Annotated in this window: 66 protein-coding genes and 1 tRNA gene (1 of these 67 cut by a window edge); 18 read left to right on the top strand and 49 right to left on the bottom strand. The window is 30.9% G+C overall.

What is annotated here, in order from left to right:
• On the top strand, positions 1-85 hold the 3' end of the coding sequence (locus BLQ93_RS04895; RefSeq protein WP_159427496.1) for a PD-(D/E)XK nuclease family protein. The gene continues 2,681 nt to the left of window position 1, outside the view; 85 of the gene's 2,766 nt are visible here — the last part of the coding sequence; its start codon lies off the left edge, out of view; the stop codon is at positions 83-85.
• 145 nt (positions 86-230) lie between these two features.
• Here BLQ93_RS04895 and BLQ93_RS04890 read toward each other — a convergent pair whose 3' ends face one another.
• The 3 genes from BLQ93_RS04890 to BLQ93_RS04880 are packed head-to-tail and all read right to left on the bottom strand — an operon-like array spanning position 231 to position 2,666.
• The gene (locus BLQ93_RS04890; protein WP_092128597.1) at positions 231-965 is read right to left on the bottom strand and encodes a methyltransferase domain-containing protein; all 735 of its coding nucleotides are present in this window, start codon (positions 963-965) and stop codon (positions 231-233) included.
• The gene (locus BLQ93_RS04885) at positions 937-1,515 is read right to left on the bottom strand and encodes a hypothetical protein (RefSeq protein ID WP_092128595.1); all 579 of its coding nucleotides are present in this window, start codon (positions 1,513-1,515) and stop codon (positions 937-939) included. Before BLQ93_RS04885 ends, BLQ93_RS04890 begins: the two co-directional genes overlap by 29 nt.
• Positions 1,512-2,666, bottom strand: coding sequence for an aminotransferase class I/II-fold pyridoxal phosphate-dependent enzyme (locus BLQ93_RS04880; protein WP_092128593.1), 1,155 nt, complete (start codon positions 2,664-2,666; stop codon positions 1,512-1,514). The genes BLQ93_RS04885 and BLQ93_RS04880 overlap by 4 nt, the downstream gene beginning before the upstream one ends.
• Before the next feature lie 96 nt (positions 2,667-2,762).
• Here BLQ93_RS04880 and bioA point away from each other — a divergent pair, with 96 nt between their 5' ends.
• The 5 genes from bioA to BLQ93_RS04855 are packed head-to-tail and all read left to right on the top strand — an operon-like array spanning position 2,763 to position 7,555.
• The gene (gene bioA / locus BLQ93_RS04875) at positions 2,763-4,097 is read left to right on the top strand and encodes an adenosylmethionine--8-amino-7-oxononanoate transaminase (RefSeq protein ID WP_092128591.1); all 1,335 of its coding nucleotides are present in this window, start codon (positions 2,763-2,765) and stop codon (positions 4,095-4,097) included.
• A complete protein-coding gene (gene bioD, locus BLQ93_RS04870) occupies positions 4,081-4,653 on the top strand; it encodes a dethiobiotin synthase (protein ID WP_025391771.1) in 573 nt (190 codons plus the stop codon). The genes bioA and bioD overlap by 17 nt, the downstream gene beginning before the upstream one ends.
• Complete coding sequence (gene hemB / locus BLQ93_RS04865) at positions 4,650-5,636, top strand: porphobilinogen synthase (protein WP_092128589.1); 987 nt, start codon at positions 4,650-4,652, stop codon at positions 5,634-5,636. Before bioD ends, hemB begins: the two co-directional genes overlap by 4 nt.
• Before the next feature lie 22 nt (positions 5,637-5,658).
• Entirely contained in the window at positions 5,659-7,056 is a 1,398-nt protein-coding gene (locus BLQ93_RS04860; protein ID WP_092128587.1) for a DegQ family serine endoprotease, read from the top strand.
• A 46-nt stretch (positions 7,057-7,102) separates the two neighbouring features.
• Entirely contained in the window at positions 7,103-7,555 is a 453-nt protein-coding gene (locus tag BLQ93_RS04855; protein ID WP_092128585.1) for a peroxiredoxin, read from the top strand.
• On the opposite strand, the gene BLQ93_RS04850 is transcribed toward BLQ93_RS04855, so the two are convergent.
• From BLQ93_RS04850 to BLQ93_RS04800, 11 genes are all read right to left on the bottom strand, one after another.
• Entirely contained in the window at positions 7,550-8,008 is a 459-nt protein-coding gene (locus BLQ93_RS04850; protein ID WP_092128584.1) for an N-acetyltransferase, read from the bottom strand. The two genes, BLQ93_RS04855 and BLQ93_RS04850, sit on opposite strands and share 6 nt — an antisense overlap.
• Entirely contained in the window at positions 8,005-9,270 is a 1,266-nt protein-coding gene (gene hisD, locus BLQ93_RS04845) for a histidinol dehydrogenase (RefSeq protein ID WP_092128582.1), read from the bottom strand. The genes BLQ93_RS04850 and hisD overlap by 4 nt, the downstream gene beginning before the upstream one ends.
• 9 nt (positions 9,271-9,279) lie before the next feature.
• Complete coding sequence (coaBC, locus tag BLQ93_RS04840) at positions 9,280-10,467, bottom strand: bifunctional phosphopantothenoylcysteine decarboxylase/phosphopantothenate--cysteine ligase CoaBC (protein ID WP_092128581.1); 1,188 nt, start codon at positions 10,465-10,467, stop codon at positions 9,280-9,282.
• Entirely contained in the window at positions 10,460-12,103 is a 1,644-nt protein-coding gene (locus BLQ93_RS04835) for a putative manganese-dependent inorganic diphosphatase (protein WP_025391778.1), read from the bottom strand. Before BLQ93_RS04835 ends, coaBC begins: the two co-directional genes overlap by 8 nt.
• A complete protein-coding gene (locus tag BLQ93_RS04830; RefSeq protein WP_092128579.1) occupies positions 12,100-12,657 on the bottom strand; it encodes an NUDIX hydrolase in 558 nt (185 codons plus the stop codon). Before BLQ93_RS04830 ends, BLQ93_RS04835 begins: the two co-directional genes overlap by 4 nt.
• Positions 12,650-13,555: a TIGR01777 family oxidoreductase gene (locus tag BLQ93_RS04825; RefSeq protein ID WP_025391780.1), complete on the bottom strand. Its 906-nt coding sequence runs from the start codon at positions 13,553-13,555 to the stop codon at positions 12,650-12,652. Before BLQ93_RS04825 ends, BLQ93_RS04830 begins: the two co-directional genes overlap by 8 nt.
• A 9-nt stretch (positions 13,556-13,564) precedes the next feature.
• Positions 13,565-13,933 carry a pyridoxamine 5'-phosphate oxidase family protein gene (locus BLQ93_RS04820; protein WP_025391781.1) on the bottom strand — a complete coding sequence of 123 codons (369 nt, stop codon included), beginning with the start codon at positions 13,931-13,933 and terminating at the stop codon, positions 13,565-13,567.
• Between the two features lie 57 nt (positions 13,934-13,990).
• Positions 13,991-17,239, bottom strand: coding sequence for an efflux RND transporter permease subunit (locus BLQ93_RS04815; RefSeq protein ID WP_216818741.1), 3,249 nt, complete (start codon positions 17,237-17,239; stop codon positions 13,991-13,993).
• Positions 17,229-18,296 carry an efflux RND transporter periplasmic adaptor subunit gene (locus BLQ93_RS04810; RefSeq protein ID WP_159427495.1) on the bottom strand — a complete coding sequence of 356 codons (1,068 nt, stop codon included), beginning with the start codon at positions 18,294-18,296 and terminating at the stop codon, positions 17,229-17,231. The genes BLQ93_RS04815 and BLQ93_RS04810 overlap by 11 nt, the downstream gene beginning before the upstream one ends.
• A gap of 73 nt (positions 18,297-18,369) precedes the next feature.
• Positions 18,370-19,149, bottom strand: a complete 780-nt coding sequence (locus BLQ93_RS04805; RefSeq protein ID WP_092128577.1) for an SDR family NAD(P)-dependent oxidoreductase — start codon at positions 19,147-19,149, stop codon at positions 18,370-18,372.
• Entirely contained in the window at positions 19,146-19,451 is a 306-nt protein-coding gene (locus BLQ93_RS04800) for a carboxymuconolactone decarboxylase family protein (RefSeq protein ID WP_025391785.1), read from the bottom strand. Before BLQ93_RS04800 ends, BLQ93_RS04805 begins: the two co-directional genes overlap by 4 nt.
• A gap of 93 nt (positions 19,452-19,544) precedes the next feature.
• On the opposite strand from BLQ93_RS04800, the gene BLQ93_RS04795 reads away from it, so the two are divergent.
• Both BLQ93_RS04795 and BLQ93_RS04790 read left to right on the top strand, forming a co-directional pair.
• The gene (locus BLQ93_RS04795; protein WP_025391786.1) at positions 19,545-19,796 is read left to right on the top strand and encodes a MoaD family protein; all 252 of its coding nucleotides are present in this window, start codon (positions 19,545-19,547) and stop codon (positions 19,794-19,796) included.
• Positions 19,793-20,440: a HesA/MoeB/ThiF family protein gene (locus BLQ93_RS04790; RefSeq protein WP_092128576.1), complete on the top strand. Its 648-nt coding sequence runs from the start codon at positions 19,793-19,795 to the stop codon at positions 20,438-20,440. The genes BLQ93_RS04795 and BLQ93_RS04790 overlap by 4 nt, the downstream gene beginning before the upstream one ends.
• On the opposite strand, the gene BLQ93_RS04785 is transcribed toward BLQ93_RS04790, so the two are convergent.
• The 12 genes from BLQ93_RS04785 to BLQ93_RS04730 form a co-directional block, all read right to left on the bottom strand.
• On the bottom strand, positions 20,437-20,916 hold the full coding sequence (locus BLQ93_RS04785; RefSeq protein WP_143338693.1) for a hypothetical protein: 480 nt from the start codon (positions 20,914-20,916) through the stop codon (positions 20,437-20,439). The two genes, BLQ93_RS04790 and BLQ93_RS04785, sit on opposite strands and share 4 nt — an antisense overlap.
• 22 nt (positions 20,917-20,938) lie before the next feature.
• Entirely contained in the window at positions 20,939-21,562 is a 624-nt protein-coding gene (locus BLQ93_RS04780) for a S41 family peptidase (protein ID WP_245670445.1), read from the bottom strand.
• Positions 21,562-22,257 carry a S41 family peptidase gene (locus tag BLQ93_RS04775; protein ID WP_092128570.1) on the bottom strand — a complete coding sequence of 232 codons (696 nt, stop codon included), beginning with the start codon at positions 22,255-22,257 and terminating at the stop codon, positions 21,562-21,564. Before BLQ93_RS04775 ends, BLQ93_RS04780 begins: the two co-directional genes overlap by 1 nt.
• A complete protein-coding gene (locus BLQ93_RS09755) occupies positions 22,258-22,626 on the bottom strand; it encodes a penicillin-binding transpeptidase domain-containing protein (protein ID WP_092128568.1) in 369 nt (122 codons plus the stop codon). It lies immediately after the preceding gene.
• Between the two features lie 2 nt (positions 22,627-22,628).
• Positions 22,629-22,991, bottom strand: coding sequence for a penicillin-binding transpeptidase domain-containing protein (locus BLQ93_RS09750; protein ID WP_092128566.1), 363 nt, complete (start codon positions 22,989-22,991; stop codon positions 22,629-22,631).
• Positions 22,939-23,676, bottom strand: coding sequence for a penicillin-binding transpeptidase domain-containing protein (locus BLQ93_RS09745; protein ID WP_092128564.1), 738 nt, complete (start codon positions 23,674-23,676; stop codon positions 22,939-22,941). The genes BLQ93_RS09750 and BLQ93_RS09745 overlap by 53 nt, the downstream gene beginning before the upstream one ends.
• 13 nt (positions 23,677-23,689) lie before the next feature.
• A complete protein-coding gene (locus BLQ93_RS04755) occupies positions 23,690-23,953 on the bottom strand; it encodes a hypothetical protein (protein ID WP_092128562.1) in 264 nt (87 codons plus the stop codon).
• Between the two features lie 93 nt (positions 23,954-24,046).
• Positions 24,047-25,048, bottom strand: a complete 1,002-nt coding sequence (locus BLQ93_RS04750) for an N-acetylmuramoyl-L-alanine amidase (RefSeq protein WP_092128560.1) — start codon at positions 25,046-25,048, stop codon at positions 24,047-24,049.
• Between the two features lie 187 nt (positions 25,049-25,235).
• Positions 25,236-25,631, bottom strand: a complete 396-nt coding sequence (locus BLQ93_RS04745) for a CZB domain-containing protein (protein WP_092128558.1) — start codon at positions 25,629-25,631, stop codon at positions 25,236-25,238.
• Positions 25,585-26,601, bottom strand: coding sequence for a GGDEF domain-containing phosphodiesterase (locus BLQ93_RS04740; RefSeq protein ID WP_092128556.1), 1,017 nt, complete (start codon positions 26,599-26,601; stop codon positions 25,585-25,587). Before BLQ93_RS04740 ends, BLQ93_RS04745 begins: the two co-directional genes overlap by 47 nt.
• 32 nt (positions 26,602-26,633) lie before the next feature.
• Positions 26,634-27,116, bottom strand: a complete 483-nt coding sequence (locus BLQ93_RS04735) for a sensor domain-containing diguanylate cyclase (RefSeq protein ID WP_272979386.1) — start codon at positions 27,114-27,116, stop codon at positions 26,634-26,636.
• Between the two features lie 263 nt (positions 27,117-27,379).
• Positions 27,380-27,631 (bottom strand): hypothetical protein, encoded by a 252-nt coding sequence (locus BLQ93_RS04730; protein ID WP_092128552.1) that lies wholly within the window; start codon positions 27,629-27,631, stop codon positions 27,380-27,382.
• A gap of 104 nt (positions 27,632-27,735) precedes the next feature.
• On the opposite strand from BLQ93_RS04730, the gene BLQ93_RS04725 reads away from it, so the two are divergent.
• Positions 27,736-28,131 carry an SCP2 sterol-binding domain-containing protein gene (locus BLQ93_RS04725; RefSeq protein WP_092128550.1) on the top strand — a complete coding sequence of 132 codons (396 nt, stop codon included), beginning with the start codon at positions 27,736-27,738 and terminating at the stop codon, positions 28,129-28,131.
• A 9-nt stretch (positions 28,132-28,140) separates the two neighbouring features.
• Positions 28,141-28,884, top strand: a complete 744-nt coding sequence (locus BLQ93_RS04720) for a phosphate/phosphite/phosphonate ABC transporter substrate-binding protein (RefSeq protein ID WP_092128548.1) — start codon at positions 28,141-28,143, stop codon at positions 28,882-28,884.
• On the opposite strand, the gene sucD is transcribed toward BLQ93_RS04720, so the two are convergent.
• The 8 genes from sucD to BLQ93_RS04680 are packed head-to-tail and all read right to left on the bottom strand — an operon-like array spanning position 28,864 to position 38,004.
• On the bottom strand, positions 28,864-29,724 hold the full coding sequence (gene sucD, locus BLQ93_RS04715) for a succinate--CoA ligase subunit alpha (RefSeq protein WP_092128546.1): 861 nt from the start codon (positions 29,722-29,724) through the stop codon (positions 28,864-28,866). The genes BLQ93_RS04720 and sucD overlap by 21 nt on opposite strands.
• Positions 29,721-30,881, bottom strand: a complete 1,161-nt coding sequence (gene sucC, locus BLQ93_RS04710) for an ADP-forming succinate--CoA ligase subunit beta (protein WP_092128544.1) — start codon at positions 30,879-30,881, stop codon at positions 29,721-29,723. The genes sucD and sucC overlap by 4 nt, the downstream gene beginning before the upstream one ends.
• Positions 30,882-30,927: 46 nt before the next feature.
• On the bottom strand, positions 30,928-32,160 hold the full coding sequence (gene rimO, locus BLQ93_RS04705; RefSeq protein ID WP_092128542.1) for a 30S ribosomal protein S12 methylthiotransferase RimO: 1,233 nt from the start codon (positions 32,158-32,160) through the stop codon (positions 30,928-30,930).
• Positions 32,157-34,313: a phosphoribosylformylglycinamidine synthase subunit PurL gene (purL, locus tag BLQ93_RS04700; RefSeq protein WP_092128540.1), complete on the bottom strand. Its 2,157-nt coding sequence runs from the start codon at positions 34,311-34,313 to the stop codon at positions 32,157-32,159. Before purL ends, rimO begins: the two co-directional genes overlap by 4 nt.
• Positions 34,310-34,963 (bottom strand): ribulose-phosphate 3-epimerase, encoded by a 654-nt coding sequence (gene rpe, locus BLQ93_RS04695; protein WP_092128703.1) that lies wholly within the window; start codon positions 34,961-34,963, stop codon positions 34,310-34,312. Before rpe ends, purL begins: the two co-directional genes overlap by 4 nt.
• A complete protein-coding gene (locus tag BLQ93_RS04690; RefSeq protein WP_025391799.1) occupies positions 34,959-35,966 on the bottom strand; it encodes a CNNM domain-containing protein in 1,008 nt (335 codons plus the stop codon). The genes rpe and BLQ93_RS04690 overlap by 5 nt, the downstream gene beginning before the upstream one ends.
• On the bottom strand, positions 35,947-36,867 hold the full coding sequence (gene thiL, locus BLQ93_RS04685; RefSeq protein WP_092128538.1) for a thiamine-phosphate kinase: 921 nt from the start codon (positions 36,865-36,867) through the stop codon (positions 35,947-35,949). Before thiL ends, BLQ93_RS04690 begins: the two co-directional genes overlap by 20 nt.
• Positions 36,868-38,004, bottom strand: a complete 1,137-nt coding sequence (locus BLQ93_RS04680; RefSeq protein WP_092128536.1) for a replication-associated recombination protein A — start codon at positions 38,002-38,004, stop codon at positions 36,868-36,870. It abuts the gene before it with no gap.
• Between the two features lie 76 nt (positions 38,005-38,080).
• On the opposite strand from BLQ93_RS04680, the gene BLQ93_RS04675 reads away from it, so the two are divergent.
• Positions 38,081-38,461 carry an RrF2 family transcriptional regulator gene (locus BLQ93_RS04675; RefSeq protein ID WP_092128534.1) on the top strand — a complete coding sequence of 127 codons (381 nt, stop codon included), beginning with the start codon at positions 38,081-38,083 and terminating at the stop codon, positions 38,459-38,461.
• Here the strand turns inward: BLQ93_RS04675 and BLQ93_RS04670 are convergent.
• From BLQ93_RS04670 to thiM, 5 genes are read right to left on the bottom strand one after another with little or no spacing between them, the layout of a single operon-like run.
• Positions 38,458-39,315 (bottom strand): NAD(P)-dependent oxidoreductase, encoded by an 858-nt coding sequence (locus tag BLQ93_RS04670; protein ID WP_092128532.1) that lies wholly within the window; start codon positions 39,313-39,315, stop codon positions 38,458-38,460. The genes BLQ93_RS04675 and BLQ93_RS04670 overlap by 4 nt on opposite strands.
• A gap of 1 nt (position 39,316) precedes the next feature.
• Complete coding sequence (locus BLQ93_RS04665) at positions 39,317-39,499, bottom strand: Trm112 family protein (protein WP_025391802.1); 183 nt, start codon at positions 39,497-39,499, stop codon at positions 39,317-39,319.
• Positions 39,492-39,983, bottom strand: coding sequence for a DUF2726 domain-containing protein (locus BLQ93_RS04660; protein ID WP_092128530.1), 492 nt, complete (start codon positions 39,981-39,983; stop codon positions 39,492-39,494). Before BLQ93_RS04660 ends, BLQ93_RS04665 begins: the two co-directional genes overlap by 8 nt.
• Positions 39,980-40,753 (bottom strand): deoxyribonuclease IV, encoded by a 774-nt coding sequence (locus BLQ93_RS04655; protein ID WP_159427493.1) that lies wholly within the window; start codon positions 40,751-40,753, stop codon positions 39,980-39,982. Before BLQ93_RS04655 ends, BLQ93_RS04660 begins: the two co-directional genes overlap by 4 nt.
• On the bottom strand, positions 40,750-41,541 hold the full coding sequence (gene thiM / locus BLQ93_RS04650) for a hydroxyethylthiazole kinase (protein ID WP_025391805.1): 792 nt from the start codon (positions 41,539-41,541) through the stop codon (positions 40,750-40,752). The genes BLQ93_RS04655 and thiM overlap by 4 nt, the downstream gene beginning before the upstream one ends.
• Positions 41,542-41,647: 106 nt before the next feature.
• Here thiM and BLQ93_RS04645 point away from each other — a divergent pair, with 106 nt between their 5' ends.
• Positions 41,648-42,391, top strand: a complete 744-nt coding sequence (locus BLQ93_RS04645) for a sulfite exporter TauE/SafE family protein (RefSeq protein ID WP_143338691.1) — start codon at positions 41,648-41,650, stop codon at positions 42,389-42,391.
• On the opposite strand, the gene BLQ93_RS04640 is transcribed toward BLQ93_RS04645, so the two are convergent.
• Complete coding sequence (locus tag BLQ93_RS04640) at positions 42,388-42,762, bottom strand: MerR family transcriptional regulator (protein ID WP_025391807.1); 375 nt, start codon at positions 42,760-42,762, stop codon at positions 42,388-42,390. The two genes, BLQ93_RS04645 and BLQ93_RS04640, sit on opposite strands and share 4 nt — an antisense overlap.
• Before the next feature lie 13 nt (positions 42,763-42,775).
• On the bottom strand, positions 42,776-43,633 hold the full coding sequence (locus BLQ93_RS04635) for a DnaJ C-terminal domain-containing protein (RefSeq protein WP_038572268.1): 858 nt from the start codon (positions 43,631-43,633) through the stop codon (positions 42,776-42,778).
• A 131-nt stretch (positions 43,634-43,764) separates the two neighbouring features.
• Here BLQ93_RS04635 and BLQ93_RS04630 point away from each other — a divergent pair, with 131 nt between their 5' ends.
• The 3 genes from BLQ93_RS04630 to BLQ93_RS04620 all read left to right on the top strand — a co-directional run bounded on the left by BLQ93_RS04630 (position 43,765) and on the right by BLQ93_RS04620 (position 47,499).
• Positions 43,765-44,199, top strand: a complete 435-nt coding sequence (locus BLQ93_RS04630; RefSeq protein WP_025391809.1) for an Hsp20/alpha crystallin family protein — start codon at positions 43,765-43,767, stop codon at positions 44,197-44,199.
• Positions 44,200-44,251: 52 nt separating this feature from the next.
• Positions 44,252-46,852, top strand: a complete 2,601-nt coding sequence (gene clpB, locus BLQ93_RS04625) for an ATP-dependent chaperone ClpB (protein ID WP_092128524.1) — start codon at positions 44,252-44,254, stop codon at positions 46,850-46,852.
• Positions 46,853-46,926: 74 nt separating this feature from the next.
• On the top strand, positions 46,927-47,499 hold the full coding sequence (locus BLQ93_RS04620; RefSeq protein ID WP_092128522.1) for a hypothetical protein: 573 nt from the start codon (positions 46,927-46,929) through the stop codon (positions 47,497-47,499).
• Here BLQ93_RS04620 and proC read toward each other — a convergent pair.
• On the bottom strand, positions 47,483-48,301 hold the full coding sequence (proC, locus tag BLQ93_RS04615) for a pyrroline-5-carboxylate reductase (RefSeq protein WP_025391812.1): 819 nt from the start codon (positions 48,299-48,301) through the stop codon (positions 47,483-47,485). The two genes, BLQ93_RS04620 and proC, sit on opposite strands and share 17 nt — an antisense overlap.
• A 60-nt stretch (positions 48,302-48,361) precedes the next feature.
• Here proC and tilS point away from each other — a divergent pair, with 60 nt between their 5' ends.
• Both tilS and BLQ93_RS04605 read left to right on the top strand, forming a co-directional pair.
• Positions 48,362-49,330, top strand: coding sequence for a tRNA lysidine(34) synthetase TilS (gene tilS, locus BLQ93_RS04610; RefSeq protein ID WP_159427492.1), 969 nt, complete (start codon positions 48,362-48,364; stop codon positions 49,328-49,330).
• A complete protein-coding gene (locus BLQ93_RS04605; protein ID WP_092128520.1) occupies positions 49,327-50,127 on the top strand; it encodes a N5-glutamine methyltransferase family protein in 801 nt (266 codons plus the stop codon). The genes tilS and BLQ93_RS04605 overlap by 4 nt, the downstream gene beginning before the upstream one ends.
• Here the strand turns inward: BLQ93_RS04605 and BLQ93_RS04600 are convergent.
• From BLQ93_RS04600 to BLQ93_RS04575, 6 genes are read right to left on the bottom strand one after another with little or no spacing between them, the layout of a single operon-like run.
• Positions 50,117-50,926 carry a ParB/RepB/Spo0J family partition protein gene (locus BLQ93_RS04600; protein WP_092128518.1) on the bottom strand — a complete coding sequence of 270 codons (810 nt, stop codon included), beginning with the start codon at positions 50,924-50,926 and terminating at the stop codon, positions 50,117-50,119. The genes BLQ93_RS04605 and BLQ93_RS04600 overlap by 11 nt on opposite strands.
• Positions 50,919-51,671 carry a ParA family protein gene (locus BLQ93_RS04595; RefSeq protein WP_092128516.1) on the bottom strand — a complete coding sequence of 251 codons (753 nt, stop codon included), beginning with the start codon at positions 51,669-51,671 and terminating at the stop codon, positions 50,919-50,921. The genes BLQ93_RS04600 and BLQ93_RS04595 overlap by 8 nt, the downstream gene beginning before the upstream one ends.
• The gene (gene murG, locus BLQ93_RS04590) at positions 51,655-52,740 is read right to left on the bottom strand and encodes an undecaprenyldiphospho-muramoylpentapeptide beta-N-acetylglucosaminyltransferase (RefSeq protein ID WP_092128514.1); all 1,086 of its coding nucleotides are present in this window, start codon (positions 52,738-52,740) and stop codon (positions 51,655-51,657) included. The genes BLQ93_RS04595 and murG overlap by 17 nt, the downstream gene beginning before the upstream one ends.
• On the bottom strand, positions 52,728-54,224 hold the full coding sequence (locus tag BLQ93_RS04585; RefSeq protein WP_092128512.1) for an AAA family ATPase: 1,497 nt from the start codon (positions 54,222-54,224) through the stop codon (positions 52,728-52,730). Before BLQ93_RS04585 ends, murG begins: the two co-directional genes overlap by 13 nt.
• Positions 54,202-55,104 carry an NAD(+)/NADH kinase gene (locus BLQ93_RS04580; protein WP_092128510.1) on the bottom strand — a complete coding sequence of 301 codons (903 nt, stop codon included), beginning with the start codon at positions 55,102-55,104 and terminating at the stop codon, positions 54,202-54,204. The genes BLQ93_RS04585 and BLQ93_RS04580 overlap by 23 nt, the downstream gene beginning before the upstream one ends.
• Entirely contained in the window at positions 55,094-55,639 is a 546-nt protein-coding gene (locus BLQ93_RS04575) for a macro domain-containing protein (protein WP_092128508.1), read from the bottom strand. The genes BLQ93_RS04580 and BLQ93_RS04575 overlap by 11 nt, the downstream gene beginning before the upstream one ends.
• 93 nt (positions 55,640-55,732) lie before the next feature.
• Between BLQ93_RS04575 and BLQ93_RS04570 the strand changes: the two genes are divergently transcribed.
• Positions 55,733-55,809: transfer RNA gene (locus tag BLQ93_RS04570), tRNA-Arg, on the top strand.
• Between the two features lie 89 nt (positions 55,810-55,898).
• Here BLQ93_RS04570 and BLQ93_RS04565 read toward each other — a convergent pair.
• Complete coding sequence (locus tag BLQ93_RS04565) at positions 55,899-56,591, bottom strand: SIMPL domain-containing protein (RefSeq protein WP_092128506.1); 693 nt, start codon at positions 56,589-56,591, stop codon at positions 55,899-55,901.
• Between the last annotated feature and the right edge of the window lie 306 nt (positions 56,592-56,897).

Genomic DNA, 56,897 nt, shown 5'->3' with positions numbered 1-56,897 from the left:
TACAGATGAAAATATTGAAAGCAAATGCAGTAATTGTCCATACAAAGTAATCTGTTCACGTCAATTTGTTACAAGAAGCTGGTAATATTTTTTTGCTATTAACAAAAAAATGCGTTAGTATGATGAAAGATGATTTCAGTATAACTAAAAAAAGCCAGTTGCAAAATTACCAAATGAAAGCTACTTAACATTATGCTAAATATGCTAAAAAGTCAGCAAAGATAGCAAATTTAAGCTTTTTTGCAAAAATTTACCACATATGTTACTTCTATGCCCTTTTGTGTACCAAATAGTTTTTCATACATAGAACAAAACTCAAAAAATTTAGATTTTGCACAAAAAGTAGTCTGGTTGGTATATCTAGCTCCACTTTTTTTGTGCGAGTGCAAGAAATCTTTGACGCTTTTGTAGTAAACTGTGTATTGCACCATTTTGCAATCAAAACCTAAGTTTTCGTAAAAAAGCTTATCTTTTAAATCAAGGACGCTGCCAAATCCTGTAATTTTTGAAATTTCGTGCATTTGCCAAAATGTGCCTTTTGAAAAAACGCTAAAGAACATATTTTTTTTATCTTTCAGTAAATCTAGAAGTTTTGGTATCGAATTTTCTGGATTTGAAAACCACTGAAAAACAGAAGAGCTTATGATTAAATCAAATGTATTTGAAGCAAATGGCAGATTTTCACCATCAGCTACAATGCTGTATTTTTTTGGATGATTTTTTTTAAATAGATGAGCCATATTTAAAGATAAATCTATACCGATATAGTTATTATAAGAAAATTTTATTAAATTTGCAAGTTTCCCATCGCCTACGCCAATTTCAAGTATATTACCAAAAAAATCACTTTCTATCATAAAAGTGAGACTTTTTGCTATCTCATTTTGAAGCTCACTAAAGCCTGAGTATGATTTTGAAGCCTTATCAAATGATCGCTTAATATAGTTTTTTGATAATATGCTCAATTAAAACCTCACTAAAAAAATGGTTTGAATCTATAATTATTGGGTTTTTGCAAATATCAAAACAAGCACCAGAAAGCTTCAAAAAATCATGCTTTGCGCATACGCAAAAGTAATTTTCTTTTTTCTCAAACTTTTCTACTCTTGATGTTTTTAAGAATTCCAGGCCTTCTTTTAAACTATCTGGTATGAAACTATCTGGTATGACTTTAGTATAATTAACAGCACCGATATTTTTTAAAAACTCGCTTACAACTTTTGATTTATCCCTTTCAAAAGCCAAAATCATTCTATCCAATATTCTTTTGTTAACAAAATCACAAAAATACAAAAAAGGTGCAAGAAGCAAAACTTTTTTTGCCTTTACATAAAATGAATATTTAAGTATCAGATGGGCACCAAGTGACCAGCCGATTAGCAAATTATCTTCTAAACTTAAAATATCAGATATTTGATCAGGTCTAAAATCAACAAATGGAATAAAAAACTGTGATTTTTGAGGTATTTTATCAAAAATTTCCCTAAATCCTGCCCATCCAGAAATAAATGTCATAAAGTATTTCCAAGATAAAAAAATGCATCTTTTATTAGTTCTAAGTCATTATCATCCAAATCTGCTCTTAGTGATATTCTGAGTCTTGAGGTATTTTTAGGTACGGTTGGCGGTCTTATTGCACCTACAAATACGCCTTTTTCTAAAAGAATTTTTTGAGCAACCAAAACAGCTTTATTTGTTTTTAAAATTACTGGTATTATTTGAGATATTGAATTTCCTACATCAAATCCGAGATTTTTCAAAAAATGTCTTACATTATCAGACATCAAAATTAATTTTTCACCAAGATGAGGGTTTTTTAAAATGTAATTTATACTTGCGAGATTTGCTCCAATAACAGCTGGTGGCAGTGAAGTTGAAAATATAAAACCTCTTGCAGTGTTTATTAAGTAATCTATTATATCTTCGCTTGATGCTACATATGCACCAAAACTACCCAGTGCTTTGGAAAATGTACCCATATGGATGTCAATTTCGCCTGACAGGCCTTCTTTGTAGGCATATCCCCTACCCTCTCCGAAAATGCCCGTTGCATGCGCTTCATCTACAATTGTGAGTGCTTCGTACTGCTTTGAGAGTCTTACTATTTCTTTTAAGGGAGCAGCATCGCCATCCATGCTAAAAATAGTATCAGTTATTATTATTTTATTTGATGTATCTTTTTTTAGGAGGTTTTCTAACATTTGCATATCAAGGTGAGCGTATCTGTAAAATTTTGCACCAGACAGCAACATTCCATCTATAATGCTTGCATGATTAAGTTTGTCACAAAAAATAGTTGCATTTTTTGCCAATGCTTGAAGAAGTGAAATATTTGCTACATATCCACTGTTTAAAACTAAAGCTTTTTGTGTATGTTTAAAATTGGCAACTGCTTCTTCCAGTTTTGCATATATTTCATAGTTTCCGCTTACAATTCTTGATGCACCAGATGAACACCCATAATTTTTTATAGCTTCAATTGAGTATTGTTTTAAAAAATCATTTTCTGCAAGACCTAAATAGTTGTTTGATGAGAGATTTAAAACTTTTAGACCATTTAATTCAATGTATTTATTTGCATGATTGCTTATTTTAGGTATTGTGCGATATTGGTCGTTGAATTTTATGTGGTTTAAGTTTTGCTTGACTAAATCCAAAACACTCATTTTTTAAATTGTTAAGTTTAATAAATTAACATATTGACAATTAATTCTTTTACACTAATATATTAGCAATGTCAAGTTTTTAAGGAGGATTAATTCATGGATTATCCTATATGGCATCCATGCTCGCAGATGAAAGATCATGAAGTATACCCAATTATTCATATCAAAAAAGCTAAAGGCGTTTATCTATACGATGAGAAAGGTAATTCTTATATTGATGGGATATCTTCTTGGTGGGTAAATTTATTTGGACACTCAAATAAGCGTCTAAATAATGCTATAAAAAAACAGCTTGAAGTTTTAGAACAGGTAATATTCGCAGGATTTACGCATGATAGGGCACTTGAGCTTAGCCAAAGATTATTAAAAATTGTCCCTAAAAACCTTAAAAAGATTTTTTTTGCAGAAATTGGTTCATCAGCTGTAGAAATTAGTTTAAAATTAAGCCATCATTATTTTAAAAATATTGGAATTAAAGGCAAAAATAAGTTTGTTTATTTGGAAAATGGCTATCATGGTGAAACACTTGGTGCGCTTTCTGTAATGGGTGAGCCTCTATACAAGAATGCCTACGAAGATATTTTGATAAAAAATATAATGGTTGAGTTTCCAAACTGTTACAGATGCCCATTTGGCAAGACAAGAAACAATTGCGATGTAGAGTGCTTTAGTTTTATGGAAAAAACACTTTCAAGCAAAGCAGATTGTGTAGCTGGAGTTATTGTTGAACCACTTGTTCAATTTGCAGGCGGTTTTAAGATGTATCCTTCAAAATACTTATCAAAGTTAAGAGAGTTAACAAAAAAACTCAATATACATTTGATACTTGATGAGATTGCAACAGGTTTTGGAAGGACTGGTACCATGTTTGCACTTGAGCAAGCGCAAATTGAACCTGATTTTTTATGTTTATCAAAAGGCATTACTAGCGGTTATTTGCCATTATCTGTTGTACTTACTACAGATGAAATATATAATGCTTTTTATGATGATTATAGTAAAGGAAAGAATTTTTTACACTCACACAGTTATGATGGCAATGCACTTGCATGTGCTTGCGCCTGCGAAACGCTAAATATATTTGAAGATGAAAATGTCCTTGAAAATAATAAAAAGAAATACACCCTAATGAGACAATTAATCGAAAATTACTTTAAAGATTTTGATTTTGTCGGTGAAATCAGGCATACTGGATTTATTAGCGCTATTGAGTTTGTAAAAGATAAGTACACAAAAATGCCAATTGATTCATCAATTAGATTTGGTTTTAAGATTTATAGAAAAGCACTTGAAAAAGGTGTATTGCTTAGAAATTTAGGTGATTTAATTTACTTTTTGCCCCCTTATGTTATAGACAATTCTCAAATAGAGCAATTAGTTGAAAGTGCCTATTTTGCAACAAAAGAGGTTATAGATGAAAATTTTTGTTAGCGGTACAAATACAAATGTAGGAAAGACGCATTTTTGCGCTTTGCTTTCTAAATATTACAAAAACATGAAAAAAAGTGTAATTTATATAAAAATTATTCAAACAGGCTACCCGGATGATGACGATGCAAAATCCGTATATGAAGCCAGTAAAGTTAAAACACAGACCTTGCTATTTGGTAAAGAGCCTGTGGCACCGTATTTTTTGTATGAAAATTTTCCTATGGATTTTGTAATAGATAAGATAAACAAAAGTAAGGCAGATGTGGTTATAATTGAAGGATCTGGAGGGTTGCTTGTGCCACTTGATAAATCTCATACATTTGCAGATCTGGTTAGCTTGCTTAACTTAGAAACAATTATAGTTGTACCAAATAAATTGGGGTGTATTAATGATACACTGCTGAATTTGTACTATTGCAAAACAAAAGGTATAAATTTAAAAGGTTTTGCTTTAAATGATTACTTCTTTGATGGCAATGATAATTTTGTTGCGCTTCAAGATTTGACAAATTATGCTTTTAGATATAAATTTAAAACTGAACTGGAGGTTTTATGAATTTCCCAAAAATGCGACCCAGAAGACTAAGAAAAAATCAATATATAAGGGATTTGGTCAGACAAACAAGCTTAAGCGCAGATGATTTTATGTATCCAATTTTCGTTACATACGAAGATCATAAAAGACCCATACAATCTATGCCTGGTATTTTTCAGTTACCTTTAGAAGAAGCTAAAAAAGAAGCTAAAGAGGCATTTGATATTGGTATAAAATCGGTTATTTTGTTTGGCATACCACAAAAAAAAGATGAGTTTGGAAGCTGTGCATACGATGAAAATGGCATTATTGTAAAGGCAATTAAAGAAATAAAAGATTTTGTACCAGACCTTATAGTTGCTGCTGATGCGTGTTTTTGCGAATACACAAGCCATGGTCATTGCGGTGTGATTGATAAAAATGGTTATTTGCTAAACGATGAAACGCTTGAGCTTTTAAAAAAAGAAGCCTATGTATATGCTAAGGCAGGCGCAGATATAATAGCGCCATCTGGTATGATAGATGGAATGGTAGGAGCAATTAGAGAAGCTCTTGATGAAAACAACTTTAAAGATACAATTATTATGGCATATTCTGCAAAGTACGCTTCAAGCTTTTATGGTCCATTTAGAGAAGCAGCTCAATCAGCTCCTGCTTTTGGAGATAGAAAGTCTTATCAGATGGATTATGCAAATGCTTATGAAGCCATTAAAGAAATTGAACTTGATATAGAAGAAGGTGCAGATATTATAATGGTTAAGCCTGCTTTGAGTTATCTGGATATTATAAGAATGGTTAAAGATCGTTTTTTTTATATGCCTCTTGCTGGATACAGTGTAAGCGGTGAATATTCTTTAATAAAAGCAGCTGCCCAGATGGGCTGGGTTGATGAGCAAAAAATTGTTGATGAAGTATTAACATCCATTAAAAGAGCTGGTTGCGACATTATAATCACATATTTTGCTAAAGAGTGGATAAAAAATAATAGTTTGCTTAAGATATAATTTATAAAGGGAGGTTTTAGAAATGAGATTTTTTAAAAAACTGTCATTGTTAATTGTGTTAGCCGTTTTTTTAAGCGTTAATGCGTATGCTCAAACAATTAGCCTGCCAAATTTTACACCTATTGCTGAAAAAGTTCTACCTGCTGTTGTAAACATCAGCACAACGCAGGTGGTTAAAGGGAGCGTAAATCCTTTTGGAGAAATGTTTTCTAATAGCCCATTTAATGACTTTTTTAAACATTTTTTTCAAGGATTTCAGCGAAATTACAAAGCTCACTTTTTAGGTTCTGGTTTTATCATTTCAAGTAATGGGTATATTTTAACAAACTATCATGTAGTAAAAAATGCTACTGATATCAATGTAACATTAAACACCAATGAGATATATAAGGCTAAAATTGTAGGTTATGATCCTGAAGTTGATATAGCCCTTTTAAAGATTAACCCAAGAAGGCCATTACCAACGCTTGAACTTGGAAATTCAAATAAAATGGAAATCGGTCAATGGGTTTTGGCTGTTGGAAACCCATTCGGTTTAAGTGGTACTGTGACATCAGGTATAATTAGTGCAAAAGGCAGGGTCATCGGTGAAGGCCCCTTCGATCATTTTATACAGACAGATGCTGCAATAAACCCTGGTAACTCTGGTGGTCCACTTGTAAATATGGATGGTAAAGTAATAGGTATGAATACAGCTATTATTGCTTCGGGTCAGGGTATTGGTTTTGCTATACCATCCGATACAATAAAGTATGAACTGCCATATTTAATGAAAGGTGAAGTACCAAAAAGAGGCTGGCTTGGTGTTGGTATACAACTATTAACTCCAGAAGTAGCAGATTTACTGAAACTTAAAAGCTTAAATGGAGCTATAGTAAATGAAGTATTTAAGAATTCACCTGCTGCAAAAGCTGGAATTGAGCCAGGTGATGTTATAGTTTCAATGAATGGTAAAAGCATTTATGCGCCAGACTTACCATATGATATAGCTTTTACAAAACCTGGGACCAAGGTAGAGCTAGGTATCATTAGAAACGGAAAGGAAATAACTAAAACAGTTATTCTGGGTCAGCGTCCACAAAAAGAAAATCAAGAACAATTAGAAACCCAGCCTAGCGTACAAAGCAGCGCATATAATACACCATATGGTTTTAGCATTGCAGCCATTAACCCCAATTTAGAAAAAATGTATAACTTAAAACAACAAAAAGGTGTTGTAATAACATCTGTTGATCCAAATTCATTTGCTGCACTTGCTGGAATCAAACCTGGTGATGTGGTAATTAAACTTGATAATGAAAATGTGTATTCAGTTGAGCAGTTTAAAAACATACTAAAACAAAAACCTAACGAAAATGTTATAAGTATGCTGTTAAAACGTGGTGAATCTACACTATTTGTAACTATTCAGAAAAGTTAATTTTAAAAGGAGAGTTTTTTAAAGCTCTCCTTTTTTTGAGGTATTTATGGATATAAATAATAAAATAGAAAATATAAGTGCTTTGAGTACGGCTGGTGTTATTAATTTAGATGACTATAAAGGTAAAAAAAATATTGTTTTGTATTTTTATCCAAAAGACAACACAACAGGTTGCACAAAAGAAGCTATGGATTTTAATGCTCACTTAAGTGAGTTTGAGGCTTTAGATACAGTTGTTATTGGGGTCAGTATAGATACTATTGATTCTCATAAAAAATTTGCATCTAAGTACGATTTAAAATTTCCACTCATTACTGATTCTGATAAAATATTAGTTGAACTATTTAATGTAATAAAACCAGAAAGCAAAAGAGGCTCTGCGAGACGAACTACTTTTTTGATTGACAAAAATCTTAATATAGTTTACGTATGGCGTAATGTAAAAGTTTCAAATCATGCTCAAGCGGTTATAGACAAAATTAAAGAGCTAAAATTATAACTTAATGATTAAAGCCTCTTCATTGCAATCTGGAAATAAAGGGCACTTTATACAGTCTTCCCATATTTTCTTTAAAGGGAGGTCTTTTTTGTTAATAAGCGCAAAACCCATTTTTTTAAAAAATTCAATTTGAGTTGTAAGTGCAAATACTTTTTCTATACCTAATGCTTTAGCTTCTTCTAGTTCTTTTTCTACTAATTTTCTACCAAGCCCTTGTTTTTGATAATTTTCATCTATTGTAATAGTGCGAATTTCTGCTAAATTAGGATAAAAAATACGCAGACTGCTTGTTGCTATTACTTTTGAACCATCTTTTGCAATAAAAAATTCCCTTATGCGTTCAGCTATATCTTCAATGGGTCTTGGCAAGACTACATGAGTTTTAACAAATTTATCAATTAGATTTTTCATTTGAGCGCAATCAGATATTGTTGGTTTTACTATTTCAATCATAGCCTTACCTTAAGTGCCTGAGCATGCGCAAATAAACCTTCGTATTCAGCAAATTCTATGGCAAATGGTGCGTCTTTTTTCATTGACTCATAGCTGTAATGTACTATGCTGCTTTTTTTCAAAAAGGTTTCAGCAGATAAAACGCTTGAGAACTTTGCTGTTTGAGATGTAGGCAATGTATGGTTTGGACCTGCAACATAATCTCCTAGCGTTTCACATGAGTAATCTCCAATAAATATTGCACCAGCATTTTTAAATGAATTCATAAAAATATATGGATCTTTTACTTGAAGTTCTAAGTGCTCTGGTGCAATTTCATCAATTATGCAACCTGCAAGATCCCTGGTAGATTTAATAAATAGGGCATTTAAAGCAGATTTTGAAGTTATATTGCTTCTATTTGTTAATTTTGAAAGCTCAAAAAATTTTTCACTAATTTTTTTTATACATTCATCATTAAAACTTAAATAATACACTTTTGCGTTTATATCGTGTTCTGCTTGAGATAATAAATCATATGCAGCGTATAATTTTTCGCAATTATCTGCTACAATCATTACCTCAGATGGTCCCGCAATCGAGTCTATGCCTACTTCTCCATAAACCAATTTTTTTGCAAGAGCAACATAAATATTTCCAGGACCAGCTATAACATCCACTTTTGGTATACTTTGCGTACCATATGCTAATGCAGCTATAGCCTGAGCACCACCAACTTTAAAGACATTTTTAATATCATATAATTTTGCAATATAAAGCAATAACTCATTTATATAACCATCTTGAGCAGGAGTGCAAATATTTATTTCTTCTACGCCAGCCACATATGCAGGTATTATTGTCATAAGCGCAGTTGAGGGATAAAAAGCTTTTCCACCTGGTATATATAGTCCCGCTTTTTTTACGCTTGTTATTCTTGTACCCAAAATTATACCGTTTTGCTCTATAATACAGGTTTTTGGTAAAAAAGCTCTATGAAAGTTTTCTATTTTTTCTTTTGCATATAAAATTATATCTTTTTGTTTTTGTGTTATATTATTAATAGCTTGTTCAAATTCATAATCACTGACCTTTATATTATTATGATTTGCATTGAAATTATCGAATTTCTGGCAATATTCAAATAAAGCTTCATCTTTTTTTTCTTTAATATCTTTTATAATTTGTCTAACTGTGTTTTCTTGTTCTTCATAATTATTTTGTTTTAAGTATGATTTAAGTTTTTCAATATCGTCTTTTGTGTTAATTTCAAGATAGTTCATAATTTGCTCCTACAATAGTTTTAAAATATTATATGCAATTTCTTTTTTAGTCATAAAAGGTAAATGTTCTATTTTGCCATCCTTAAATATTATTGTTACTTCGTTATTTAAACTCCCAAAACCTATATCTTTTCTGGAAACATCATTTAAAACAATAAATTCTAACCCTTTTTTGTCTATTTTTGCTTTTGCATTTTCTATTAAATCATTTGTTTCTGCTGCAAAACCAATTAACTTGATATGAGGATACTTTTCTTTTAGGGTTTTTGATATATCAGGATTTTGGACAAGTTCTAATATAAACGTGTCCTTATTTTGTCTTTTAATTTTGTAATTGCTTGTCTGCTTTGGTTTAAAATCGGAAACAGCGGCAGCCATAATTACATATGTGTCTTGTTTGCTTTTTTGTATTTGAGTATCAAGTGCATTTAGCATTTCTAAGGCAGTTTTTACATTTATGCGGTTAACACCGAAAGGTGTTTCTAAATTAGAAGGGCCGCTTATTAATATGGATTCTGCACCCATATTAAAAGCCATTTGAGCCAATGCAAAACCCATTTTACCACTTGAATAATTACTAATAAAGCGAACAGGATCAATTTCTTCTCTTGTAGCTGAAGCAGTTGTAATAATTGTTTTTCCCTTAAGCGATTTTTCAAAAAATACTGATTCAATACAATCTTTTATTTCTTCTACTGATGCTATATGACCTCTACCAACACTATTGCAAGCAAGCTCTCCTACCGTAGGTTCAACAAAAATAAAGCCACGTTTTTTTAGCAAAGCAATATTTTCTTGCGTTGCGGTATTTTCATACATTTTTGTGTTCATAGCTGGTGCAATAATTTTTGGTTTATCGCTTGCAAGTGTAGCCAGACTTACCGGGCAATCTGCAATTCCGTAGGCAATTTTTGCTATAATATTTGCTGTTGCTGGTACAATGGCGATTGCATCTGCCCAATTTGCAAGTTCTATATGAGAAATGCCAAGAAAGCTGTTTTCTTGCATAACATCAGTGTAAACTTTATTTGAGCTTAAAGACTCAAAGAGGATGCTTGATATAAATCCTTGAGCTTCTTTTGTCATGGCGACCTTTACTTCAAAGTTTTCTTTTCTTAAAGACCTAATAAGTTCGCAAGCTTTGTAAATAGCAACTGACGCACTAACGCCAATTAGTATTTTTTTGCCTTCAAACATTTTTAACCTCGGATTCAAGCAAATTGAGAATTTCTGGGAGTAATTGCTTTTTTCTGGATAAAACACCTGGCAGGTAATAAACGCCTTCTTCTATTTTTTTGAAAGGCAGTTTTTTTTCTATCGGGTGATTCGAAGTAATAAGTATGCTATTTGCAGATATTATATCGCTAACAAGCAGCATTGTCCAATCAAGATTTTTTTCTTGTTTTTGCAATTGTATCTGACTAATCAATTTTTCTTTAATTTGATCCAATGCATTTAAATTTGTTGTTTCAACTTGAGATATGCCAAATTTCAAACCAAACTCTTCATATGGTTTAAAATCACTATCTAAAATATCTTTTGGGTTTCTTGTAGTTATATCGTCTGATTGGGCAAATAGTGCTTTTGTATAATCTATTGTGTCAACTTGAGCAATCACTGAAAGCTCGTCAATAACTCTTAAATCAATATCAGTGGTTGTTGGTGATTTTCCCCCAACCGTATCTGATAAAATACCAGAAAGCAGCACAATTGCTATTTGTCTTGGTATATCAATATTGTAAAACTTATAAAGCTCGCTTACAAGTGTGCAGGTTGAGCCAACAGGTTTTGCATAGAAAAATATTGGATAGGTGGTTTTTATGGGGGATAATCTGTGGTGATCAATAATTTCTAATATCGTTGCAGTCTCAATTCCGTCTACTGCCTGATTTTGTTCGTTGTGATCAACTAAAATGACTTTGTTTGAGAATTTTTTTATCACATCAGACCTTGTAATTATGCCAGTCAATTTATTATTATCTACTACGCTTAATGCACGGTTTGTGTCTTCAAGTAATAATTCTTTTGCTTTTTCAATATACTCAGTAGAGTTTACATATTGGGCATTTTTGCTTGCAAAACTGTTTACCGGAACAGACAGTATAATTTTATGTAGTGTTTGAGAAGTGTCTAGAGAACTTACATATACATTACCTTTAAAATTAGAAAAATCAATTGCTTCTAACTCACTTTTTGTTTTAATACCAGTTATTACGATTGTATGAGCTTTGTTTTCTATAGCGTATTTTAGTATTTTTAGTCTTTTGCCAACAATAAGTACCACTTTGGAAATATCTAATTTATCAACAAATTCTTTAAAATTTTCAAAAGGCATTGCACCAACAACAATTTGAGCTTCAACCGGACCTTTTTTCCCTGTTTTATACAAATAGCCAGGCAAAACTTTTTCAAAATTTTCAATGTTTAGTGTGTATGTGAGCCTTTGGTTTATTGTGTTCATAAAGAAATTTGAAATTTCAAAAACACTAACTATACCTTTAAAATTGTTTTGTTCATCCACAACAGGCAACACACGTATATTTTTATTTTTTATATTATCCATTACTTCAAAAAGCGGTGCATTTTCGTTTACGCTAAAAACATTTTTTGTCATTACATCTTTTACTTTAGGGTATATATCTTTTATTAAAACGGGGGGATTTAAATTAAGGTTTTTAAACACAAACGATGTTTGTTTATTTAAGTTACCGCACCTTGCACTTATATAGTTATTTTGATTGTCTATTTGATTTTTTAAATAGGCATAAGCAAAAGCTGCGCAAACACTATCTGTATCTGGATTTTTATGACCTATTACGAAAATATCGCTCAATTTAACCCCCCCCTTAGGATATGCTTTAATAAATTGTTCAATATTCTAGCTGTAGCCCCCCAAATAATTTCGGATTTATATTCTATCAAATATGTAGTAAAAATTCTACCTTTATATTCGAATTGTTGAAGCTTTAATGGGTATTTATTTATCAAAAAATCTAAAGGTACGCTAAAGACATAATCCACTTCGCTTTTATTTATGCAAAAATTATTATTTTTTAAAATACCTACAAATGGATAGACAATAAAATTTGAACTAAATGTAACTGTTGGTTCAATCTGACTCACAATTTCAATATTTTTATGGTCTATACCTATTTCTTCGCAAGTTTCTCTTATTGCTGTAAATTTGACATTTTTGTCTTGAGGTTCTTTTTTACCTCCAGGGAATGCAACTTGAGCAGAGTGAATCGACCCATCATCAATGCGTTTTATAAAATATATTTCCCAATTATCTTTTTTGTAAAAAGGTATCAAAACACCTGCTATGATACCGTCAGATTTTATTTTTTTTACAATTTTTATATTTTTTAGTATATTTATATCAAACATTTACATAAAGATCTTTTATAGCCTCTTCTAAATAGTTATATTTGAATTTGAAACCTGTTGATAAAATTTTACTTATATCAACTCTGCTACCTTCCAAAAGTATGTTGGCCATTTCTCCGTATAAGCTTTTTAATACAAAAGATGGGACATTAAATGGCCAAAATGGTTTATGAAGCACTTTTGCAATTGTTTGCATGAATTCTTTGTTTGTTTTTTGATCCATACTTGAACAATTGTATGCACCACTTAAATTTTCATCTTCAATAGCTTTTAGATAAATGTTTACCAAATCATCAATATGAATCCATGTTACGTATTGTTTGCCACTGCCAAGTGCACTTGCAACACCCATTTTTATGGGCTTTATTATTTTACTTAGCGCTCCGCCGTCTTTGTCTAAAACCATAGAGGTTCTTAGTTTAACTACCCTTGTGTTTAATAGTTGAAATTGATCGATTGACGATTCCCAGTTTTTACAAACATTTCCTAAAAAATCATCTCCAAAAGGGTCAGTTTCTTTAAATATATGGTTGGATGTCACAGCACCATAACAGCCTACAGCAGACGCACTTACTATACATTTAAAACTTTTGTTTATTTTTTTTGCTGTATTAAATAAAAGATTAGCAGAATTTACTCTACTATCTAAAATAAGTTGTTTTTGATTTTTGCTCCATGGTTTTTCACCAATATTGGCGCCAGCTAGATGCACAATGCAATCAGATTCTTCTATAGCTTTGATATCAATCTGATTTTGCTCTATATTCCATGTATAAACTTTGTAATTTGAATTTTCCTGTTTTCTACTAAGTATAGCAACACTGTGACCTTTTTGATCTAAAATTTTAGATAATTTTCTCCCTACAAGACCAGTGCCACCTGTAATTAATATATTCATAAATATCCCCTATTTTACTAAAATGGGAAGCTCTTTTTCAACTTCAAAATATACAAGCGCTTTTTCTTGTGCTAAAACCTCTGGATCATCGTATTTATGACGCAACATTTCGTTAATTTTATTTTGATCTTTTTCTTCTTTTATTTTTTTTAGGTAAAATCTTTTTCCCTGGTAGTTTTCCTGTAAAAACATATACGCTGCTTTTGGGTTTGATTGAATATTTGCGTAACTGAGTTTATTTAACATAATAAAAGCAATCGTTTTTTCATCAATTACAAATGGTTTTGCATAAAGTGCTATATCAACATTTCCAGAAGAATCAGCAGTTGCAAGTATACCAGTACCTTTAGCATTTTCAAAAAACTCTTTTAAATTCATAAATACCTCCATCATTTTAATTATAATTTACAGTCTTAATTTTATAAGTCAAGCTATTCAAGCTTTATTAAATTTTTTAACAAATCTTATTTGCCAGATGTAATAAATTAGCGGTATAACAATAAGTGTTAATGCAGTTGATATAAACGTACCAAAAACAAGAGATATAGCAAGTCCTCCAAACACAGGGTCTGTAATCATTATTGCAGAACCAAAAACTATTGCCAGAGCAGTTAATAGAATTGGTCTAAACCTAACAGCTCCTGCTTCGATAAGAGAATCCTCAAGAGAATTACCTTTTGACATATAATCTAGCATAAAATCTATCAAAAGCAGCGAATTTCGCACAACTATTCCAGCTAAAGCAATGACACCTATCATTGAAGTTGCACTAAAATACTGATTTAAAAGCCAGTGGCCCCAGAAAACACCTATAAGTGTCAAAGGAATTGGTATCATAATTATAAAAGGCATCATAAATGATTTGTAGTATGCAACTAAAATTAGATAAATAAATAAAAGCGCAACAATAAATGCCCCACCTAAGTCTCTAAATACATCCAGTGTAAGACGCATTTCTCCGCCCCAAAGGATTTGATAGTGACTGATATCGTGAGGCTGAGATTGATTTAACCCTAGATTGGCAGTTGTCAATTTTATGCCATTTGGCAGTATATGGTTATCGAGCCAATTGTTGAGTGTTAATACAGCATAAATTGGGCTTGACCTTAAAAGATCACCTTCAATATAAACTACATTATGCTGATCTTTACTAAATATTGGTTTGTTTGCTAGGGTTTTTTCCACATGTGCAATACTTGATAATGGTACACTTTGACTATTTGGAAGTGTAATTTGCAAATCCATAATTTGAGTAAGGCTTGATCTATCAGATTTTTTTAGTTTGATAATAATATTGTGCGGTTCCTGAGCGGAATTTGAATGTAAGCTCGTTACATCAAGACCATTTACCAAAGCATTTATTTGGCTTGCTACAGCGTAATCATTCAATCCCATCAATGCAATTTTTTTCTTATCAAGAATAATCTTATACTCGACTACATTTTGGCCAACAGAATCATCTACGTTAGAGATACCGTAAATTTTTTTAAAATCCTGTTTTATATAATGTGCACTCAAGCGCGCTACATTATAATCAGGTCCATAAAGTTCTGCAAGTACCTGAGCTTGTACTGGGGGTCCAGGTGGTTCTTCAAAAAGCTTTATACGTGTCCCCTCATATTGCTTTTCAAGAGGTTCAATTTGTTTGTATACTGCCTGAGCTATCTGGTGAGAAGTTTTGTTGCGTTTTTGTTTAGATATCAAATTTACCCTGATTTGAGCTAAATTACTTGCCTTTCTAAAGGAATCGTTTCTAACTAATGCAGCAAAATCTGGTGGTGCAGTTTCCCCTAAAAATACTTGATAGTTTGTAATATATGGGTTTTTTGCAAGTTTATCGCATACTGCTTGAGTTATTTTTTGTGTAAATGCAATTGAAGAGCCATCTTTAGCATCTACTTCTATTAAAAAAGTGTTTGTATTGTCGTTAGGCAACATTTTTACACCGACACCAAAAGTGCTTAAAGGTCCATTTAATCCTTGAGGTCTTACAAATTGCCAAGCAGGCAAAAGCAAGCTTATAAATAATGCCACAAGAACAATCCCTAAAAATATATTTCTTTTTACTCTAGATGTAATTAAAGGTGTGATTGTTTTTACATAAGCTTTATGTAAAAAATTTTTATGTTCTTTTGCTTTTGATGAGTATACTTCTTTTTTTAAAAAAATATTTGAAGCCCACGGGACAACAATATATGAAATAAGCAAAGATGTAACCATAGCAATCGGTACATTTATAGGGATTGGTCTCATAAAAGGACCCATCATTCCACCAACAAAAGCCATTGGTACAAATGCTAGAATAACTGCAACTGTAGCAATATTTGTAGGATTTCCTATTTCATTTGTAGCAAGTATTAAAGATTCCTTGAAGTCTTTTACAGGACAACAGCTTATGTGTCTGTGAATATTTTCTATAACAACAATTGCAGCATCAACAAGTAAACCAAGTGATAGTATAAGTGCAAATAATGTAATTCTATTAATGCTTTGCCCTATAAGCCAACCAATACCGAGCACCACAAATACTATTAAAGGTATTGTTACTGTTACAATTCCAGCTTCTTTATATCCCAAAAAAAATAGCAAAATAACAACAACTACCAAGATTGATATTCCAAGATGCTCAATTAGTGTATTCACGGCATTATTTGCTTTTTGACCATCATTTTTTGTTATAGTAACGTTTATATTCTCTGGTAGTGCTTCTTTTTCAAATCTATTAAGTTTTTCTTTTATTTGATTTGCAACAACCACTGCGTTACTGCCTGCCCTTTTGGCTAAAGCTATTGTAACAGCTGATTGAGGTAAATTTATATTTTTTTTAGCTGCAAGACCATCATAAAATATCGAATTTGTATAGGTATGGGCAGGACCTTCAACAATGTCTGCTACATCCTTTAAAAAAAAAGGTTTACCATCTTTTGCTCCAATTACAATATTTCCAACATCTTCCGTATTTGTTAGTTTGCTTTCGATCTTGATTGGTATATTTTTATTATCTGTTAAAATTGAACCAGCACTGAAATTTACATTGCTTGCACCAATTGTGTTGATTAATTGATTTACGCTTATGCCATAAGAAGACAGTTTTTGAGGGTTAATCCATACAACAATAGATTTTGGAAAACCTCCGTATATATTTGTAAGGCCTACATTTGGTACGCTTCTTAACTGTTCAACAAGTCTTAATGCAACTGATCTAAGTTTTTCTTGAGGAAGTGTTTTAGAACTCAGCGTAATTGTCTCTATAGGAACATCATTTATGCTGATAGATTTAACAAGTGGTTGAAGTGTGCCAGGTGGCATTCTATCCATATTGCGCATAATTTGATTATAAAGCTTCAGCAAGCTTTTTTCTTCATCTTGTCCAACATAGAATTGTACAGTTACCATTCCAATATTATCTTGAGCGTAACCGTATGTATGGTCCACTCCAGATATAGCAGCAACAATTGCTTCAAGTGGCTTTACTACCTGGTTGTTCATTTCCTGAGCATTAAAACCAGGTCTTTGAATAATTATTGTTGCAGAGGGAACGACAATTTCTGGGTTGTACATGCGCGGTGTTTGATAAATTGCTAAAATTCCAAAAATGCTTACCGCTATCATTATTAATAATGTTATTTTAGACTCAAGAAAGCTTTTTGCCAGTTTGCCAGCAATGTTAAGCTTATCTGTCACCTATTACATCACCATTATTAATTGCAGAGAGGTTTGTGGTTGCAATTTTATCATTTGGTTCAAGACCAGATAGTATTTCTACAAAGTTGCCTCTTTGGTGACCAGTTTCTACCATCTGGTAATTTGCAATATTGTTTTTTACAACTATTACACCTTCGATGCCAGCTCTTTTTAAAATACACGATTTAGGCACTAAAATAACTTTTTTATTACCAACAGGAATTAGTGCTATTGCATATTCACCTGCCTGCACATATTCATTTGGCTCAATTTTTGCTTTTACAAGGTAAGTATGTGTAATATTGTCAGCTTTTGGGGAAATAGTGCTTATAGTTGCTTTAAAAGTTTTTTTGTTAATTACTATTGGTATTTTTTCTCCAATGGTAATATGCTTTAAAGAATTTTCATCGACATAAAACTTTACCTCCAAATCATTTGGATCAATAAGACTTATAATTGGCTGCATGGGAGAAACTACCTGTCCTGCATCAACAAATTTATTTGCTACAACGCCATCAAAAGGAGCCCTAATATTAAAATAGCTCATTACGCTACTTGCACCATTGTAAGCAGCTTTTGCAGAAAGCAATTGAGCTTTAGCAGTTTTGTATTGCATTTGCATTTTTTCAAACTCTTCTTTAGATATCACATTTTCTTTATAAAGATTTGCGTATCGTTCGTAATTGGCTTTAACAAAATCTAAATTTGCCTGTGCTTGATTAACATTCTGACGCATTTGTTCAATTGTATTTTGGGTTTGTATGGGATCAACTACAACAAGTAACTGCCCTTTTTTGACATGTTCTCCTATATTAACAAGAATTTTATCAACTCTCCCCAGATAAAATGTAAACTGATTAAGAGGGCTTGAAGAAATATTAATATCTTTTTTTGAAATTATCGTAGCAGGAAAACTTGCATAATTAGTAACTTCCGTTTGTTTTACCGTATAAAGTTTTGATTGTACATGTTCAATCTTTGGCTCTTGCTTATTATTTGAACAACTCGAAATAAAAATTACAAAAAATAACAATATGAATTGTGCTAGTAACTTCACTTGCCCCCTCCACGATTCAAATCGTACCAAAAATTAATAAATTTTCAATCTGAGTATATAATATATGACAAATTTAGTCAACTTTTATATCATTTATATTGCATAATTTTAAACTTAATTCCCAGAGTTTTTCTTGAATATGTAAGTTATACGAGATTGCTTTAGACTTTGTAGGAATTGCATTGACAAAGTACATTCCTGTATATGAATTTTTTTGGATTGTTTGAAGTGTTTTTAAGATATTTTGTGCACCTTTTTCTACACTTTCACCAATAGGTCCCCAGTTATTAATAAGCATTTTTGTATTTATTACACCAGGGTGAGCTGCATTTACTAAAATACCAATATTTTTTAACCTTTGAGCTAAGTAATAGCTGAATAATATGTTGCAAAGTTTTGATACAGAGTAAGCTTCATTTGGATCATAAGAGCTTGGTTTTTCTAAATCATCAAATTCGATATAATCAGCGTGAATCATAGAGCTAATATTTAAAATAATTTTCGGATAAATCTTTTTTTCTAAAAGTTTAAGTGTAAGATAAAAATGAGACAGGTAATTCACTGCAAATGTAAGTTCAAATCCATCACAGCTCAGTTGATAATTTTTACTATATATTCCAGCATTGTTTATGAGTATATCAATTGGTTGTTTTTCTATTATATAAACTATATTATCAATTTCTTTTAAGCACGCAAGGTCCGCCACAATACCATCGCAACCAATTGTTTTTTTTGTTTCTTCCACTTTTTTTGGATTTCTTCCATGAATAATAACTTCGATTCCATTTGTAGCAAAAAGTTGGGCAGTTTTTTTACCTATACCATCAGTTGAACCTGTAATTAACGCTTTCATTTTATAATATCTCTAACCCAGCTAATGGCGGCAGCAACTTTTGGAAACCCAATTGTACTAACAAGTGCAATACAAACGCCTATTATTTCATTATTTGTAGCACCTGCTTGAAGTGCTCTTCGTGTATGAGAATGCACTGCACCTTCGCTTCCTATAGCACAAGCTGCTGCAAGCTGAACCAATTGTATAGTTTTTTCGTCTAAATTTGCTGTTTTTTTTGCAACTTTACCTAAATTTTCAAGTGAATTAATAAATTCGGGAAAATCTTTTTCTAAATCAATGTAAAAATTAGGCTTATCCATTTTAATACCTCCAGTTTTGTTTTACAATATAAGCGAATTTTTAAACTTTTCAATCTTACTTGAAAAAAAATTATATGTTTTTATATTAAAAATATGTTAGTAAGATTTTATTCAACTTTACGTGAAAAAAAAGGAAAAAGCGTAGAAATTAATACTGAGTATATAAATATAAAATCTCTGATAGATTTACTTGGGATATCAAATTATATATTAGATAATAACAATCTTTTGGCTGGTACCATGATTTTGGTTAATGGCAAAAATATATCTCACTTAAATGGTTTGGATACTATTGTTCAAAATAGTGATAGTATAGATTTTTTCCCACCTGCTGCAGGCGGATGAGTTTTTTTGACAGACAGATCCCGGTTTTAGGCGATATATGCCAGGAAAAGCTTAAAAATTCAAGAGTTTTTGTAGGTGGCGCTGGTGGTTTGGGTTGTATTGTGTGTGAATTACTTGTAAGGTCAGGTGTTGGAAAATTGTATATTGCAGATTTTGATGTAATAAGCGAATCCAATATTCATAGACAGTTGTTATATACAACGCACGATATTGGAAAACAAAAAAATCTTACAGCAAAAGAAAAATTGGATTCAATTGGGTTCAATTGCCAGGTTGAGATTTTAGGAAAAATTGATGAGGATTTTTTGTTACCTGATGTTGATGTAATTGTTGATTGTTTTGATAATAAAGATTCAAAGAATTTGCTTAGTAGATTGGCTTTTAAAAATAATATTTATTTCGTTCATGCCGGTGTATCTGGTTATTTTGGTCAAATATCCACACTTAAAGATAAAAAATTGGAAGATGTTTTTTCATTTGGTGATCAGGAAAATTATATTTTGCCATACACAGTAGGTGTAGTTGGAAGTATACAGGCAATGGAGGTTGTAAAAATCATCTGTTCACTTAAACCAAACCTGTTGGATAAAATACTCTGTATTGATTTACTAAATTATAGTTTTGATACAATAATATTAAATTAAACGCTAAAATCAATTAAGCTCATATTTATAGTGTCTTTTGCATATTGTTCAATAGCCTTAAAGGCTTGCTTTTGAAATTTTAAGTTTTCGATTTTTCTCAATATTTCGTCTTTTTGGACAGGATTGTTTGTATATTTTTCTTGTTCTTTTAATTGATTAATCTGATTATTTATATTGGGTACTAATTGTTTATAATATTTGTTTTCATCTTTTTTGGGACAATAGACAATAACCTGGGATTTTCCGCTTGTTGCAGCTAAATACTCACCTTGTTTGCTAATATTTAATGATACGCTGCTTGATACAACATAACAGCCTTTTTGAATAGCTTGCTTTTTAAAACGACTTATATTATCGGCCTCATGGGTTGAGACTCTGCCAATTGAAAATGCGGCGCTGGAGGGAGCACTTGAGCCCCACTCACCAGGATCAAGCTTATAATGAAGAATAGGATCTAAATTTGAAAAATTAATCATATTCAAAGTATAACTTTAAAATCTAGCTTTTCAAGTAACTATAACACGCTTTGGCACTTTGTGGACACTTTTGAATCTCTTCATCTAATACTTTTATTGCTTGTTTTATTATAAATTCATTTTTAAGATGTTTGGGTTCTTTTGTATTATTATCAATTAATATTTCTTGAGGTTTTTGTAATATTGCTTTTTTGCTTGTTAAGTGGTGTAAAAGTTCATTTTCTCTTAACACAAATTCATCTTCATTTTTCTTTTTTATTTCGATATTTGGCACAATACCTTCTGCCTGAATACTAAAACCATTTGGTGTATAGTATTTTGCTACTGTTAATATTAGAGCATATCCCCCCTTAAGTGGTATAACATCCTGAACATTACCTTTACCAAAACTTCGTTGACCTATTACAATTGCTCTATTATGATCTTTTAAACAACCAGTTACAATTTCTGCAGCAGATGCAGTACCAGAATTAATTAGCACTACGTGTGGTTTTTTAAAAATTGGCTTATCTGTTGCATAGATTGTCTGGTCATTATCAGGGTTTCTTCCTTTGATTGAAACTATAACACCTTTATTTATAAACATATTTGAAACTTTGGCAGCTTCATTGAGAAGTCCGCCAGGATTGTTTCTTAAATCTAAGATTAGACCTTTAATGTGTTTTTTTCTAATTTTGATAATGCATTGTTTAATTCGCTTGCAGTGTGGTCTCTAAATTGTATTATTTTAATATAGCCAATATCGCCAAAAAGTTTTGTGTCAATATTTTTAATATGTATTATTGCCCTTTTTAACTTAAAAATTAAGGGTTGACCTACGCCTTTTCTTGCTATAGTGAGCTTAATGTATGTGCCTGGTTTACCTCTCATTAACTTAACAGCTTTTTCTAAACTCATTCTAAATGTAGAAATATTATTTATTTTGAGAATTACATCGTTAGCTTTTATACCAGCTTTATATGCTGGTGTGCCGGGTAAAGGAGACACTACAGTCAAAAAATTATCTTTTTTGTCTATCACTATTCCAATTCCACCAAAGTGGCCTTTCATTGTTGTTTGCATATTTTTGTATTCCTGAGGTGTTAAAAATTCTGAGTGTGGATCAAGTGAGCTAACCATGCCTTTTATTGCATCAATAATTAGCTTAGAAGTAGGTATTTTTTCAACATAATCTGATTGTACAATATTTAATACCTCACTGAATATTTTAATTTGTTTTTGAGGTAGATTGCTATTTTGGTTAGCAACTGCCTTTGATGTAACACTAAACCCAAAGTATAAGAAAACAACCAGTATCAAACAAATAAACAATAAAGTGAAAAACTGTAATTTTTTAGACATTTATTGCCCCCAAGCTATTTTTTTTATATTATTATTTATTGTATTGTTTCCAGGTATTTTATAATATGCAGCCAAAAATGACGCCATTTTTGCTACGTAAGGTGCTGCCACAACTCCGCCGTAATTTACTCCTTTTGGGTCAACAACTGTTATCAATATAACAAATCTCGGTTTGTTTAGTGGAAATATAGCTACAAATGATCCGATATATTTTTTTTTGCTGTAACCACCGTGACCATTTGCTACTTGAGCAGTACCTGTTTTGCCACCTATTGAATAATTTTTTAATTGAGCATAAATTCCTGTACCGTATTTAACAACATCGGCTAGTATATGTTTTACTTTTTTTACAGTTTGAGGTTTTAGTATTTTTACGAAGTGTTCTTTATATTATTATTTTGTGGTTTTTTGATATATAGTTTAGCACATGTGGTGTAATAAGATATCCCCCCATTTGCAATTGCACAGTATGCCCTTGCAAGCTGGATTTGTGTTACACTTATCCCTTGTCCAAAAGCCATTGTTGCTAAATCAAAGGGACGTAAGTTCACATAATCTTTAACAATACCACTTTCTTCACCTGGCAAATCTATGCCTGTTTTTTTTCCAAAACCAAATCTCCATAGGTATTTATAAAAGATTTTTTTATTTTCTTTAAGAGCAATTTTTGCAGAGCATACATTACTTGAGTATGCAAATACCTGATCGAACCTTGTGCTTATTATCTTCAACATCTTCTATAACATGTCCAAATACTGGCCAATACCCGTTGTCGCACCACAAAGTTTCATGACCATTGAAGATACCTGAATTTAGTGCACTACTCATTGTGACGATTTTAAATACACTTCCTGGTTCAAATAAAAAATTAATTGGCATATCTTTTATACGAGAGTAGTTTGTGTAATCATAATATTTATTATCATTGTAACCTGGAACATCATCCATAGCTAGAATTGCTCCATCTGGCTTCATTACTATACCCATAGCCATTTTTGCTTTATGTTTTTTTAGAGTTGATTTGAGTAGATAATGAAGGTAGCTTTGAACAGTTTCATTTATGGTAAGATGAATATTGTCACCATTTTGAGGTATTTTAGTATAATTCAAATTTCCATAAGGTGTTAGATAAACTTTTTCAAAAATTTTTTGACCTTCTAAATACATATTGTATTGCTTTTCAACACCTATAACACCGTTTCCATTTTCATCAACAAAGCCAATTATATGAGAAACTGTATTTTCGTATGGGTAGTAACGTTCCTGTAGTTTTTGCAAGCCAAAACCAAGCGGTATATTTATTTTAACATAGTGGTAATACTTTATTGGCAATATACCGATATTTATATATTGTTTTTTAGGATTTTCTTGAATTATATCTTGTATGTTGATATTAAATACTTTATCAACAAAATTCAAAAATTTAGTATTATCAATTTTTTTTTTGGTTTTTTAAGTAATATTTTGGATCAATAAATAAATCATACAAAAATAGATTTGTTGCCAAAATCTTACCTTTTGAATCAAATATAAAGCCTCTTTTGCCTTGTACTTGAACTGTTGGGTCCACATCATTTGTATAGATTTGTTTATAACGTTTTTCGCTTAAAAACTCTATACAAAAAGCCCTCACAATACTTATTGAAAAACACGCTATTATTACAAAAAAAATTGTCTTGAACCTAATAATTTTCATAAAAATTTTATAGTTTTACAAAAAGTACCCTTAAAAGTAGTTACATAAATGTTGACAAAAAAGCAATAGTACTTAATAGGATAATTAGTATTTTCATTTTCTTACCTCATTTTTCGCAATTTGAGTTTTCTTTAAAATAAAATAGTTATAAATAGCATTTGCTAAATCCTGCGAAAGTATATTTCTAAAACCTGCTGAACCAAGTAAACTTTCTTCATAATAATTTGATATATAGGCATATTCTATTAAAACTGCTGGCATTGCCGTAGTATATCTGATTACATATAGGTTATCTTTTACAGTACCATCATCTTTTAAGCCCAGTTTTTCAGATATGTAATTTTCTAAGTATTTTGCAAAAGGATAGGAATCCTCGTGCCAGTAATACGTTGTTGTTCCATGCATGTTGGGGTCTGTGGAAGCATTACAATATAAACCTATAAATAAATTTGCACCACTTTCATTTGCCAGTTGTGTCCTGGTAGAAAGTGGTACAAAGACATTTGAGGTTCTATCTAGTTCTACAGAGATACCTTTTTCTTTAAGGTATTTTGCTAATTTTAAAGCTACAGAAAGATTAACAAATGATTCGGGTAAACCAGCTGGTCCAACACCACCTGGATCGTAACCCCCATGACCTACATCTATAAAAACTTTAAACCTTTTTGCTTGTTGAATTTGGGCTGGTGTTGAACAAATTTGAGGTTGTGTTGGTTCGCTAACATTTGGGCTGATAATGGTTACCATTTTTTGGGGATTAATTTGAACTGTTTGAACAAAAAATGATTGGTTTTGCTCTGTTTGAATAGTGCATCTAACAATATTTGGATTTAAGCTATATTGAACAAGCGTAATACTATCTATACCTGGTATTTTGTTATATAAAACTTCACTTTTACCAGTCAAAATAGCGTTTTTAAAGGATACGACAAAATAATGTTTATTATTCAAAGTAAAACTTGATTTTGTATATTTTGGTTCTGAGTTTGAACTTATTAAAATTGTTTGATTAGCAACATCAATAGATGTTAATTCTACAGCATATGAAGTTTTTACAAATATGAGAATGCAAAAAATGGCAATAATAAGTTTCATAATCACCCCAAGAACTAATAAATTCTTAGCAGATAACTATTATATTGAGCTTGAAAAATACTTGCATATTTATGAAAAACCAAGCGTATTGGATTTGAATTATTTTGTAATAAAATTTTGCAGGTAAAAATTATCAAATTGCTTATTTAACAGCATAATTTTGTATTTTAAGCTATTAAATAAAAAATTAAGTTTTTCTTCGTTTTTTTCTAAAAATATTTTTTTCATAAAGCGGGTAGACCGAGTAATACCATTTGCCAAAATCGCATTTTTTATGGTCAAATTCAATAATTTTTGATAAATCGTTTAGTTGTTTGTCTGAATCATTGTTTTGCAAAATGTTTCTTATTATTTTAAAATACTTATAAATAAAATACTTTACTTGAGCTATTTTTAAATTCAGTATTTTTGAATTATTTTGCTGAAATTCTATGAATGTGCTATCTGGTTTGAAATTTTTTACAAAATTTATGAATTCATGGTATGGTATTGGTTTTGAAATAAAATAACCCTGAAGTAAGTCGCAAGGTAGGTAGTTAAAAAGAAAGAAAAGATACTCGTTTTCTATGCCTTCTTGTTTCAAAATTTAATTCATTTAGCATGCTAAGCATATGAGAGCTTATGATAGCAGATTCCTGATTGTTTTGCAGATCCATAATATAATTTTGGTCTAGTTTTATGTTAGAAAAAGGGAATTTTTTTAAACTCAAGATAGAAGAGTATCCTGTTCCAAAATCATCCATTGAAAAGTTTATACCGAGGTTTCTTAGAGCCTGCATTTTTTGTATTGTTTTGTTTTCATCGCTTAGGGCTATAGATTCTGTAAGCTCTATTTTTATAAAGCCTGGGTCTGTTTTGTATTTATCGATAAGCACAATAAAGGTATCCAAAAAGTTATCTGTCAGAAATGTTCTGCCTGTTATATTTACAGATATTATTATTTTCAAGCCTTCTTTTATTATTTCATTTATACTTTCTAATGCTTTTTCTAAAACATAAAAATCAAGTTTTTCAATAAGATCTGAGCTTTCTGCAAAAGGAATAAAATAAAATGGAGAAAGTAAACCTTTTTCTAGATGATTCCATCTGATTAAGGCTTCTGCATGAGTTATAGCTTTTGAGTGTGTATTGTATATTGGCTGGAAGTAAAGCTCAAACTCTTCAAATTCTATTCCATGTATTATTTTATTTGTTAGCATAAAGCCATTTATAAATTCTTCATATATAGAGTTATTAAAAAACACGCACTGATTTTTACCAAGTTGTTTTGCTTTTCTACATGAAGCCTGAGCGTAGTTTACGAGTGTATTTATATTATCTGAATCTTTTGGATAAAGCACAATGCCAGCACTAGCTTTTAAGAAAATTTCCTGACCATCAATTTTGAAACTTTTTTGCCTTATTTTTTCAATAGTGTTTCTTGTAAATTTTACGATATTTTGTTCTATAATAGAGCGCTTTAGAAAAATAAATTCATCTGATCCAAACCTGCTTACTATGTCTTTTGGATCAGCTAACTGTAATCGTAGAAAATCAGCAAATTCCTTTAGCAATTGATCGGTTTTTTCAATACCAAATTTTGTATTTATGAAAAGTTATCTAAGTCTATATAGACTATAGCAAACGATTCATTTTTTTCGATGATTCTTTGAGCTTGCTCAAAAAAGCCAACCTGGTTTATAAGCTTTGTTAAAGGATCGTGATATATGTTATAGCTAGCCTGCTCTTGTGCTTTTTTTAATTCTGTTAGATCTGTGAAAAAGCTAAAATAATACGATATATTTCCGTTTTCATCTTTAATTGTTTTTATAAAAATAATCTCTTCGTAGATCTCGCCATTTTTTCTTTTATTATAAATCTTACCTTCAAAATGACCATTATGGATTAATTTGTGCCACATGTCTTTATAGAAATCTTTTGAATGATAGTTAGATTTAAGAATCGAAGGATTTTTGCCTTTTGCTTCTTCAAAACTATACCCTGTAATGTTACTGAAAGCTTTGTTTGTATAAATTATCTCATTTTTGCTGTTTGTTATTACCACACCCTGGTAACTGTTTTCAACTATGTCTTTTAAAAGGATTAAATCTTTTTCTTTTTTAGAAATAAGTATTGCTGCTTTAATTGCGTAGGAAAAGTTGGTTAAAATTTCTGAAGTGCGTTTGTCAAAATAGTTTTTGTATTTTGAGTATAACAGTATAAATCCGCAATCAAAGTCATTTATTTGAAAAATAAACCCAAATATTGAATTAAAACCATAAATTGTGGCAGCGTTTTTTAGATAAGACAGTCTTTGATCTTCTAAAACATCATTTGATACAAATGCATTATCTAAGTATTTTTTAGTATGTTTATCTGGTAGTTTCTTAAGGTTTCATCTTTTGTGTATTGAGTGGCTTTGCCTTTTGCTTTACTTAAAGTTAAGTGCTTATCGCAGAATATACCAATCCATGCAAGCTCTAAATCTAAATAATCAAAAACTAAATCAAGAAGAATATCAAAATTTAGCTTTTCAAAGTCTTTAATTAAAATAGAATAGGTTTTATAGATTATATCATCGAGGTTGTTTTTGGTTTGATTCATAAATGAAATTATACAAAAACTAATTTTTAAATCAAATTATTTATGTAAAATATTGAATATATAATTGAATTATATTATAAACTTAAAGAGATGTAGGGGGTTATGTGTCTGTTTTGTTTATGAGTGAGGATTGGATAAAATTGGTTGCAAATCAATGGAATACAAATAACCAAATTATACAGCAAGATTTAAGAAATTTTACTGCAAGCTGGGAATACTATATTGAAGACAGGCCTAATTTGCCACATTTAATGATGGTATGTGAAAAAGGAAAAATTGTTTTTGCAGGTAAAAAAGATGAGAGAATATGTGATTTTGAGATGTGGACTTCACTGGAAAACTGGAAAAAAATCTTAAATAAAGAAATATCGTCCAAAATGGCATTAATGAGCAGAAAACTAAAATTTAAAGGTTCAATGATGACAGCTTTAAAATACATGAAAGCATTTGAAATTCATTTAAATATATTGGGAGAAATTGAAGCAGATTTTGATATTTAGGGGTTTTATATGATTAGATTTAGTGTTGATCCTAATTATGCTGGTAAAAATTTACCCGGATGGTTTATGGTTGCCTCATATTTACAAAAAAGCATAGGCCAAAGGGTTAAGTTTATACCGTATAAAGATTTCGATGAGGCACGAAATGCAGTGCTTTCTGGCGAAATTGATATAGTTTATGCAAACCCTTTTGATTGGGTTTTTTTTATGAATGAAATAGGTTTTTTGCCTATTGCAAGACCTCGCAATCACTTTGATGAAGTTATTATTTGTTCAAAAAAATATAAAAGTTATTTAGAACTTACAAAGCCAATAAATATAATATCTGCTCACAAAAAAACATTTGTGCATATGGTGGGTTTGTTTTTGCTTGAGAAAGCCGAAATTGATTTAGATAGTTGTAAATTTAATTTTTCTGGTAGCTATCAAAGTGTAATAAAAAATGTTTTGCAATCAGAGTACGATATAGGATTTGTTTTAAGCGAAGTTTATGAAAAATCATCAGTTATTATTAAAAATCAACTTAATATTTTAGATGTTTCAAACGATGGTTTTGTTTTTCATGCGTTTTGTATATCACCACGTTTAATTGAATTACAAAAAAGCATTACTGAGTCAATTTTGAATTTTAATAGTAAATTATTAGATGATATTGGTTTTGAAGGTTTTGAAACAATTAGCGAAGATGAAATTTTTACAATATCTAGTCTTGCAAATGAATATATTGGAAGTTTAAATCGAGAGGCTTCTTAAAAAATAGTTAATTTCAAATGGGTTTTTAGCTACAAGACAAACATTAGATAACGCTTCAATTTTTGCCTGAGCAGATTCGTCTTTTATAGATACAATTGCTCCAGCATGACCCATCTTTTTTTGTTTTGGTGCATTTTTGCCAGCAATATATGCAATAACTTTTTTTGACATGCTTTTGATTGTATCTATGGCTTGAGTTTCTAAAATCCCGCCAATTTCGCCAATCATAATAACACATTTAGTTTGGGGATCATCTTCAAAAAAATTTAATACTTCAGCAAAACTCATACCCAAAACTGCATCACCACCAATACCTAAAGCTGTCGAAATACCATAACCTGCTTCTTTTAACTGCAAAGCAATCTCATACATAAGTGTACCAGACCTTGAAACCAGGCCAATATTGCCTTTGTTAAATATTTGCTCTGGCATGATACCAAGCTTGCACTCATTTGGTGATATTATACCTGGTGTATTTGGACCAATGATTTTCATGTCACTTTTTTGCGCAAATGCTTTGACTTTTAACATATCTTGCAAGGGTATGCCTTCTGTTATTACAATCGCTAGTTTTATACCCGCATCTTGGGCTTCTAATATGGCATCTGCAGCACTATTTGCAGGCACAAATATCAAGCTTGTATCTGCCTGCACATGCTGTAGAGCTTGATTGGCACAATTAAAAACAGGAATATCAAGTCCTTCAACGTATGATTTACCAAAGCTAACACCTGCTACAATTTTTGAACCGTATTGCAAGCAAAGTTTTGTATGCAATATACCTTGCTTGCCAAGACCCTGTACTATTGCTTTAGTTGATGTGTTAATTAATATACTCAATTTTTTTCTCCAGCAAGAAGTATGGTTTTTTCAATGCCTTCTCTTAAGTTTTTTGCCATACTGATGTTGCTTTTTTTATAAGCATTTAAAATATCAATTGCTTCTTTTTTGTTTGCACCTTCAAGTCTAGCAACAATCGGCAAATTAAAGCTATAGGCATCGCAGAAATCTACCAAAGCTTGTGCAACTATATCGCATCTTACAATGCCTCCAATAATATTGACAAATATAACTTTTACCCTTGTATCCTGGTAGATAATTTCTAACGCTTTAAAAATTGATTCTTTGGTAGCACTGCCTTTTATATCCAAAAAATTTGCACATTTGCCACCGAAGTCTTCTATTGTATCCAAACAAGCCATTGCAAGCCCTGCCCCATTAACCACCATAGCAATATTTCCATCTAGCCTTACATAATTTAAGTTATTTTGGCTTGCTTGAAACTCAAGGGGCTCTTGTTGTAATATGTCTGTATATGATAGGATTTTTTCCTGTCTAAAAAGTGCGTTATCATCTATTACAATTTTTGCATCAAGTGCAAAAAAATCACTACCGGTATCAAGCAAAGGGTTTATTTCTAAAAGCTCTGCATCGATATCTTTGTAAAGCATAAAAAGTTTTGATATTAAAATTACAAAATTATTTGCTTTATCTTTTTCAAAATTAAAAGCGCATGCCGCTTTTTTTGCGTAAAATTTGGAAAAACCCAGAAGTGGATCTATACAGACCGTATTGCTTTTGTTTACTTTGAAGGTTTCTTGAATATCTACTCCACCTTCTTTTGAAACAAGTATAGTATTGCATTGATTGTTTCTATCCGCAAAAATGCTTACATATAGCTCTTGATTACCCAGTAGAGCTTCTTCAATATAGACAGCAGATACAATTTTTCCTTCTTTTGGCGTTTGTGGCGTTATTATGCGTTTGCCTAAGAATTTTTTACAGAAGCTAATAGCTTCTTGCTTATTATAAATTTTTTGAATGCCACCAGCTTTGTTTCTTGCTCCCGCGTGAATCTGCACTTTTGCAATGTAGGTTTTACCTGTTTCAAATGGTATGCTATCTATTTGTTTCGTATTTGTTACGACAAAACCTTTAGGTATATTTACACCATATCTTACTAATAATTCTTTTGCTTGATATTCGTGTATATTCATTTGTAAACTACATTAGCATACTTTAAACTTTTTTTCAAATACAAGTTTACTCATAGAGGTCGTAGAAGCTTGACTTTGATATTACTATATCTTCAAAATCTCCTACTTGCCTTTCTCTTTTTAGTTTAACTAAACCGTCTATTTCTGGGGCATCTAAAAAGCTTCTTGCTATTTTTGGACCATCTATAATCACTTTTAATTTTTTGCCAATAAATCGTTCTAAGTTTTTTTTGCTTAATCTTTTTTGTGTATCAAGCAATAGTGCTTTTCTTTTTCTTTTTGTATTATAGGCAACAACATTACCATAAGTGGCACTTTTTGTATTTTCTTCTTTTGAGTATTCAAATGCTCCAAGCCTATCAATCCTGTAATTGTTTATAAAATCTAAAATCTCGTTAAAATCTTTTTCCTCTTCGAAAGGGAAACCTACTATAAAAGTTGATCGTATGGCAACATCGTACTTTAAAAGCTTATCAAATAAATTGCATATAAATTTTTTATCATAGTTTCTTTGCATGAGTTTTAGTATTTTATCACTTACATGCTGAAGAGGTATATCAAAATATGGCACAATTCTGGGTGTTGAGGCAATTGTGTCTATTAAGTCGTCAGTTATGGAAGATGGATACAGGTAGAGTACCCTTATCCAATAATTGCCTTCAATTTTTGATAAATCTTTTAAAAGGCTTGAGAGATTATTATTGTTATAGCAAGATGTATCTTGAGCTATAAGAATAATTTCTCTTACGCCTTTTTCAAGCAATTGGATAAATTCGCTTTTTATATATTCTGGATTTTTTTGTCTGTATGGACCTCTTATTTGAGGTATTGTACAAAAACTGCAATTATGATGGCAACCATCGGATATACGTAAATACGCATAAGGATACGTTGTTACAATTCTTTTTTCAATTTCAAAAGGTTTGGCAAAATCGCAGTAATTAAATTTTTTGTTTAAATTAACAAAATTTGCACTGTTTGTATCAACAAACACATCAATTTCTGGTATTTGCGATTCAATTTGATTTTTAAACCTGCTTATAAGACAGCCTGCTACTATAAGTTTTTGATTTTCTTTTTTGTTGTGAGCGACTTCTAAAATTGTATTAATAGATTCTTTAATTGCCTTTTGTATAAAAGCGCAAGTGTTAACAAACAATATATCAGCTTTATCCGGATCGTATACAAATTCAATATTTTGTGTTGAAAAGCTATAAAGTATATTTTCTGTGTCAACCAAATTTTTTGGACACCCTAAGCTTATCACATAGCATTTCATGATAGTATTTTTCTAAGTGTTGAGCTTTTAGCTTTTTTTATATCATCAATAGAAACATTTATAAGATCGTTTATCTTTAATCTTTTTTCTTCTGTTGTAAAACCTAACCTATATGCATTTATGCCACTTTCGTAAGCAATGGATTCTATAGCGTCAAAATCTTGATTTTTAATTTCGATGATAATATTTGCTTGCGATTCGCTAAATAAGAATTCGTGTGGATTAGAATTTATGTTTATTTTAATATCGCACCCAATATTGTTTTCGCACATAGAAGCCAGACAACATGCAAGCCCACCCATTGAAATATCTTTTGCACTTATAATAAGCCTATGTTTTTTGTGTGCAATATCAAAAAATTTTTTTAAAGATAAATGTAGTTTAACTTTTGGGTCAGGGACTTTACCATCTATTTTATTATAGAACCAGTAAAGATACTGGCTTGCACCTAGGTTTAATTCAATATCATTAAGTAAGACTATAGTATTATTAGCAAATTGAAATTGGCTTTTAAGCACATCTTGCATATTTGAGACACCAACCATTGCAATTGTAGGCGTTGGAAATATGTTTTGTGAAGTTGTTTCGTTATATAAACTTACATTTCCACTAACTACAGGTGTATTTAATTTAGCACATGTATCTTTTATGCCTTCAATGGATTGCACAAACTGCCACATAATTTCTGGGTTTTGTGGGTTTCCGAAATTAAGACAATCTGTAATTGCAATAGGATCTCCGCCGCTTGCAATTATATTTCTATAACTTTCCAGCACAGCTATAGCAGACCCATTATAAGGGTCAAGATAACAATATATGGGGTTTACGCTTGTGCTTGCAAAAACAGCCATACCTGTTTGCTTTACAGCTATTGCGCATGCATCGCCTTCTGGCCCCTTTAGTGTATTTGTTTGGACTGTTGAGTCATATTGCTCAAAAATTGGCGATTTATCGCATAAGTTTGGGCTTGAAATCAACGACAAAAGCTTGCTTGATAAGTCATCAGGTGCTTCAAGTTCAATTTCTTTGTTTATTTTATCGATGTAAGCAGGTTTTTTATATTTTCTATCATAAACAGGTGCTTCGATTAAGTCTAACTCAAACTCCCCTACAATATCATTTTTGTAGTAAAGAACGACTTTTTTGTCTTTTATTACTTTTCCTATAATAGTTGCATCTAAACTCCATTTTTTAAATATATCTAAAATCTCTTTACTATTTTTAGGCTCAGCTATTATAAGCATTCGCTCCTGGCTTTCAGACAACATTATTTCAAGTGGTGTCATTGATTCTCTCAAAGGCACATTATCAAGATACAATTCAACACCTAAGCCACCTTTTTCAACCATCTCAAATGCACTGGAAGTAAGGCCTGCTGCACCCATATCTTGTATTGCTTCAATTAAAGATTTGTCCATTACTTCCAGACAGGCTTCTATTAAAAGCTTTTCTGTAAAAGGGTCCCCAATTTGGACTGTTGGTCGGTTTTTGATAGATTCTTCGTCAAAAGAACTTGAAGCCATAGTGGCACCGTGTATCCCATCTTTGCCAGTTTTTGATCCCACATATATCACATCTGCGCCAACTGTTTTTGCTATGCTTAAAAAAATCTTTTCTTTTTTTGCTATACCTAAAGTAAATGCATTAACTAGAATATTGTTGTTATAGCAATCCAAAAACATAGTTTGACCGCTTGCAGTGGGAACTCCAACGCAATTGCCATAATCACCAACACCTCTTACTACACCGTCAAGCAAGTATGGTGTTTTTGGGTGATTCAGTGTACCAAAAAATAACGCATCCATATTAAGTACTGGTCTTGCACCCATAGTAAAGACATCTCTTAATATACCTCCAACGCCAGTTGCAGCACCGTTATATGGGTCAATGTATGATGGGTGATTATGAGATTCCATTTTAAAAACAGCTACATAACCATCTCCAATATCGATTACACCTGCATTTTCTCCAGGACCTATGACAACCTTATCAGATTTTGTTGGGAGTTTTTTTAAATGAATTTTTGATGATTTGTAACTGCAATGTTCGCTCCATAATGAAAAAATTATGGCTTCTTCAATCTCAGTTGGTTTTCTTTTAAGTCTACTTTCAAGTAAAGCTAATTCTTCTGGTTCAAGAAAATGTTTTGTCATACTACAATCCTCGTTAATTCTTTGAATTTTCTAACAAATTCATGTATATTTTTGAATAATGCACTTCCTACAATAATTTCGTTTGCTCCTGCATCTATTAAATTTTTAATATTATTTAAATTTACACCACCATCAACCTGTATAACATAATCAAGGTTGTTTGTGTATTTATATTTTGCTAAATATTCTATTTTTCTTAAGCTGTTTTCAATAAACTTCTGACCGCCAAATCCTGGATTTACAGACATAACAAGCACACCATCAACATAATCTAAAATGTAATCTAAAACAATAGGAGAAGTTGCTGGATTTATGGAAACTAAAGCTCTTATTTTTTTTTCTTTAATGGTGTTAATAAGTCTATTTAAATGAATATCTGCTTCTTGATGCACGCTTATAGAATAAGCGCCTGCATTTGCAAATTTTTCTATCCAAAAAGAGGGATTTTCTACCATAAGGTGGACATCTAGAGCTAGATTTGAGATCGAGTGAATTTGCTTTACAATATCGGGACCTATTGTTATGTTTGGTACGAAATGACCATCCATGATATCTAAATGTAACATGTCGCAACCTGAATCTTGAATCTCTTTAATTTCGTTTTCAAGTCTTAAAAAATTGCATGATAAAATTGAAGCTAAAAGTTTAATTTGTATCATTTTCAATTTCTCCTACTATTTCTTCTATTATATCTTGTAAACTTACGACACCAATACTTGATCTGTGATCATCAACTACAATAAGCAAATGACTTTTTCGCTTTATCATAAATTTAAATGCTCTATCGATTTTTATATTATAGTTAATAAATATCGGTTTTCTAGCTAGTGATAGGATTGTTTGATTTTCGTCAATATCAAATGCCCATTTTTTCTTTATTAAATCTTTTACATACAAAACGCCAACAATATTATTTCGTTTTTGCTTGTATATTGGTATTCTGTTGTATTTTAGGTTACTTAAATGTTTTATGAAGGAATCAACTTTTGTGTTCGCTTCAAACATTAGTACCTTCCTCAGTGGTATCATTATATCTTTTATTTGTTTTTCTTCAAACTCAAAAACATTTTCTATCATTTGTTGTTCTTGTTTATCAAAAATATTTTTTGAGTTTGCTACAATATTTTTAAACTCTTTTTCTGTTATAGTTAAAACATTTTCTTGTTTTAGGTTTTTAAATAAAAACCTTTTAAAAAAATTTATTATACTAGTGAAAATACTAACGATAGGCGAAGTAATTTTAAATAAAATGTAAAGAGGCCTGGCAAATAATGTAGATATAAAAATATTGTTTTTAACAGCTATGCTTTTTGGTGTAATTTCACCAAAAAGAAGCAACAAAAAGACAACAATTCCGCTTGATATGGCAAGATATTTATTTCCAAATAACGCTTGAAATATATTTGCAAATAAAATAGATGCAAATATATTTACAAATTCATTTAATATAAGCAACATCGTTATAAAGCTTTCAGAATTTGATAAAAGATTAGTTATTATTTCGTAAGTTTTTTGATTTTTATATCTAATATGGAAAAGATGCTTAGCTTTTAGCGAAAAGATAGCAGTTTCAGACGAAGATAAAAAAGCACTTAAAGCTAATGTTATAATAAAAAGTAAAATTTTAAATAAATCAGAAATGTTTAAATCCATATTTTTGTGGTATAATGATTTCGCCTTTATTGTAGATTATTAATTTTTTACTATTATTTGTGTATCCGATTAATTTTATATCGTTAATTTCAAGCAATGAATTTCTATGTTTTTTATCAGCGCAAAACAATAGCTCGTAATCTTCACCGAAGGTAATTTTGTCAATATTGCTTAAATGTTTGCTTTCGCACAAATTTATGTTTTCTAAAAAGATATCCATACCTATATTGCTTGATGTGCAAATGTGCATAGCATCTTGCAAAAGTCCATCACTTATATCTATCATAGCAGTTGCGTAAGGTTTTATTTTGTCAATTAAATCTATTCTTGCTTGTGGGGCCAAAAATTTTTCAAGACACTCGTTGCTTTCTGTAACATTATTTTTTAGCGCAAAAAAACCGCATGCAGCGCAACCAATTTTACCAGTTACATAAACATCCTGGTTTGCTTTTGCGCTTGAGCGCAAAATAGGTTTATCGGTTTCTCCTATCAAAGTTATGTTTATAGATAGTTTGTCATCTTTTGTTGTGTTGCCGCCAAGTAAAAATATGTTGTTTTTTGAAAAGTTTTTTTGTAGGCTATCAAAAAACATTTCTAAACTAGAAGTCTTCATTTCTGGGTTTAAAGATAAAGATAAAAAAGCCCATTTTGGATAGCCGCCGCAGGCTACTATATCACTTATATTAATATTTATTGCTTTTATTGCAAGCTTATCCATCGGGTGATTGCTAAAAAAATGTACATTTTCTATTAATGTATCAACGGTTACAAGCAAGTTGGTTTTGTCAAAAGGTAAAACTGCGCAATCATCGCCAATACCTATAGCATTTTCGGGATTATCAAAAAGCTTTTTTATTTTTTCTATAAGGCCAAATTCACCTAAATCTTTTATTGTATTCATTTACTCTATTTTATCGTTTTCTTTTTTGTAGAAATATTTTAATTTTTTTTCTAAATATTGCTGATTTACAAAACTGCCTTTAAAATTATGCGGATATAAGTAATCTTTCGAATTTGTTTTTAAATGTTTTGGGACATTAAGTAACAAACCATTTTTAACATCAGCTTGTGCTTTATTTATAGCTATATATGCTGAATTAGATTTTTTGGCTAAAGCCAGATAAATTGTGCAAAATGCTAAATTGATTCTTGCTTCTGGCATTCCAATATTTTGAACGATAAAAAGCGTGCTTGCAGCAATATTAACAGCATCTTTATCAGCAAGGCCGATATCTTCGCTTGATAATATGCACAGCCTTCTTGCTATAAATTCTGGATCTTCTCCGCTTTCTAACATACGGGCAAGGTAATATATAGCTGCATCTGGGTCTGAGCCTCTTATGCTTTTAATAAATGCCGAAATAAAATCATAGTGTTCTTGTAAGTTATCATACGATAGGTCTATATTAAAAAGATTTTCTACATCTTTTTTTGTAATGTGTTTCAAATTTAGAGCAAGAAGTATATTCATCAATTTCCTTGCATCGTGATTTGACTGCTTGATTATTATGAAACGCGCGTCATTATCTATCTTAATGCCATGCAAGCAAACTCTATCTAAAAGTATTGATAGATCTTTTTCACTTAAACCTTTAAATTCATAAACAAACAATCTTGAACGCAATGCTTTGTTTAACCTAAAATATGGATTGTGAAATGATGTCCCAATAAGTATAACATTGTTTTCAAGGAAAGATAGCAAATAATCTTGTTGTTTTTGATCTAGTCTATGTATTTCATCTATTAGCAAAAGTGTTGGTTTATCTGTTAAAGATGATTTTATATCTTTAAGAGTTGAAATTGAAGCATTTAAGTATATATAGTCTAAATTTTTTTTCTTTGCTATAAGTTTTGCGTATGTGGTTTTTCCACTGCCTGGTGGCCCAAACAATATTAAAGATGGAAAGTATGTATTATTATGGTAAAAATTATAAAGAGGTTTTCCTTTAGAAAAAAGGTGATCTTGACCAACTAACTGATCAAAAGTTTCAATTTCAAAAGCACTTTTGACGATGTTTTCTATTGTTTCGTCTTCCATTGTTTAAATTTTACCAATTTTAACAGAAAAATCAAATTTTTATTGAAAATTTATAAAAACATTATATAATCCAAATATGTTTTTGCCAACAAATGTAAGGTACAGTTTAAGATTTTTAATAGAACTCAAAAAAAGCGATAAACCTTTGAGCCTTAAAAATATTTCTCAAACAACAAAAATTAGTGAAAATTATCTAAAGCAGCTTGCTGCCAAATTGGAAAAACATGATATAGTAAAAGGCAAAAAAGGCCCTCATGGTGGCTATAAGATTTTAAAAACTGATGTATCGCTCAAGGATTTAATAGATATTTTTACTGAGGGTATTAAATTAGCTCCTTGTGTACAGGATGGCTTTGTTTGCACACTTATCGAAAATTGCCCCTCTACAAAAATGTGGCAAGAAACAAACAAAGCCATAGAAAAGCTTTTTGAAGATATCAAATTAGAAAATTTTTAGCTATTTAAAGCTTCATATATTGCACACATATCAATTTTTGAATAATTTGCAAGACCTTTTTTGTAAGTTTCGTTAACTATAGATAAGGCCGGGCAAAAAGCTTTTTTATCTTCTGCTAATTTTACAGCAAACCCTAAATCCTTTTGCATGTGTTCATATGGAAAATGAGCTTCGTAATTGTTTGATAGAATGTTTTTGCCTTTTAGTTCAAACATTGAATTTGCAAAAGCACCGGAGTTTAATAAATCAAGCACTACATTCAAGTCCAAATTAAGTTTTTTTGCTAGTTGAAGACCTTCTGCTAATGCTTGCATTGTGATACCCATTACCTGATTGTTTACAATTTTTAAGTAAGAAGCATTTGGTATGTTATCTAAATAAAATACTCTTTTAGAAAGTTTTTTAAAATACGGATTAACTGTTTCATAAGCTTTTTTGTCGCCTGCACAAAGTATTATCAATTGGGCATTCTGGGCAGGTATTTTACTTCCTACAACTGGTGCTTCTAAAAATAAAGCATTTTTGTTTTTTACTTTATCGTAAAGATTTTGAGAATATGAGGCAGAAACAGTGCTGAAATTTACTACAATTTTGCCATTTTCTAAGCCTTCCAGCAATCCATTTTTTGAATTAACAACATTTTCACAAGCTTCATCGTTGCTTAGCATTAAAAATATAATATCACTATTTTGTGCTACCAGTTTGGGATTATCAAAAAACTCAAAATTATCTGTTGCCAATTCATTGATTTTTTGCTTGCTTCTATTGTAGATATTTAATTTTATGCCATCTTTTAAAAGATTATTTGCCATTGCACTACCCATTATTCCAAGTCCAATAAAACCTACTTTCATACTAAACCTCCTTTTTTGTGTTTTCGTTCAAATTTTGAGCTTCTTCTATTAATAGTATTGGTATGTCATTTTTTATTGGATATTTTAACTGGCAATTGTAACATACTAAAAATTTATCTTCTAATTTAAGCTCGCCTTTGCATTTTGGACATACAATAAAATCAAGTATTTTTTTATCAAGCATATGCTTCCTCCAAAATTTTTTTGAGTTTCTCTTTAAGTTCTAAGGGATTTTCAAATTCTTCTTCTTTGATTAGGATCCATTTTAGTTTTATTTCTTTAAAAATATTTTCAAAAAGTTCCAGGTTTGATTCTTTTAGATTTTTTTTCTCTATTACTATTGCATATTTTGGCTTTATTTTTACATTATCAACAATTAAGAAATCTACAAATTTATTTTGAATAATAAAAAAAGCATTTCTATTTTTTCTATCAACGTGTATAAATTCAGATAATCTCATTTTGGGCAGAACTTCTAAATTAAAATCTTTAGCATGTAAAAGCAGTATTTCATAAACTATACGTTCGTTTTTTGAAAGCAGGTAATCTTTGAGTGTATATTTTTTTATCTGTGGGGTTTTTATTTCTTTAAATTTTCTAATCAACCATAATACAAAAACAATGCTAAAACCAATTAGAAGAACAGAAATATAGTACCATGGTTTCATAAAAACTTCCTTAACAGTTCAACTTCTTTGAAACGTGTTTTGTTTGTACCTGGCGTTTCTAATATGAAGCTGGCATTTTTAAGTTTTTTTGAGCGCAGAAAGGTTTTAATATTTTCAAAGCCAATCAGACCTTTTCCAAGTTTTTCGTGTCTGTCAAGATTTGAACCAAATGGAGCTTTTGAATCGTTTAAATGCCAAAGTTTTATATTATTAATATCCAATATATTATCAAGTTCTTCCACATCTAAATTATAACCTGTTGCAAATAAATGACAAGTATCTATGCAAAAAAATACATTTTCGCCGATTTTTTCTTTTAAAATTTTTAAATCTTGCAGATTTTTTCCTATACGGGTTGTATTTTCAAGCAAAAGAGTAGTATTTGAAAATTGACTTAAAATTGGCTTTATGGTTTGTGTAACTTTTTGCAAGCAATCTGGATCTTTACATGAGCCAGGATGTAAAACTAAATTATATATTCCAAGCTTATATGCGTTTTCAAACTCGGTTTCAAGTTCGTTGTATGTTTGAGATGTAGGATTTGCTGGGTTTATCAGGTAAGAACAATGTATAAATGCATTTTCTGGGTTTATATTGTAGAGGGATATATTTTGCTTAAAAGCATTTGCAGTTTCATCATCTATTAATTTTTCACTCCACCTGCGAGGGCTTTTTGTAAAAAATTGAAAACAATCTAGTTTGTATGTTTTGCACAAAATAGGTAATTGAATTATTGAATGCTCAATTGATAAGTGTATGCCTAACTTCACAATACTTTATACAATGCGTTTTTAAAGTTTTCTGGTTCAAAAGTAGATAGAGCATTAAAAAATTCGACTTGAAAGTTTCCAAGTAAATTTGATTTTGAAGCGGCAATTTCTCCTGATATACCAACTATTAAACAAGAAGCTACTGTAGCTTTTAAGTAATCATTACAAACGCCAGCTGCTGCAGCAGCAATCGAACCTAAAATACAACCAGAACCAGTTATTTTAGTTAAAAATTCATGCCCGTTTTCACATGCATACACTTTATTGCCATCTGAAACAATATCTGTTTTGCCAGTTGCACATACAATGCAATGGTGTTTTTTTGCTAAATCCTTTGTAAGGTCTGCGATATTTTCTATATAAGTGTTGGATTCTACTCCTTTTGTTTGTATATTTACTCCACATAAATTAGCAATCTCAGAAGCGTTTCCTTTGATTATATCAATTTTGACTTTAGATAAAATTTCTTGAGCAATCTCATTTCTAAATTTGCTTGCACCAACACCAACTGGGTCAAAAACTACAGGTATAGATGCATTATTGGCTGTTTTTGCAGCAATTAGCATTGTTTCTATTATATCCGGTGTAGGTGTACCCATATTTATAAGTAATGCAGAGCTTATTTTTATTAAATCTATAGCTTCTTGCTTAGCATAAGACATAATGGGACTTGCACCTAGCGCTAATAATGCGTTGGCGCTAATATTTGTTACTACAAAATTTGTTATATTGTAAACAAGAGGGCTTTTTTGTCTGATTTCTGTAATAATTTTAGAAAATTCTTCCATATTATTCCTCCTGTTAACCAAAATACTAAAGATTTACCAAAATGTCAATTTATTTAGCAAAACCTAATAGTTTGACAATAATTAATTAAATATTTATAATAAATATGTGGATATTTTAAAAGTCTTACTTACATTTCTAGTTGGAGTACTTACCGGTTTTTTGAATGTAATGGCAGGTGGTGGTTCTATGTTAACCCTACCACTTTTGACGTTTTTGGGATTAAGTATCGATGTTGCAAATGGTACCAATAGAATATCTATTTTAATTCAAAATTTAGCAGCTACATATAGTTTCAAAAAAAATAAAGTTCATATTCTAAAGCGGTCTTTCATTTTGTCAATTCCTGCAACACTTGGTGCAATCTGTGGCACACTTGTTGTTGTTCAGATAAATGAAAGTTTATTAAAAAAAATTGCCGCTGTACTAATAATTTTAATGGGTAGTTTTATTGTTTTAAAAAAGGATGTATGGAAAAAAAACCAGATAGCTACAAAAAAAAGCAACATTTTATCTTATTTAACTTTTTTCTTTATCGGTTTTTATGGTGGTTTTTTGCAAGCTGGCGTGGGTTTTTTCTTTATTAGTGCTTTAATGTTTTTGGAAGGATTTGACATAGTCAAAACAAATGCGGCAAAAGTTGCTATTATTGCGGTTTATACGATTGCCTCACTGCTTATTTTTGCAGCGCATAACCAGGTAGATTGGAAAATCGGTTTCGTTTTAGCTATTGGTAGCGCCATAGGTTCAAGTTTTGGTGCGCGTTATATGGTTCTAAATGAAATTGTGTGGGTAAAGTATTTACTTTTTGCAGCAATTTTATTTGCTTCGCTTAAAATGTTTTTTTCCTAAGTTTCTATTTTAATTTCTATAACATTTGGTTTTTTTGCCTCTTCTTTTACAACAGGCAAAGTAGTATTTTCTTTAGCATTTAATTCTTGAATTTGCTTGTATAATTCTTCTACGAGTTTTTCTAAGTCTTTTATCTGATTTCTTAATCTCATAATAATATCAACACCGGCTAAATTAACGCCCAAAGTTTTTGTCATTTCTTTTATAAATCTAACATCTTCAATGTCTTCATCTGTAAAAAATCTTACATTGCCCTTTGTTCTTTTGGGTTTTATTATTCCACTTTTTTCATATTCTCTTAATGTTTGAGGATGAATATCAACAATTTTGCAAAACATGCCAATGCTATATACATCTTTTCTAAATCTCATAAATCTCTCCTTCCTATAAAGCCTTGCTTAAAATTTCTTCTTGTTCTTTTGATAGGTTTTGAGGAATTTTTACAATAGCTCTTGCATATAAAGCATCATTTTTTAGACCCTTATTTGGAATTTTAAATACAGTGTTTGTTTGGGTCCCTTTTGGTATTTTGATTGTAACATACCCTTGTGGTGTTTTAACATCAACGCTACCCCCAAGCAACGCAGTTTTAAGTGGAACTTCAACATCTGTGTACAGTTTGCCATCTTTTATGTAAAAATTTGGATCTGGTTTTACATTAACTATTAGATGTAAGTCTCCTCTACCTGTGGCTGTTTTTTTGCCCTTGCCTTTTACTTTTAGTTTGGTGCCGTCAACTGTGCCTGCGGGAATTTTGACCTTTACTAATTCATTATCAATATTTAATGTAACAATATCGCCTTTTAGGGCTTGATCAAAGTCTAAAGTTATGGTGTATGTAACATCGGCGTCTTCTTTTTGAAAATCGTCGAAGAATGAAAAACCCCCAAACCCTCCAAAATTACTTGAATTTTTTGATCTCCTTTTAAAAAGATTGAAAATATCGCCTATATCAAAGTCCGCATTATTGGAATAGTAAGTATATCGATAATTGCCAAAATCCTGATTTCCAGTATCATATCCGCTAAAGCCACTAAATCCAAATTGGTCGTACTGAGCTTTCTTTTCTTTATCTGAAAGAATAGAATATGCTTCATTAATTTCTTTAAATTTTTTTTCTGCTTCTTTATTGTTTGGGTTTAGATCCGGATGGTATTTTCTTGCTAATTTTCTAAAAGCTTTTTTTATTTCTTCATCTGTAGCATTTTTACTAACGCCTAAGACTTCGTAAGGATCCCTCATAATTACCTCCTATTCCTTTGTTGTTAATATAATATTTAAGATGAAAATGTCAAGTATAGATTTTTATACTTGACAATCTTTTATTAGGGATTATATTTGAAGTGAAAAAAATAAAGATTTGGAGGTGCAATATGTTTAGACCATTAGAACCTTTTAAAGAATTAACAACGCTTCAAGAAAGAATCAACAAAATGTTTGAAGACGTTTTGCCATCTTTTAGCTTGCAGGATTCAAAATGGTTACCAGCTGTGGATATTTACGAAACTGATGGTAATATTCAAATTGAAGTAGAAGTACCCGGAATGAATGAAAAAGATTTAAAGGTAAAAGTAGAAGACAATACTTTAACTATTTCTGGTGAGCGCAAGTTTGAAAAGAAAGAATCCAAAGATAATTATTACAGGATTGAACGCAATTACGGGACATTCACAAGAAGTTTCTTTTTGCCAGACAATGTTGATAAAGAACAAATTAAAGCAAAATATGAAAACGGTATCTTAAAAGTAGAATTACCTAAGAAATTAGAAGCAAAACCAAAAGAAATCGAAATTGCAGTACAAAAGTAAAAAAATCGTCAAAAGGGGCTTTAAGCCCCTTTTGATTTAATGAGGTATATTTATGGATATAAATAAATTAACAATTAAATCTCAAGAAGCATTACAAAACGCAAAAAATATAGCAAATTCTTATAATAATCAGTTTGTAAGTTCGCTACATTTATTAAAAGCCCTAATTAACGATAAAGATGGTATAACACCAACCATTTTTAAAAAAATAGGTATTAATTTAAACCAATTAAATACGGAGCTTGAAAAAGCAATTGAAAAGATCCCAAAAGTAAGCAATATACAGGATGATCAAATATATATAACCTCGGAACTAAACGATGTTTTTAAAAGAAGTGAAGAAGAAGCAAATAATTTAAAAGATGAATATATAAGTGTAGAGCATTTCTTGCTTGCTTTGACCGAAAGGTGTGATGCTGCAGTTGTTTTAAATGTAGTAGGCGCCACAAAAGACAAAATTTTAAAAAGTTTAGTGGATATTAGAGGTGGTGTGCGTATTACAGATCAAAACCCTGAAGAAAAGTACGAAGCTTTAAAAAAGTATGGGAAAGACATAACTGAACTTGCAAAAGCAAACAAACTTGATCCGGTAATAGGTAGGGATGAAGAAATAAGGCGTACAATTCAAATTCTATCAAGAAGGACAAAAAACAACCCTGTTTTAATAGGTGATCCTGGTGTTGGAAAAACTGCCATTATTGAAGGTTTGGCTCAAAGGATAGCAAAAGGAGATGTTCCAGAAAGCCTTAAAAACAAATCGGTAATTGCGCTTGATTTAGGAGCTCTTGTTGCTGGTGCAAAATACAGGGGTGAGTTTGAGGATAGACTGAAAGCAGTTTTAAATGAAGTAAAGCGCTCAGAAGGTAATATTATTTTATTTATTGACGAACTTCATACAATAGTAGGCGCTGGAGCAAGTGAAGGTAGCCTTGATGCTTCAAATATGCTAAAGCCAATGCTTGCAAGAGGAGAATTAAGGTGCATAGGTGCAACAACACTCAAAGAGTATAGAAAGTACATAGAAAAAGATGCAGCTCTACAACGTCGTTTTCAGCCAGTATTTGTAGCAGAGCCTAGTGTTGAAGAAACTATCTCAATCTTGCGAGGCTTAAAAGAAAAATACGAGATTCATCACGGTGTAAAAATAAAAGATGCTGCAATTATAGCAGCGGCAGTTTTGTCAAATAGATACATTACAGATAGATTTTTGCCAGACAAAGCAATTGACTTAATTGATGAAGCTGCAGCAAGCTTGAAAATTCAGCTGGAAAGCACATTTGAGCCAATCGATAATTTAAATAGAAAGATAGCCCAGCTTGAAATAGAAAAAGAAGCCTTAAAGCGCGAAAAAGATGAGGAATCTAAAAAACGACTTGAGGCTTTAGAAAATGAATTAGCTCAGCTTAAAGAACAGTTGAATGTTTTAAATGCAAAATGGCAGTTTGAGAAAAACTTAATTAAGGAAATCCAGACTATACAAGAAAAGATTGACAATACAAAATCTCAAATTGAATTAGCAGAAAGAAGCGGTGATTTCGAGAAAGCTAGTATTTTAAAATACGGCGAACTGCCAAAGCTAACAAAAGAATTAGAAGAAAAAAATAAACAGTTAAATAGCCTTGATGAAAGGCTTTTAACCCAGGAAGTAACTGAAGAAGAAATTGCAAATATTGTATCAAGATGGACTGGTATTCCTGTTCAAAAGATGCTTGAAGGTGAAAAAGAAAAACTTATTAAAATGGAAGAAAACTTACAAAAACGCGTTGTAGGTCAAGATCAGGCGGTAATTGCTGTGAGTGATGCAGTAAGAAGATCAAAACTTGGCTTATCAGATCCAAATAGACCAATTGCTTCATTTTTATTTTTAGGTCCAACCGGTGTTGGAAAAACAGAACTATCAAAAGCTCTGGCAGAGTTTTTATTCGACGATGAAAAGGCTTTAATTAGAATAGATATGAGTGAGTACATGGAAAAATTCTCTGTATCAAGGCTTATCGGCGCACCACCTGGTTATGTTGGGTATGAAGAAGGTGGTCAGTTAACTGAAGCAGTGAGGAAAAGGCCGTATTCTGTTATTTTACTTGACGAGATAGAAAAAGCACATCCAGATGTATTTAACATACTATTACAAGTTTTAGACGATGGAAGACTTACAGACTCAAAAGGTGTAACTGTCGACTTTAGAAATACAATTATTATTATGACATCTAATTTGGGAAGCCAATACTTAATTAATTTAAGAGAAGATAAAAGTCCAGAAGAGTTTAAAAAAGATTTTGAAAAAGTTAAGGAAAATATAAACGCTGAATTAAGAAAATTTTTCAAGATTGAGTTTTTAAATAGGATTGATGAAATAATTATATTCAATCCTTTAAGTACAAATGAAATCAAAAAGATTGTTAGGTTACTACTGGAGAAAACTCAAAATAAACTAGCACAAAGAGGCTTTAAAATTAGCTTTTCAGATAACTTACTTGAAAAAGTGGCTAAAGAAGGCTTTGACCAGATTTACGGTGCAAGACCTCTTAGGCGTTTTATTCAAAACAACATTGAAAATCTTATAGCCAAAAAAATCCTCACAGGCGAAATAACAAAGGATAATTCTTACCTTGTAGATATTTCTGGCGACGAAATTGTTTTTTTAAAACAGTGAATAAAAAAAGCGACTAGGTAAGTCTAGTCGCTTTTTTGGTTGATTTTTCTTTAAAAAAGCTATAAATTTTCAATATGAAGTATATCGCATGTATAATTTTATACATTTTTATTTTTATAGGATATGCATGGGCTGGAACTATAGAAAATTACTCTAATTTAAATTTATTACCACAAAGCTCTATTTTTGATTCTAACTCAGAAAATATAAATTTAGGAAAAATAAAGCCAAATGAAAATACATCTTTAGGTATAGGACTAAGTGCAAATGTAGATAAATGGAATATATGTTCTGGAAGATACTCTTTAAATTCACTATGTGTTGATTCAAATTTTAGCCAACCAGTTACGCAAACACTTATTGGACCAAAGATAAATTTTGAAAGTAAATCATCTCAAGGTGGTTTTGAATCAAGTGTTTCATATACATCATCGAAAGCCCTTCCAATAGAGCCTTCCAGCGCTCCAGCAAATATAAACCGTTTTAAAATGGAATCCAGTGTAAACTTAAACTTAACAAACGATGCTCAATTAAAATTTATCGGAGAATATAAACATAATCAAGTAAACAAAAATCCAAACAGTATAATAAATACTATACCAAAAGACGAATTTGGTGTGGGTCTTAAACTTAATATTGGTTTTTAGATTGACCTAATTCTTTTGATCGTTTTGTAGCTGCTTCTATCGTGTCCATTAATATACCTCTAAGGCCAGCTCGTTCCATTACATTTAAGCCATATATAGTTGAGCCACCAGGAGATGTTACCAGATCTTTAAGTTCTGCTGGGTGTGTTTTTAGCTTAAGTACAAGTTCTGCTGCACCTTTTAAAACCTGTGCGGAAAGCTTAATTGCGTCTTTTCTCTTTAAACCCATTTTTACACCAGCATCTGCCATTGCTTCAATAATTTCAAATGCATAAGCGGGTCCACTACCAGATAGACCTGTTATTGCATCCATTAAATCTTCTGTTTCTAAGATTACTGTCCTTCCTATTAGGCTCATTATTGCTATTACTATTTCTTCTTCTTCTTTTGTAATATAATCATTGCAATAGATTGCTGTGATAGATTCTCTTACCAAAGCTGCAATATTTGGCATTGTTCTTGCAATTTTTGCATCTTGTCTTAGAAATCCTGCGATATCTTGCGTCTTAATGCCTGCTGCTATGGATATTATAAGTTTTTTATCATCAACTGCTTCTTTAATATCTGATAAACAATCAAAAATATCAGCGGGTTTTACTGCTATGATAATAATTTCAGAACGATTAGCTACTTCAAAGTTATTAAATACACTTACATCGTATTCTTCTCTTATAATGTCACCTTTATGTTTATCTGCTGCAAAAATATTTTCTTTTGGTATACCCATGCTTATAAGCCCGCTCAAAAAAGCGCTTCCCATATTACCTACGCCAATAAAACCAATTTTTTTATCTTTGAGCATTTTTTTAACCCTCCTTTGTTAAATATACCAAAAAATTTAAAATTTGTGTATAATTTTTTTGTGGATATTTTATTTTATGAAATCTTAAATTTTGCTTTATCAAAAAAACTCTTTTACAAAAATCAAAAAATAGGTATTGGTGTTTCTGGAGGTGGTGATTCTGTATTGCTTTTTTATTTTTTTAAAAATATACAAAAAGAATTTAATTTAGATTTGGTTGTGCTTCATTTTAACCATAAAATAAGGCCAGATTCAGATGATGATGAAGTATTTGTTGAAAATTTGGCAAAAAAACACAATGTGTATTTTTTTTCTGATAGAGCTGATGTTCTTGAAATTTCTAGACAAAAAAATACAAACCTCGAAGAACAGGCAAGACTTCTTCGATATGATTTTTTTAATAAGTGCAAAAAAAAGTTTAATTTAGATAAGATTGCCACCGCTCATACAAAAAATGACCTTATTGAAACGTTCCTTATTAATTTAATAAGAGGTTCTTCACTTGATGGTTTGGTTTCATTAAAACCAAGCAGAGCTTTTTACATAAGGCCTATGCTTTTTTTAGAAAAAGCTCAAATAATAAATTATTTAAATGAAAACAATTTACATTATAAGACAGACACTACAAACTTTGACACAAACTATACGAGAAACAAAATTAGAATTGAGCTAATGGAGACCCTTAAAATCTATAATCCAAACATATTATCTACATTATATAAAGAAATAGAGCTATTAAGTATTGACTCACAGAGTTTAAATTACATTGCTTTTGAAAATTTTACTCAATCCTGCACTTTTCTTAAAAATAAAGCATTAATTAATTTAAAATTTCTTTCAAATGATTATGCTATCAGCTCGCGTGTTTTAAAAAAAGCTGTAAGTAAAATTACTGGTTCTTACTATTCTTTAAGTTATAATAATATTAATCGATTAATGGATGTAATTAAATCAAATAAAATTTTAGTTTTAAGAAAACACATAAAAGCCTATAAACAGAATAATTTTCTAATCATAGAAAAATTATGAAACTTAAAACTGCAATTAGCAAAATCAACGCTCTGCTAAAAAAGCACGGTATAGAAAGCTCAATACTTGAAAGTACTATCATAGCATCATATATTTTAAAAAAAGACGATTGTTTCATATTATCAAACCCTGATTTTCAAATCAGTGAGTCTATTTTTGAAAAAATGTTTACTATGGCAGCAAACAGAGTTGCTGGTGTTCCTCTTGCATATTTAACTCACAAAAAAGAGTTTATGGGTTTAAATTTTTATGTTAATGAAAACGTGCTTATACCAAGGCCAGAAACCGAACTTTTAGTACAAGAAGCAATTGGTTTTATTCAAAAATATAATTTTAAAAATATAGTTGATTTATGTACTGGATCTGGTGCAATTGCTATATCAATTGAACATTTTACTTGTGTAAACGTTGCAGCCTGTGATATTTCTTATAAAGCTTTAAAGGTTGCAAGTATAAATAAAAAACTCCATCAATCAAATATTTATCTAGTTAACAGTAATTTGCTTTTTGCATTTAAAGGACCAATTGATATGATTGTTTCAAATCCACCATACATTTTACCAAGTGAGTTTGATAGTTTATCTAATGAAGTAAAAAAAGAACCAAAAATCGCTCTTTTGTGTGATGAAGATTATCTTCTAATAAAAACCATTATAGAGCAATCGAGCCGTCTGGCAAAGTTTTTGCTTATGGAAATATCACCAAACATGAAAATCTTTTTAGAACAATTTGATAAACTATTTTGCATAAAAAAAGATTATGCAGGTTTAGATAGAGTAGCTATATTTAGGTTTTAGAAAATTTTTCAATCAAATGTTCCAGTTCGTCTTTAGAGTGAAAAGTAATTTCTATTTTACCTTTTTTGCCTGTAAATTTAATTTTTATAGGAGCATCAAGCCACTCTTTGAGGACTTTTTCATACTTACTAAAATCCATCTGAGATTTTTTTTCCCTTACTTTTGCTTCTGTGTCCCTTACATTTAGTTTTTTTTCAACAATTAGTTTGGCAATCTCAATTTGAAACAATTCATTATCAAGCGATAAAAGAGCTCTGGCGTGACCTGCAGTTATTTTATTGGTTTTAATAAGTTCTATAATTTCTTCTGGTAGGTTTAAAAGCCTTAGAGTATTTGTAATTGTTGTGCGGTTTTTACCTAATTTATCGGCTAATTCTTCCTGTGTGTAGTTAAAATTTTCAATTAGTTTTTTATAAGCTAAAGCTTCATCAAGCGGACTTAAATCTTCCCTTTGAATATTTTCTATCAATGCAATTTGGGCTGCTTCTTCATCTGAAAAATTTTTAATAATAGCAGGTATTGTTTGTAATCCGGCAAGTTTTGAAGCTCTAAGTCTGCGTTCTCCTGCAATAAGTTCGTAAGAATCTTCTTTTTTTCTTATTATAATTGGCTGAATTACACCTTTTTCTTTTATTGAATTAACAAGCTCTAAAAGAGAATCATCGCTTTCAAAATTTCTTGGCTGGTAAGGGCTTGGTTTTATATCATCAATTGCTATATTTTCAATATTTTCACTGTCTTCTTTAAAATCGCTAAATATAGCAGACAAGCCTTTACCCAGAGCTTTTTTTTCAGCCACTTTTCAAAACCTCTTTGGCTAAAGCTAAATAGTTTACGCTTCCAGCTGATTTTATGTCATAGGTTATTACTGGTTTTCCAAAACTTGGAGCTTCTGCTAATTTTACATTTCTTGGAATAAGCGTTTTAAACATGTATTTGAAGAAATGTTGTTTTATTTCATTTTCAACTTGTCTTGATAGGTTATTTCGTTTATCATGCATAGTTAATAGAATGCCTTCAATTTTAAGGTTTGGGTTGAACGTTTTTTTGGCAAGATTTATAGTATTAATTAATTGAGCTAAACCTTCAAGCGCGAAATACTCGCATTGCACAGGTATAAGTACAGAATCAGATGCTACAAGTGCGTTTATTGTAAATAAGCTCAGTGATGGTGGACAATCAATGAGTATATAATCAAACTGGTCTTTAACCTGAGTTACCAAGTTTTTCAAAATAAACTCTTTGCCTTCTTTGTCTTTAAGCTCGCTTTCTATTGCGATGGATGAGATATTTGAAGGTACAAGGAAAAGATTCTTTATAGATGTGTATTGGATAAGAGATTTCAGTGTTTTTTTACCAATTAATGCTTGATATATGGAATCTGTTTTCAGTACTCCAAGACCGCTTGTGGCATTAGCTTGAGGATCCATATCAATAATTAAAACTTTTTTTGAAAAAATTGCCAAAGCGGTACCTAAGTTTATAGCTGTAGTAGTCTTACCAACACCACCTTTTTGATTTGTGATACTAATTACTTTTGCCATTTTTAACCAACTCTTTTTCAATAATGTTCAACATGTCTTTGCAGGCTTCTTTTTTGCACAAGCCAAAAGCCGCATTAGACATCTCAACCAACTCATTTACTTTTATATAGTATATAAAATTTTTTAGAAAATATCCATTAAAATCTTTATCCAAAATTAACTTAGCAGCATTGGATTTTTCAAAAATTTGTGCGTTAAAGTACTGGTGGTTGTAAATCGCGTGTGGATATGGCACAAGAATTGATGGCAAACCGTAACATGCAATTTCAGATAAAGTACTTGAGCCTGCCCTTGATACAATAATGTCAATGCTTGAGTAAAATTTGTCCATATTGTGTATAAAATCATACACTTTAGATTTTATGTTGTATTTTTGATAAATTTCAAGCGCTTGCTTATAATCATCAATACCTGTTTGGTGAATAATTTCAATTTTTGATTTTATTGTATCATCAATTATTTGAGCAAACTCAAATAATGCTTTGTTTATAGTTTTAGCACCACGACTGCCACCAACAACGCCTATTCTTAAAAAGTTACTTGAAAAATGTCTATTTTTTGGAAAATTCATTTTCCTTATAGGGTTGCCTGTAGAATAAACATGCTTTTTTTTAAAAAATTGCCTGGTAGAATCAAAATTTACAAATACTATATTGCAAAAGTTAGCTAATATTTTATTTGCAAGCCCTGGTATTGAGTTTTGCTCAACAATGATTCTTTTTTTATTTGTGAGACTTGCGCTTAATAAAACTGGAAAGCTTGTATATCCTCCAAAACCTATTACAAATACTGGCTTATACTTTAGATCATAATAGATGCACTTTATCGTAGAGCTAATAAGATGAATTATGCTTTTTATTTTTTCAATGTAGTTTTTTCCAGCAAACCCCTTTGTTTTTAGTAATTTATACTCGACGCCCAAATTTTTTGCTAATTTTTTTTCAATACCAAATTGGCTTCCTATGAAAATAGGTTCGTAATTATTATCTTTAAGATATTTTATAAAACTTTCAGCTGCAAAATAATGTCCACCTGTTCCACCACCTGTGACAAAAACTATCCTTGACATAAATAGCTAACCGTATTGGAATTTTTAAAAGATTTCTGGATTGTAAAAACTTTATCAGCAACTTTTTGGATTTCTGATGAATGTGTTATGCATATTAGCTGATTTTCTAAAGAAAGCTTTTTTAGTTTGATAGCTATGGCTTCAAGCGTTTTGCCACCTGTGCCCTCTTCTATCTCGTCAAATATAAGTGTATTTTTGTTTTTTTGCCCTATATACTCAAAAAGCGCCAGAATAAACCTTGATTTTTCACCGCCAGATGCAATTTTTTGAAGCTCTTTTTTTGGTAAGTCCTTATTTGCAGAAAAAAGTAGAATAATTTTATCTTGACCGTTTTGAGTAAAGTCGATTGTATTAAAAACAATATCAAAATCTGCGTCTTCAAGCATCAAATCACGCATATTTTTTTTAATACCAAGAATAAATTTTTGCGCTTGTTGTTTTCTTTGAGCAGATAGGTTTTCTGCAGCTTTTAAGAGATCGACTTCAAGATTTTCAAGCTCAATTTTTTGTTTTGTTATTTGCTCTTTTAGCGTATCTTTTTTTTCAATCAAACCTTTCAGGTGCTTTTTTTCTGCAATAATTTCATTTAGGCTTTTAGCAAATTTCCTTTGTAGATTTTCTAATTCAAAGAGTCTTTTTTCAATATTATCAATAGAAATTTCATCATCGGTGTTTTGCTCAAACAAAGGCTTAATAGCAATAAGCTCGCTTAGTATTTTATCTAAAGCATTGCTTATTGATTGTATTTTTTTAGATTCTAAAGCATTTATTTTTTTAAATGATGATACAATTGCATCAAAAATATTATTTTGACCTTCATAAAGCAAGTTATTTAGCTGGCTTATAAAGTCTTTAATTGCCAGATCCTGTTTTATTTGTTTTCTTTTTTCTATTAGCTCATCATACTCGTTTTCTTTTGGATTTACTTTTTCTATCAATTCCAGAAGAATCTCAGGATGAGAATTTTCAATATTTTTTATTTCATGCTCAAGTTCATGTATGGCTTTTTTAGTTTCATTGAATTTTTCAAATGCCGATTTGTAATCTTCAATTACCGTTGTATCAACAAATAAATCAAGCACTTCAAGAAATTTGTCTTTTTCAAATAGTTCAAACCTGTAGTCTTGCGATACAATATTTACAATTTCGTTTTTTATTGTTTGGGCAGTTTTGTTGCTAAGTGTTCTGTTGTTTAATGACAATTGAGATTTGCTTTTTTTTATGGTTTTTTCTATTTTAAACACTTTTTGCAAAAATCCATATTTTGACAAATCCGCTTCAAAATCAATGCTTATTGTAGATGAGTCAGCAAAATTTCCTATCATTTCGGTATCGTTTTTGCTTGAAAAAATCTCATTTATTGCTTTTAAAATAAGCGATTTTCCTGAGCCAGATTCGCCTACAATGGCATTAAAATGCTCATCAAAATTAAGCTCAATATCTTTGATTGTTAAAAAATTCTTAATCCTTATGCTTTTTATCATAATCCAGGGATGTAATTTTTCTTTCTTCCCACCCAAGTTTTATTCTTAGTATATCGAAGTAATTCTTGTTTTTATCTGTAATTAGCTTTATTTTTCTTGATGATTTGCTAATTATAATTTTGTCGCCTTTGTTTAACCTAAAGCCCACCTGACCATCAAGAGTTAAAAATACTCTATCTATGTCTTCATGAAGCTGCAGATGTATAGTAACATTGTCAGGCAACACAATAGGTCTATTAGATAATGTATGAGGTGCAATTGGTGTTAAGATAAATGAATCAAGTTCTGGGTAAACAATTGGCCCGCCTGCTGCCAAATTGTAAGCTGTTGAGCCAGATGGTGTTGCAACAATAAGGCCATCAGCAAAAAATGTTGAAACAAACTGTTTTTTTGAGCAGTATTCGATGTATGTATCAATGCCAATAATTTTGGCAAGCGCCCCTTTATTTATTACGACATCGTTAAATACGCTGTAGTTTTGAAAACTGTTTGAACTTGGCTGAAAATTTACATTTATTATCATTCTTTCTTCTATTGCAAAATCATTGTTAAATATTTTTTCCAAGTTATAAAACATGTTTTCAACTGAAATCTCAGTTAAAAAACCAATTTTACCAAGATTTACGCCCACTATTGGTATATCGTAACTTGATTTTAAAACGACACGTGTTGCACTTAAAAATGTACCATCTCCGCCAAGTACAATAATTAAATCAAGCGGTTCTTGCAAAACAGGTGTATCGCCTTCTAGACTTTCTACATCTATCTCAAAGTTTACTGTAGCATTTTTTTTTGTTAGAAAGCTTTTTAATTCATTGACAAGTATATCTAAATTTTTAACATTTGACTTTTTAATTATACCAATTTTTCTAATCAACATTTAAACTCTTTAAATAAGAAACAAATAGGTTGGACGTATACTCATCTATATTTGTGAAGTGAATTTCTTTAGGTAAATCATTTGTTTTTAAAAATTCAATTACTGAATCTGTAATAATTTTTACACCACGTTCTTTTGGAAAACCAAAAATTCCCGTTGAAATAGCAGGTATAGCAATTGAGTTTAAATTGTATTTTTTGGCTAATTGCAATGCACAAATCACAGCACTTTTTAGCAAGTTTTCCTCGCTATTTGTGCCTCCTTGCCAGACTGGGCCAACAGCATGTATTACATACTTTGCTTTGAGGTTACCGCCTGAGGTAATAGCACAACTGCCAGTTTTTACATAACCTATTTTGTCACTTTCTTCCTGAATAACAAAACCACCTTTTGAAACAATAGCTCCTGCAACGCCTCCACCGTGCTTTAGATAATTGTTAGCTGGGTTAACTATTGCTTGTGTGCTTTCTTGTGTTATGTCGCCAGTTATGACTTTTATGGTTTTATCATTTAAGCTTATTGAATAAATTTCCATCGCATAAGCTCCTTTTACTTTTAAGCAATTATACAGTTTTTTTTGACAAATTCAAATGTGTTTGTTAGAATTTTATTAATTAAATAATTTAAAGCGCCTGTAGCTCAACGGATCAGAGCAACGGACTTCGGATCCGTTGGTTGGGGGTTCGAATCCCTCCAGGCGCGCCACATTTAGGATTTTACAATTAAAAATTAAAGTACTTTGCTCAAAGGGATGGATTTATTTTGTTAATATTTAAAGCCAATAAAACAAGTTTTTATTTTTTCTCCAAAATATAAATAACACTAACACTTGCCTCAATGTTTAATCTACCAGCTTCAATAGGCACACTTGGGACACTACTTTTGTTTAACATAAACTTATCAAAATAAATAGGTGCTGGCGTTTTTTCTGTAATAGATATGTTTTTTATACCTATTATTTGGTAGCCTGTGTTTATAAGTGCGCTTTGAGCTTTTAAAAGTGCATCTTCCATAGCTTTTTCTATTGCTTTTAACTTAAGGTTTGATATATTTGATGACTCAAAATAAATTCTATTTATCTCATCAATACCAAGCTCGCTTACTTTGCTTATTAAAAATCCCATTTTGTCTATAGATGATTTTATATTAAATGTTTCTTTGGCTTTGTAGCCAGCTAGATTATTAGTTTTTGTCTTGTCATCGTATTGATAAACAGGCTCAAGCGTCAAGTTTGTTGTGGATAAATTATCCTTTTTAATTCCAAGCTTAAAAAGTGCCTTTACTACATCGTTGGCTTTTTTCGAAAGTACAAACATAGCCTTGGCTGGGTCTGGACTTTGTGAAATAATCGAAATATCTATACTTGCTATGTCTGGGATGGCTGTAATGATTCCATGTCCAGAAACAGACAATGTTGCATTTTCATTGGCATTTGCGTTTGTTGCTAGTACGAAAAAAAATATTAATAAGACAAAAAGTTTTTTCATTAATAAACCTACTTTTTCCTGTCTAAAATTTGTAGTTTATTTTAAAACATAAAAAAAACTGCAAAATTTCCTTTATTTTTATTTGAAAACCTCCTTTTGTGTCATTCTGAAGCGCTAGCGAAGAATCTACTTCTTAATTTTTTAAGCATCGAGATTCATCGAAAACTAACGTTTTCTTAGAATGACGAGAAAACAATTACAATGTCCCTTCAAAACGGGAAAGAACAACAAGCTCTTATCTTGCCAACAAAGCCAATAACTAGCTTGCGGCAAAACGCCCGTAATTCCCTTCAAAACGGGAAAGAA

The sequence above is a fragment of the Desulfurella multipotens genome, assembly GCF_900101285.1.
In the GTDB taxonomy this organism is placed as follows: Bacteria; Campylobacterota_A; Desulfurellia; order Desulfurellales; family Desulfurellaceae; genus Desulfurella; species Desulfurella acetivorans.
The sequence above is the reverse complement of the archived record's forward strand: the minus strand, read 5'-3'. Positions and strand labels throughout refer to the sequence as shown.

Bases quoted from the DNA above. Each gene is read 5' to 3' on its own strand.
- BLQ93_RS04775 (WP_092128570.1), bottom strand. From the start codon at position 22,257: ATGTCTAAAAAATTACAGTTTTTCACTTTATTGTTTATTTGTTTGATA.
- BLQ93_RS04635 (WP_038572268.1), bottom strand. From the start codon at position 43,633: ATGAGGGATCCTTACGAAGTCTTAGGCGTTAGTAAAAATGCTACAGAT.
- hisD (WP_092128582.1), bottom strand. From the start codon at position 9,270: ATGAACTATCTTGAAATTAACACAAAAGACGATATTGAAAAACTTAAA.
- bioD (WP_025391771.1), top strand. From the start codon at position 4,081: ATGAAAATTTTTGTTAGCGGTACAAATACAAATGTAGGAAAGACGCAT.
- BLQ93_RS04800 (WP_025391785.1), bottom strand. From the start codon at position 19,451: ATGGATAAGCCTAATTTTTACATTGATTTAGAAAAAGATTTTCCCGAA.
- rimO (WP_092128542.1), bottom strand. From the start codon at position 32,160: ATGAAATGCTATGTGATAAGCTTAGGGTGTCCAAAAAATTTGGTTGAC.
- BLQ93_RS04585 (WP_092128512.1), bottom strand. From the start codon at position 54,224: ATGATAAAAAGCATAAGGATTAAGAATTTTTTAACAATCAAAGATATT.
- BLQ93_RS04675 (WP_092128534.1), top strand. From the start codon at position 38,081: ATGTTTTTGCCAACAAATGTAAGGTACAGTTTAAGATTTTTAATAGAA.
- coaBC (WP_092128581.1), bottom strand. From the start codon at position 10,467: ATGTTTGAAGGCAAAAAAATACTAATTGGCGTTAGTGCGTCAGTTGCT.
- thiM (WP_025391805.1), bottom strand. From the start codon at position 41,541: ATGGAAGAATTTTCTAAAATTATTACAGAAATCAGACAAAAAAGCCCT.
- BLQ93_RS04880 (WP_092128593.1), bottom strand. From the start codon at position 2,666: ATGAGTGTTTTGGATTTAGTCAAGCAAAACTTAAACCACATAAAATTC.
- clpB (WP_092128524.1), top strand. From the start codon at position 44,252: ATGGATATAAATAAATTAACAATTAAATCTCAAGAAGCATTACAAAAC.
- BLQ93_RS04720 (WP_092128548.1), top strand. From the start codon at position 28,141: ATGATTAGATTTAGTGTTGATCCTAATTATGCTGGTAAAAATTTACCC.
- BLQ93_RS04850 (WP_092128584.1), bottom strand. From the start codon at position 8,008: ATGATTGAAATAGTAAAACCAACAATATCTGATTGCGCTCAAATGAAA.
- BLQ93_RS04785 (WP_143338693.1), bottom strand. From the start codon at position 20,916: ATGATTAATTTTTCAAATTTAGATCCTATTCTTCATTATAAGCTTGAT.
- BLQ93_RS04830 (WP_092128579.1), bottom strand. From the start codon at position 12,657: ATGTTTGATATAAATATACTAAAAAATATAAAAATTGTAAAAAAAATA.
- proC (WP_025391812.1), bottom strand. From the start codon at position 48,301: ATGCTCAAAGATAAAAAAATTGGTTTTATTGGCGTAGGTAATATGGGA.
- BLQ93_RS04620 (WP_092128522.1), top strand. From the start codon at position 46,927: ATGAAGTATATCGCATGTATAATTTTATACATTTTTATTTTTATAGGA.
- hemB (WP_092128589.1), top strand. From the start codon at position 4,650: ATGAATTTCCCAAAAATGCGACCCAGAAGACTAAGAAAAAATCAATAT.
- BLQ93_RS04730 (WP_092128552.1), bottom strand. From the start codon at position 27,631: ATGAATCAAACCAAAAACAACCTCGATGATATAATCTATAAAACCTAT.
- BLQ93_RS04595 (WP_092128516.1), bottom strand. From the start codon at position 51,671: ATGGCAAAAGTAATTAGTATCACAAATCAAAAAGGTGGTGTTGGTAAG.
- BLQ93_RS04660 (WP_092128530.1), bottom strand. From the start codon at position 39,983: ATGAAACCATGGTACTATATTTCTGTTCTTCTAATTGGTTTTAGCATT.
- BLQ93_RS04820 (WP_025391781.1), bottom strand. From the start codon at position 13,933: ATGAATTTAAAAGAGTTTTTTGAAAATGCTAAAGGTACTGGTATACTT.
- BLQ93_RS04665 (WP_025391802.1), bottom strand. From the start codon at position 39,499: ATGCTTGATAAAAAAATACTTGATTTTATTGTATGTCCAAAATGCAAA.
- thiL (WP_092128538.1), bottom strand. From the start codon at position 36,867: ATGAATACAATAAAAGATTTAGGTGAATTTGGCCTTATAGAAAAAATA.
- purL (WP_092128540.1), bottom strand. From the start codon at position 34,313: ATGACAAAACATTTTCTTGAACCAGAAGAATTAGCTTTACTTGAAAGT.
- BLQ93_RS09750 (WP_092128566.1), bottom strand. From the start codon at position 22,991: ATGTTGAAGATAATAAGCACAAGGTTCGATCAGGTATTTGCATACTCA.
- BLQ93_RS04755 (WP_092128562.1), bottom strand. From the start codon at position 23,953: ATGAAAATTATTAGGTTCAAGACAATTTTTTTTGTAATAATAGCGTGT.
- BLQ93_RS04790 (WP_092128576.1), top strand. From the start codon at position 19,793: ATGAGTTTTTTTGACAGACAGATCCCGGTTTTAGGCGATATATGCCAG.
- BLQ93_RS04575 (WP_092128508.1), bottom strand. From the start codon at position 55,639: ATGGAAATTTATTCAATAAGCTTAAATGATAAAACCATAAAAGTCATA.
- BLQ93_RS04855 (WP_092128585.1), top strand. From the start codon at position 7,103: ATGGATATAAATAATAAAATAGAAAATATAAGTGCTTTGAGTACGGCT.
- BLQ93_RS04580 (WP_092128510.1), bottom strand. From the start codon at position 55,104: ATGTTGATTAGAAAAATTGGTATAATTAAAAAGTCAAATGTTAAAAAT.
- BLQ93_RS04680 (WP_092128536.1), bottom strand. From the start codon at position 38,004: ATGGAAGACGAAACAATAGAAAACATCGTCAAAAGTGCTTTTGAAATT.
- sucC (WP_092128544.1), bottom strand. From the start codon at position 30,881: ATGAATATACACGAATATCAAGCAAAAGAATTATTAGTAAGATATGGT.
- BLQ93_RS04565 (WP_092128506.1), bottom strand. From the start codon at position 56,591: ATGAAAAAACTTTTTGTCTTATTAATATTTTTTTTCGTACTAGCAACA.
- BLQ93_RS04670 (WP_092128532.1), bottom strand. From the start codon at position 39,315: ATGAAAGTAGGTTTTATTGGACTTGGAATAATGGGTAGTGCAATGGCA.
- BLQ93_RS04795 (WP_025391786.1), top strand. From the start codon at position 19,545: ATGTTAGTAAGATTTTATTCAACTTTACGTGAAAAAAAAGGAAAAAGC.
- BLQ93_RS04885 (WP_092128595.1), bottom strand. From the start codon at position 1,515: ATGACATTTATTTCTGGATGGGCAGGATTTAGGGAAATTTTTGATAAA.
- BLQ93_RS04860 (WP_092128587.1), top strand. From the start codon at position 5,659: ATGAGATTTTTTAAAAAACTGTCATTGTTAATTGTGTTAGCCGTTTTT.
- BLQ93_RS04805 (WP_092128577.1), bottom strand. From the start codon at position 19,149: ATGAAAGCGTTAATTACAGGTTCAACTGATGGTATAGGTAAAAAAACT.
- BLQ93_RS04750 (WP_092128560.1), bottom strand. From the start codon at position 25,048: ATGAAACTTATTATTGCCATTTTTTGCATTCTCATATTTGTAAAAACT.
- bioA (WP_092128591.1), top strand. From the start codon at position 2,763: ATGGATTATCCTATATGGCATCCATGCTCGCAGATGAAAGATCATGAA.
- murG (WP_092128514.1), bottom strand. From the start codon at position 52,740: ATGTCAAGGATAGTTTTTGTCACAGGTGGTGGAACAGGTGGACATTAT.
- BLQ93_RS04630 (WP_025391809.1), top strand. From the start codon at position 43,765: ATGTTTAGACCATTAGAACCTTTTAAAGAATTAACAACGCTTCAAGAA.
- BLQ93_RS04605 (WP_092128520.1), top strand. From the start codon at position 49,327: ATGAAACTTAAAACTGCAATTAGCAAAATCAACGCTCTGCTAAAAAAG.
- BLQ93_RS04690 (WP_025391799.1), bottom strand. From the start codon at position 35,966: ATGGATTTAAACATTTCTGATTTATTTAAAATTTTACTTTTTATTATA.
- BLQ93_RS04825 (WP_025391780.1), bottom strand. From the start codon at position 13,555: ATGAATATATTAATTACAGGTGGCACTGGTCTTGTAGGGAGAAAATTA.
- BLQ93_RS04640 (WP_025391807.1), bottom strand. From the start codon at position 42,762: ATGAGATTTAGAAAAGATGTATATAGCATTGGCATGTTTTGCAAAATT.